A 57,671-nucleotide genomic window follows, 5' to 3' on the forward strand; every position below is an offset into this window, starting at 1 on the left:
TTCGGGGCTCCTGGAGGGCTGCGTAGTCTCACACCTCCAGTCTTCCGGGTACGCCCCGAATGAACAACCTACTGAAAGGTCACATCTAGGCCGGCGCGCCGCCGATCCAGGTTTGCAGGGGGCGGGTCTCCAGATCCCGGGCCTCGCCGGCCAGCAGCTCCTCGAACCAGTCCTCGGCGGCCACGCCGGCGTCCGGCGCCGGCAACACCACGAAGTCCGCCCGCTTACCCGGCGTCAGATCACCGGCCCGGTCGCCACGCCCCAGGCACTCGGCACCGGCCAGGGTGGCGCGATAGAGCGCTTCCTGGGGCGTGACGGTTTCTCCGGCCTGGCGATGCTGGGCCAGGAACCGCTGCATCACGTGCAGCATGCTGTGGCTGGGCCCGGCGCCCACGTCCGAGGCCAGCGCATAGCGGGTGCCGTGGCGGCGCACCGCCGCCAGATCCATGCGCCCGCTGCCCAGGGCCTCGTTGCTGGATGGGCAGTGGGCGATCCAGGCGCGGCGCCGGGCCAGGGTGTCGTGTTCCCGCTCCGACAGATGGATGCAGTGGCCCAGCACCGAGCGCGGCCCCAGCAGGCCGGCGCGGTCGTACACGTCGGTGTAGTCCTCGGCTTCCGGGAAGGCGGCGCGGATCTCGCGGATCTCGTTCACGGACTCCGACAGATGGGTCTGCACGAAGGCGTTTTCGCGGCGGGCCAGATCGCCCAGATCGCGCATCAGCCCGGCGCTGCAGTTGAGCGCGAAGCGCGGCGTGATGGCGTAGCGCTCGGTGCCCAGCTCGGCGAGCAGCGGCGCCACCTGATCCACGTTGTCCGGGCTGGCCCGGCGCAGCGGCTCCGGCGCCGCCTTCTCCATGATGGCGTTGCCCAGCAGCCAGTCGCCACGGGCCGCCTCGCAGGCCAGCCGCAGGGCGCTCAGGTGCGGGCTGGAATAGGCCATGCCCAGGGTGGTGCCGGCGCGCACCGTGTCGGTGAAGAAGGCGCGGGCATGGCGGCGGGCGAAGTCGTCCGCCTCGAAGCCGGCTTCCTCGGGCCAGATGTGCTCGCGCAGCCACTCCATCAGGTCGCTCTGGAAGCGCCCGCGCACATGGTGCTGCACCCAGTGGATGTGCACGTCCACGAAGCCGGGCACCAGCACGCCGTCCAGATCCAGCACCCGGCTCGCCGGATGCTCGCGGAAACGCGCCAGCGGGCCGGCGTCGACGATGCGCGCGCCCTCCAGCAGCAGGCCGCCCTCCCGGTGGAAGGTCCAGCGGTTGGCGTCCACCGGGTTGAGCAGGCCGGCGCGGATCAGCAGAGTGTCGCCCATGGTGGTCTCGTCTCGATAAATGTATACACGTTTTAAACCAGTCCTTCCCCGCCCGGCAAGCCCGGATCGGTAGGCGCCGAACTGGTGTGAGAGCCCATATTTTGCGCCATCCGGGTGCGTTGGCCGTTTCCGAAGGCGGACGACAGGCGGTGCCCGCGTCCCGCCGCCGATTCCATTCAGGGGCGTGGCACGGGCCTTGCCTGTATACAGTTTCGGCCCCGGGCCCGGGCATAAGACACCGCTGGAGATACCCCATGCAAGAACCGATGCGCGTCTGCGTGATCTGCGATTCCCGTTACGGCACCACCCTGGAACTGGCCCGCGCCGTGGCGCGCGGCGCCGAGCAGGAAGGCGCCGAGGTGCGCCTGCGCCGGGTGACCATCGAGGAACCGGAATACAGCGTCGACCCGGAACGCGCCGACTTTCAGGCCACCCTGGCGGAATACCGGGCCCTGCCCCGGGCCGGCGAGGCGGATCTGGAGTGGGCGCGGGGCATCGTCTGGGGCTCGCCCACCCGCTACGGGCTGATGAGCACGCCGCTGCGCGCCTTTATCGACGAGGTGGCGCCGCTGTGGCGGCGTGGCGCGCTGATCGGCAAGGTGGGGGCCGCCTTTACCTCCACCGGGGGCATGCATTCGGGCAACGAGATCACCCTGATCAATCTGCTGTTGCCGTTTTTCCAGCACGGCATGGTGCTGGCCGGGGTGCCGCACAGCGTGCCGGAGCTGGTGCGCACGGTGAAGGGCGGCTCGCCCTATGGGGCGTCGGCGGTAACCGGCTTCGACGGCACCCGGGGGGTGGACGAGAACGAGCTGGCCATTGCCCGGGCGTTGGGGGCGCGGGTGGCGCGTCTGGCCGGGCAGATCCGGCCCGAGCCCGCCTCCGTGGAGTTGGCCGCCTACGAAAATTAAAAGCGGAAACCAAGTTGGTGCATTCGGGGCGGGCATGAAGGTTGCTTGTATACGAAAAGAACCAATGCAACCGGAGCAACAAGCATGCGCGTGATATCCACTCTTCGAACCTACGGGCGCCTGGGCGCCACTTTGATGGCGGTGGCGCTGGGCGTGAGCGCCGGCGCCGCCCGGGCCGCCGATGAGGTGACCATCGGCACCAGCTGGTACGCCCAGGCCGAGCACGGCGGCTTCTATCAAGCCAAGGCCACCGGCATCTACGAGAAGTACGACCTGGACGTGAACATCAAGATGGGCGGTCCCCAGGTGAACGGGCTGCAGCTGCTGGTGGCCGGGCAGTACGACTTCACCATGGGGTATCCGCTGCGCAACATCAAAGCGGTGAGCGAAGGGCTGCCGGTGGTGAGCGTGGCGGCCTGTTTCCAGAAAGACCCGCAGGGGCTGATCGCCCATCCGCACGTGGAGTCCCTGGAGGACGTGGGGGATCGCACCGTGCTGATTTCCACTTCCGCCCGTTCCACGTACTGGCCCTGGCTGCAGTCCGAGTACGGTTTCACGGACGCCCAGGCCAAGCCCTACACCTTCAGCCTGGGGCCGTTCCTGGCGGACAAGGAGCTGGTGCAGCAGGCCTATGTGAGCTCCGAGCCGTTCGCCGCCGAGAAGGGCGGGGTGACGCCGAATTTCTTCCTGTTCGCGGATAACGGCTACCCGCCGTACGCCGCCACCCTGGAGACCCGCCGCGAGCTGGTGGAGGACAACCCGGACCTGGTGCGCCGTTTCGTGCAGGCGACCATGGAAGGTTGGCGGAGCTACCTGGAGAACCCGGCGCCGGGCAACGAGCTGATCCAGCAGGACAATCCGGAGATGACCGACGCGCAGCTGGCGTTCGGGCTCAAGAAGCTCAAGGAATACGGCATCGTCGCCGGTGGCGACGCCCAGGAGCAGGGCCTCGGCTACATGAACGACGCCCGTTGGGAGAAGACTTTCCAGTTCATGGTGGACGCGGACCTGGTGTCCGAGGACGTGGACTACAAACAGGCCTACACCCTGGAATTCCTGCCCGAGGAACCGGTGCTGCCCTGATGGCCGGCGTTGTTGTGCACAACAGGGGCTCGCGCGCACCGACTTGGCGCGTGCGGGCCGCCGCCGGAATCCGGCCCGGGGCGCCTAAGGTCCCGGAATGCAAGGGAACCGGCCATACCCACAAAGGTGGCACGGCCTTTGCGTCGCTCCCGGCATCAGAACTGGATACCAAGCTGTATACATAATGGAGCTGGCACCATGAAGAAGGCACGAGAAAGTCGTTTCGAGGGCATCGGGAAGGGGGTTCGACGGACCGTGGCCGGGCTCGTCCTGGGGGCGGGCCTGCTGGGCACCGGCGTCGCCGGCGCCGAGGAACTCACCGAACTGACGTTCGGCACCAACTGGTTCGCCCAGGCCGAGCACGGCGGGTTCTATCAGGCCAAGGCCACCGGCATCTACGAGAAGTACGGCCTGGATGTGTCCATCGAGATGGGCGGCCCGCAGGTCAACAATGTTCAGCTGCTGCTGGCCGGCAAGCAGGACGTGACCATGGGTTACCCGATCCGCAACATCAAATCCCTGGTCCAGGATCTGCCGGTGGTGACCATCGCCGCGCCGTTCCAGAGCGACCCGCAGGCGCTGCTGGCGCACCCGCACGTGAAGTCCCTGGAGGAGATCAAGGGCAATCCGGTGTATGTGTTCTCCGGCGCCAAGCAGACTTTCTGGCCGTGGCTGGAAGCCAACTACGGCTTCACCGACGACATGATCCGCCCCTACACCTTCAGCGTGCAGCCGTTCCTGGCGGACGATTCCGTGGTGCAGCAGGGCTATGTCACCTCCGAGCCCTACGCCATGGAAAAAGGCGGCGTGACGCCGTCGATCTTCCTGTTCGCCGAATACGGTTACCCGCCCTACGCCCAGACCCTGGAAACCACCCGGGACATGGTGGCGGAGCAACCGGAGGTGCTGCGCAAGTTCGTCCAGGCTTCCATGGAAGGCTGGAAAAGCTATTTCGAGAATCCGGCGCCGGGCAATGAACTGATCAAGCAGGACAACCCGGAGATGACCGATGAGCAGATCGCCTTCGGCATCGACAAGATGAAGGAGTACGGCCTGGTCAGCGGCGGCGACGCCCAGGAAAAAGGCCTCGGCGTGATGACCGACGAACGCTGGAAGGCCACCTTCGACTTCATGGCCAAGGCCGGCATGGTCCCCGAGGACCTGGATTACAAACAGGCCTACACCCTGGAATTCCTGCCCGAGGAGCCGGTGCTGCCATGAGCGTTACCCGCGTCCCGGTGATCGATTTCGCGCCCTTCTTGAAGGGGGGCGAGAGTGAGCGAGCCAAGGTGGTGGCGGCGGTTGACCGCGCCGCCCGTGACGTGGGCTTTATGTGTCTGGTGGGGCACGGCCTTCCGGAGGCTCGGTTGACCACGCTGTTCCAGGCCCAGCGTGACTTTTTCGCGCTGCCGGACGCGGTCAAGGCGGAAGCCGCCTTCGCCTACGACGATACCGATGCCAACACCGGTTATGTGGCGGTGGGCAAGGAGCGTCTGGACGTCAAGCGCGCGCCGGACTTGAAAGAGAGCTTTCAGATTCGCGAGCCCGGTCTGTACGGCCACGTTAATCGCTGGCCATCCGGGCAGGCGGCGTTCCGGGCCACGGTGGAGGACTTTTTTACCGCGGTGTCGGATCTGTCCATGCAGGTGTTGGAAGCGTTCGAGCTGGGGCTGGGCACCGAGCCCGGCTACTTTCGCGACCGCCATCGCACCCACAGCCAGATTCTGCGGTTGCTCCATTATCCGCCGCTGCCGCCGGCGTTCGAGGCCGAGCGTGGCCAGGCGCGGGCCGGCGGACACACCGACTATGGCAGCGTGACGCTGCTGTTCCAGGATGACATTGGTGGCCTGGAAGTGCGCGACGGTGCCGGTAAGTGGGTACCCGTGGACCCGGTGCCGGGCGGCGTGGTGATCAACACCGGCGACATCATGGCCCGCTGGACCAACGATGTGTACCGCTCCACCTTGCACCGCGTGCGTCTGCCCGAACACGCCGGTGGCGGCCGGGCCCGCTATTCGGTGGCCTTTTTCAACGACCCGGACAACGACGCGGAAATCCGCGTGCTTGATCAGTGCGTGGGCGACGACAACGCCCGTCGCTACCCGCCGATTCTCACCGGCGACTACCTGGTGAGCCGGCGCGCCGCTTCTTATTGATGTCCGGCGCGGGTCCGAATGGCGGAGGCCCGCGCCGCGTTCAACCTTCCGCCAACAGTGAGGAAAAGCCGGCCTTAAAGAGCGCGAACAGGCTCTCGGCGGGGGCTGCCTCGTCCATAGGAGATGAGCCATGCTAGTAACCCAACAACCCGTCCTGCGCCGTTTCTGGTATCCCGTGATTCCGATGGCGCAACTCGATGACGGCCCGAAACCGTTCCGTCTGCTCAATCAGGATCTGGTGCTGTGGCTGGATAGCCAGGGCAAACCGCAAGCCGCCGAAGACCGCTGTGCTCACCGCAGCGCCAAACTGTCCCTGGGCTGGGTGGAGGGCGACAATATCGTCTGCCCCTACCACGGCTGGAACTACGACGGCACCGGCGCCTGCAAGAAAATTCCGCAGACCCCGGATCGGCCGGCGGGCCGCGCCAAGGTGCCCGCCTTTAACGCCGACGAGCGCTACGGCTACGTCTGGGTGTGCCTGGGCGAACCGCTCACCGGCATCCCCGAGATGCCGGAGGCCCAGGAGCCCGGCTACCGGATGTTCCACCAATTCCATGAAGTGTGGCGCACCGCCGGCCTGCGTTTGATGGAGAACTCCTTCGACAACGCCCACTTCAGCTTCGTGCACCGGGAAAGCTTCGGCCAGTTCGACAAGCCGATCCCCGCCGACCTGAACATCAAGGAAGGCGAGTACGGTTTCCACTTCGAAACCAAGGCGCCGGTGAACAACCCGGAATCCCAGAAAAAGCTGCTGCGGATGGACAGCGACACCACCGTGCGGCACATGACCAGCAACTGGTACATGCCGTTCGGCCGCCGCCTGAACATCCGCTATCCGAACGGCCTGGTGCACTCCATCGTTACCTACGCCACGCCGATCGACGACGAGCACTCCATGATCTGCCAGTGGGCGTTCCGCAGCGACAGCGAGCAGGAGGCGCCCCAGGCGGACATCATCGCCTTCGATCGCCAGGTCACCGAGGAGGACAAGCGGGTGCTGGAAAGCACCGACTACGACGTGCCCCTGGACACCGCCAGCGGCGAGGAGAAGCACATGCCCTCGGATCAGCCGGGCATGGTGATGCGCAAGATGATGATCGCCTTGCTGGAGCGCTTCGGCGAAAAAGAGGCGCGCAGCGACCATGCGCGCATTCCGGTGAAGCAGGAGAAGGCTTCGTGAGCGACCTGCTGATCCAGGGCGCGGACGCGGTGATGACCGGCCGGGCCGGCGACGCCGCCCGCGCCGGCGCCGTGGACATTCGCGTGCGTGACGGCGTGATCAAGGAAATGGCCGCCGGGTTGACCCCGGCGGCCGGCGAGGAGGTGCTGGACGCGCGCGGCTGCGTGGTTTATCCGGGCTGGGTGAACACCCACCATCACCTGTTCCAGAGTGTGCTCAAGGCGGTGCCGGAAGGCATCAACGAACCGCTGTTCGGCTGGCTGGGGGCGGTGCCCTATCCGCGCCTGACCCGCATTCGCGACCGCCATCTGGGAGTGGCGGCGGAGGTGGGGCTGGCGGAGCTGCTGTTGTCCGGCACCACCACCTGCGCCGATCACCATTACATCTACTACGGCGGTCTCGACAGCGAGATGGGCGACGTGCTGTTCGAGGTGGCGGAGCGGCTGGGGCTGCGCTTCACCCTGTGCCGGGGCGGCGCCACCGAAAAAAGGCCGCCACCCCGGTTACCCCAATGACCTGGAATCGGAAACCCTGGACGCCTACGTGGCGGACGTGGAGCGGCTCGCCGCCCGTTACCACCAGCCCGGCCCACGGGCCATGCGCCAGGTGGTGATGGCGCCCACCACGCCCACCTTCTCGGTGAACCCGGAAACCCTGCGCGAGCTGGCCCGGGCCGGCCGTGGCCTGGGCCTGCGGCTGCACAGCCACCTTTCCGAGACCTTCAATTACGTGGAGTACTGCCGCGACGTGCACGGCATGACGCCGGTGGAATTCTGCGGCGAGCACGAATGGCTGGGCGAGGACGTCTGGTTCGCGCACATGGTGCACGTGGCGGATTCGGAGCTGCCGATCCTGGCGGAAACCGGCACCGGCATCGCCCACTGCCCGCAGAGCAACTGCCGGCTGGGCAGCGGCATCGCCCGGGTGCCGGAAATGGCCGCCCGGGGCATCCCGGTTTCCCTGGCCGTGGACGGCGCCGCCTCCAACGAAGCCGCCGACATGATCCAGGAAGCGCACACCACCTGGATGATCCACCGTGCCCTGGGCGGCGCGGACGCGGTCACCGTGGAGGACGTGATCCATTGGGGCACGTCCGGCGGCGCCCGCGTGCTCGGCCTCGACCAGGTCGGCGAGCTGGCCCCGGGCCGCGCCGCCGATCTGGTCCTCTACGACCTGGATCAGCCGCGCTACTTCGGCATGCACGACCCGGCCATCGCGCCGGTGGCCGGCGGCGGCAGCGCCTCGGTGCGCCACCTGCTGGTGGACGGCCAGGTGCGGGTTCGCGACGGCGCCATCCCCGGCCTGGATCTGGCCGGCCTGCGCCAGCGCGCCGCCGACGTGGTGGCGGAACTGAACTGAGGGGCGCGGGGCGCCCCGGGAGACGCAATCATGGATACAGCCAGACAGGCCGAGGCCGCCAGCATTCCGGTGATCGACTTCGGCCCCTTTCTGCACGGCGGTGCCGAGGACCGTCAGGCGGTGGCGCGGGCCATGCGCCAGGCCAGCGCCGACTGGGGCTTTTTCTATCTCTCCAATCACGGCGTGCCGGCGGATTTGCTGCGCCGCTCGTTCCAGGCGTCCCAGGATTTCTTCGCCCTGCCCGAAGCGGAAAAGCAAAGCGTGGCCTGGCAGACCGCCAGCAGTAACCGGGGCTATGTGGCGGTACGCCGCGAGCGCCTGGACGCCAGCAAACCCGGTGATCTCAAGGAGGCCTTCAACGCCGGGCCGGAAACCGGCCCGGACGACCTGCCCGAGGAAGAGCGGCCCTACCGGCTGAACCGCTGGCCGGCCGGGCACCCGGCGTTCCGCGCCACGGTGATGGAACTCATGGACGGCTGCGTGGCGGCTTCCAACCGGGTGTTGTCGGCGTTCGCCCTGGCCCTGGATTTGCCGGACGGCTTCTTCGTCGACAGCCATGACCAGCTTCACCACACCCTGCGGCTGCTGCATTACCCGCCGCTGCCGGAAGGGTTCCAGCCCCAGGGCGGCGAACGGCGCGCCGGCGCCCACACCGACTACGGCAGCATTACCTTGTTGTTCCAGGACGGCATCGGTGGCCTGGAAGTGCGCACCCGGGACGGCGAGTGGATCACCGCGCCGCCGATCCCGGACACCGTGGTGGTCAACACCGGGGACCTGATGCAGCGCTGGACCAACCATGTGTTCTGCTCCACGCCGCACCGGGTGTCGCCGTTCACCGCCGCCGGCTCGCCGGATCGCTATTCCATCGCGTTTTTCTGCCACCCGAATCCGGACGCGGAGATCCGCTGCATTGAAAGTTGCGCGGACGCGGATAACCCGCCCCGTTATCCGCCGATTCTGGCCGGCGATCATCTGATGGAAAAACTGAATGCCACTTACTGAGCCGCCTCCGGCGGCGGTGAAGGCGGCGGCCACGCCGGCGGTGGGGCTGGGCTGGATCGCGGTGATGATCGCCGTGGCCGGGCTCAACCTGCGCCCGCTGCTTACCTCCCTGGGCGTCAGCCTGGAAGCGGTGCGCCTGGACCTGGGGCTGAGCAGCGCCGGCGCCGGCCTGCTCGCCGCCGTGCCCACCTTCTGCATGGGCGCGGTGGCCCTGGTGGGCGGCTGGCTGATCGGCCGGCTGGGCATTGGCGTGGGCATGCGCGTGGCGCTGTGGCTGGTGGCCATGGGCTGCGCCCTTCGCTGGGCCGGCCTGCAGCCGGCGGTGATGTTCGCCGCCACCCTGCTGGGCGGGCTGGGCGTGGCCTGCGGCCAGGTGCTGATCCCGGTGGTGGTGAAGCAATATTTTCCCGGCCGCGCCGCCTTGATGATGGGCATTTTCACCACCGCCATGAACCTGGGCGCGGCGGTAGGGGCGGCGGCCACGCCGGCGTTGATGAACGGCGCCGGCGGTGACTGGCGCCCGGCGCTGGGCGTCTGGGCCCTGCCGGCGCTGGTGGCCGCCTTGCTGTGGCCGGCGCGGCTGGAGCGGGCCCGTGGCGACGCCGCCCGCGCCTTGCCCTGGCGGGACCCGCTGGCCTGGCGCATGGCGCTGTTCCTGGGCACCGGTTCGGTGGCCTACATGTCGTTGCTGGCGTGGCTGGTGCCCTTCTATGTGGCCCAGGGCCACAGCCAGGCCCAGGGCGCGGCCCTGCTCACCGTGTTCACCGGCGCGCAGATCGCCGGGGCGCTGCTGGTGCCGCCGCTGGCTCAGTTCAAGCGTGACCGCCGCCCGGCGCTGGCGATCACCCTGGCCCTGCTGATGGTGGGGGTGGCCGGCTTCTGGTGGTCGCCGGAGCCCGGCGGCGTGCTGTGGGCGGTGATCGCCGGGATCGGGCTGGGCGGCTCCTTCCCGCTGGCGCTGACCCTGCCGCTGGATTACGCCGCCACGCCCACGGAGGCGGGGCGGCTGTCGGCGCTGGTGCAGGGGCTGGCCATGTTGATGGGCGCGCTGGGGCCCCTGGTCTTCGGCGTGCTGCGCGATGGCTACGGCTTCCCCGCGGCCATGCTGTTTTTGCTGTTGTCGGTGGTGGCGTCGTTCCTGATCGGTCTGACCTTCCGGCCGCCGCCCGCTAATGAGGAGAACCCCCGATGAACGTCATGGAGCACCCCGTCTTTCGTCGTTTCTGGTACCCGGTGATGCCGCTGTCCCACCTGGAGGCGGGCCCGCGCCGGTTCGTCCTGCTCGGTGAACCGCTGGTGCTGTTCCTGGACGCGGACGGCGTTCCGGCCGCCCTGGAGGATCGCTGTTGCCACCGCAGTGCCCAACTGTCCCTGGGCGATGTTTGCCAGGGCCGGGTGGCCTGCCCCTACCACGGCTGGCAATACGACCGCACCGGCCAGTGCGTGCATGTGCCGCAGATGCCGGACCGGGATCCGGGCCCCAAGCGGCGGGTGCGCGCCTTTCATTGCGACACCCGCTATGGCTACGCCTGGGTGGCTCTGGAGGATCCGATCTACCAGATTCCCGCCATTCCGGAGGCCGGCGAACCGGACTTCGAGTTGATCCAGGAGTTCTACGAGGAGTGGAAGGTGGGCGGCCTGCGGGTGATGGAGAACGAGCTGGACATGGCTCACCCCAGCTATGTGCACCTGGGCACCTTCGGCAGCCCGGAGCATCTGGTGGCCCGGGACGCCCACATCGAGGAATTCGACGGTGGCTTTCACTACACCGGCCGGCTTGGCGTCACCCAGGCCCACCATGCCCAGGAGGACGCCAACGAACGGTTCCTGGATTGTTCCTGGTTCGCGCCCTTCGTGTGCCGGCTGCGCATCAACTACGCCGATGGCGGGCCGGCCCACGTGATCGTCAATTGCCAGGTGCCCATCGACCACGGTCGCTCCCAGGTGGTGCAGTTCTGCCTGCAGCAGGATGATGGCGGCGGCTTTGACCGCGAGGCGCTGCTGGCCTTCGATCGCAAGGTGACCCTGGAGGATAAGCACGTGCTGGAGAGCACCGACCCGGATATGCCGTTGGACCCGCGTGGTGAAAAACACATGGAGTCCGATAAGCCGGGGCTGGTGATCCGGCGCATGATGGAGCGGCTGATCGAGGAGCATGAGTCGGCGGCGTCGGTCTGAGTCCTGGCTCGGGCCTTATCCTGGCGTGGGTTCTCCATCTGGCCCACACCGAGACGCTTCGAGGTGGCGTCATGTTCGGCTTCGCTATTTTGTATACAAAAATACGTCTGAAAGGTTGAATTTTCACCGCTTTCTTTCCGTTCGCCGGGCCCGGCGGGTGCTCATGGCCCCGTCTCGCCCGGCTTTTTTCTGTCCCCGTTCTTGTATTTTCCCCGCGCCCCCATAGGGCGGAATTTCCCGATTCGCCCCAAAAGCGGGCAGTAAATACCCGGTCCGCTGACCGCCTTCCCTCCGTTTGACGTCCTGTTCACCCGTCCGCCGTGCTTTTCAGGCCGCCGCCGAGCGGCTGGCACGCATCTTGAAGGTAGAGGCTTACCGTGTATGCAAGGCTGGTTTTCGCCAGTCCGGTGCACAGGACAGCGGCATGCCGCGGCCCGAGCCGCCATGCCCCAGGAGTCGCCGCCGCGGGACGTGGCGGCGTCGGATGCAAGAGGGTTTCGCCGCCGGGCGGGAAGACGGCGGGAATCCGGGGGACACCGGCCATACCGGTGGATCGAGGACGCCTTCGGCGCGGTTCGGACTTGGTTTTCGACGCCCGAGCGCCTCCCCACTTTTTAGAGAGGAAAGCACGTGAAGCTTAACAGTAAGGTTGCTAAGAGTTTGGGGGCCGCCACCTTGATGGGCGCGAGCGGCATGGCCAGCGCGGATGTGGAAGTGGACTTTTACGGTTTGCTGGATCTGTTCGCCGGCAGCCGGGAAAGCGCCGTGGCCGCGGACGATTCCAAGGTGCTGGACGCCGGCGGCATGACCACGTCCTACGTGGGCTTCAATGCCACCGCGGACATCAACGAAAGCACCCTGGCGTTCGCCAAGGCGGAAATGTTCCTGCGCCCGGACACCGGCGACGACGGCCGCTACAACGGCGACGAGTTCTTCGCCCGCGCCGCCCAGGTGGGTGTCCAGGGTGATCTGGGTACCTTCGCCGCCGGCCGGGTTAGCGCGCCCATGTTCCTGCCGGTGATCTTTTCCAACCCGTTCGGCGGTTCCTTCGTGTTCTCGCCGGCGATCCTGCACTCCTACCAGGGCGGCAACTACGGCGCCACCGTCGGTGATTCCGGCTGGAGCAACGGCCTGACCTACACCTCCCCGAGCATGAGCGGCCTGACCGCCACCGTGACCTATGCCTTCGGCGAGGAAGAGGGCGAGGACTCCGAGAACAAGTTCGGCGGCAACCTGGTGTACCGCAACGGTGGCCTGATGCTCACCGCCGCGGCCCATTCCGTGAAGCAGGGCGCCCTGAACAGCGGCGACAGCCCGGGCTTTGGTGAGAGCGGTGGCCTGGCCGCCATCGGCGGCGGTGCCTTCTCCATCACCGACCAGGACGCCTACCTGGTGGGCGCCAGCTACGACTTCGAGGTGATCAAGGTGTACGGCATGTTCCACAGCCTGAATACCGATACCACCACCGGCGACGTGGACGTGGACACCTATCAGGGCGGCGTGGATATCCCGGTGGGCCCGGGCTCGGTACTGGCTTCCTACGCCAACTCCGATTTCGAGGGTGACATCGACACCGAGCGCAAGACCTGGACCGTCGGCTACGACTGGATCGTCAACGAGCAGTTCGACGTGTACGCCAACTACATGAACGACGACGTCGACGACCTCGGCGACGGCGACACCTACGGCGTGGGTGCGCGCTTCAAGTTCTAACCGTTCGCGCTGCCTTGGGGCGGCGGCGTCCCTCTGCGTCGCCGCCCCGGGGTGCCGCCTTACGGCCGATTCTCCGCGCTAAAGCAGTAAAGGGGCCGAGCCATATGAGCGACCATTCCCCAACACACCACACCGAACTTCTGCCGCTGGGCCCCCGGCCCGGCGGCCAGTGGCGGGTCAGCGACCGGGTCGCCGACCTCAGCCGCCGCGGACCGGCGCCGCGTCCCGTTGACGTGCCGGCCGCGCCCAAGTCCCTGGTGCTCGACCTGAATCGCACGGCGCTGATCGTCGTCGACATGCAGAACGATTTCTGCACCCCCGGCGGCTGGCTGGATCACATCGGCGTGGACACCACGCCGGCGCGCCGGCCGGTGGCGCCGCTGCAAAGCCTGTTGCCCGCCCTGCGCCACGCCGGCGTGCCGGTGATCTGGGTGAACTGGGGCAACCGCGAGGATCTGATCAACATCTCCCCGGCGCTGCGCCACGTCTACAACGGCAGCGGCCGGGACGTGGGCCTGGGTGACCCGGTGCCGGGCACCGGCGCGCCGGTACTGCAAAAAGACAGCTGGGGCGCCGCGGTGATCGATGACCTGAGCATCGACGACCGGGACATCCGCGTGGACAAGTTCCGCATGAGCGGCTTCTGGGACTCGCCCCTGGATTCCATTCTTCGCAACCTGGGCGTCAGCACCTGCCTGTTCGCCGGCGTCAACGCCGACCAGTGCGTGCTGCACACCCTGGCGGACGCCAACTTCCTGGGCTACGACACCATCCTGCTGGAGGACTGCACCGCCACCACGTCCCCGGATTTCTGTTGGGACGCCACGCTTTACAACGCCCGCCAGATTTTCGGGTTCACCGCCCTGTCCGCGGATCTGATTCCGGCTTTGGAGACTTCCTGATGTTGCCGTTCTTCAAGCGCCCCGAGCAGTTCGAGGCCTTCCGTATCAAGGAAGGGGAGAGCAACCGGCTCGTGGTGATGTTCGATTCGATCAAGGAAAAACTGGATTTCATCGCCTGCGTGGAAATCTTCGACGCGGGTGGGCTGACGCCGCCCAACACCCACAAGGCCGCCGACGAGCTGTTCTTCGTCCTGGAAGGCGAGGGCCGGGCCCGCTGTGACGACGACTGGGTGGAACTGCGCAAGGGCGACGCCATGGTGGTGCCCGCCGGCGCCGAGCACGTGGTGGAAAACACCGGCCACGGCCGCCTCTACACCCTCACCGTGATGGTGCCCGACGAGAATTTCGCGCGGCTGATCCGTAACGGCGTACCCGACCAGCTGGACGCCGAGGATCTGCGCGTGCTCCAGGGAGTCGGCCAATGACCGCCCGGGTACCGATGCCGGAAGTGATCAGCATGCGCACCCGCGACGGCGTGCGCCTGGACGCGGATGTCTACCGCCCGGACGGCGAGGGGCCGTTCCCGGCCCTGCTGATGCGCCAGCCCTATGGCCGCCGCATCGCCTCCACGGTCACCTACGCCCACCCGTCCTGGTACGCGGAGCAGGGTTACCTGGTGGTGATCCAGGATGTCCGTGGGCGCGGCTCCTCGGAAGGAGAATTCGAGCCCTTCGTCAACGAACAACGGGACGGCGAGGACACCCTGGAATGGCTGGCCGGCCTGGCGGACTGCGACGGCCGGGTGGGCATGTACGGTTTCTCCTACCAGGGCGTTACCCAGCTGTTCGCCGCCGCCAGCGGCCACCCGGCCCTGAAAACCATCGTGCCGGCCATGACCGGTTTCCATCTGGGCCGCGATTGGGCCTGCGAGGGCGGCGCCCTGCGCTTGCAGAACAGTCTGTCCTGGGCGGCCCAGTTGGGCGCGGAAACCGACCGCCGCGATCACAACCACGACCGCTTCGCCCAGCGCTACCGTCTGGGCCACGACCCGGCCGCCGACGAACTGATCGACCCGGCCTCGCCGGCGGTGCGCGAATTGCTGGCCGGCACCTTTTTCGGCGATTGGCTGGATCAGCCCCTGGACAGCGACTACTGGAGCGAGCGCTCCGCCGCCGGCTGCCTGCCGGTGGTGGACCTGCCGGCGCTGCACGTGGGCGGCTGGTTCGACAGCTTTCTGACCGGCACCTTCGCCACCTTCGAGCACCTGCGCGCCGGCGCCGGGGTTCAGCGCCTGGTGGTGGGCCCCTGGACCCATCTGCCCTGGACGCCGGCGGTGGGTCAGGCATGGCTCGGCGACGCCGCCCGTTCCACCATCGATACCCTGCAGCTGCGCTGGTTCGACCGCTTTCTCAAGGATCGCGACACCGGCGTGGAACAGGACCCGCCGGTGCAGCTCTACGACCTGGGCGCCAACCGCTGGCGCGCCTATCCGGACTACGCCGGCCTGCCCACCGAACGTCTGGCCCTGGCCAGCGACGGCAGCGCCGGCTTCGATCTGGATGGCGGCCGCCTCGGTGAGGAGGGCGAAGCCACCGTGGACACCATCATTCACGATCCCTGGCGTCCGGTGCCGACGGTGGGCGGCCACCTGGCGCCGTCCACCGGCATCCATGACCGCACCGTGGTGGATGCCCGCCCGGACGTGCTCACCTACACCAGCGCGCCGTTCGATGCCGACCGGCAACTGGCCGGCCCGGTGCGCGCCACCCTCAACGCCGCCGCCGACGCGGACAGCTTCGATCTGTGCGCGGTGCTGTCGGTGGTGGACGCCGACGGCCGCGCCCGCAATCTCACCCAGGGCTACGCCCGTGCCCGGGGCAACGGGCCGGTGCGACTGGACCTGCGCGGTACCTGCGTCCGGTTGCGTGCCGGCCAACGGTTGCGCCTCAGCGTCAGCGGCGCCTGCTACCCGGCCTACACTCTTAACGACGGCAGCGGCCGCGCCCCCGGCGCCGTGCGCGCCGCCGACCAACGCATTCTGACCCTCAGCCTGAACACCCAGGGGTCCTGGCTCGAGCTGCCGGCCCGAGCCCCGACCGCAAAGGAGGAAGTGTCGTGACAAACGCCAAAGCAACCCGCCCCGAGGTGGTGGTGCCCATGACCACCGAAGAGGAAACCCGCCCGGCCGGCGGTACCCCCGCCGTGGGCCGTCCGGTGGTGTCCGTGCGCGACGTGGACAAGGTCTACGGTAACGGCACCGTGGCCCTGAAGGACGTGGACCTGACCGTCAAGGAAGGGGAATTCATCAGCCTGCTGGGCCCCAGCGGCTGCGGCAAATCCACCCTGCTGCGCTTGATGGCCGGCCTGGGCGAGGTGAGCGCCGGCAAGGTCAATTGGTGGGAGCAGGACTACAGCGTGGTGGGCGAGAAAGGCCGCAAGCTGGCCTTCGTGTTCCAGAACGCCACCCTGATGCCCTGGGCCCGGGTGCGCAAGAACGTGCGTCTGCCCCTGGACCTGAACCGGGACAAGGGCGACGAGGCGGAGCAGCGCATTGATCAGGCCCTGGAGATGGTGGGGCTGAGCAAGTTCGGCGACGCCTACCCCCGGGAGCTGTCCGGCGGCATGCAGATGCGCGTGTCCATCGCCCGGGCCATGGTCACCGGCCCCAACCTGCTGCTCATGGACGAACCCTTCGGCGCCCTTGACGAGATGACCCGCAACAAGCTCAACGACGACCTGCTGCGCCTGTGGAAGGACAACGGCTGGACCGTGGTATTCGTCACCCACAGCGTCTACGAGGCGGTCTACCTGTCCAACCGGGTGGTGGTGATGGCCGCCCGCCCGGGCCGCGTGATCGACGAGGTGCCCATCGAGGCGCCGTACCCGCGCGGCCAGGAGTTCCGTGTGTCCACCGAGTTCGCCGGTTACTGCCGGCGGGTGTCCGAGGCCCTGGAAGTGGCCAGCCAGCAAGGTGAGGAGGCGGCGTCATGAAATCCCCGTTGCTTGAAAACGAAAAGTTCGTGCAGGTGGCGGCGCCCATGTTCGTGGGCTTCCTGTTCCTGTTGCTGTGGGAAGCCATCGTGCGCGCCAACGACATTCCGCCCTACATCCTGCCCGGCCCGCTGGAAATCGGTAAGGCCTTCGTGGAGGACTGGGGGGTGCTGTTCCACGGCCTGCTGATGACCCTCAAGGTAACCCTGCTGGCGTTCGGGATTTCCGTGCTGCTGGGCACCGCCGCCTCGCTGCTGTTCGTGCAGAGCCGCTGGATCGAGGTGAGTCTGTTCCCCTACGCCGTGCTCATGCAGGTCACGCCGATCGTGGCGATCGCGCCGCTGATCATCATCTGGGTGGACGACACCACCTGGGCGCTCACCGTGTGCGCGGTGATCATCGCGATCTTCCCGATCATCTCCAACACCACCCTGGGCCTGCGCAGCGTCGATCCGAACCTGCTCAACATGTTCCGCATGTACCGGGCCGGCCGCCTGCAGCAACTGGTGCGCCTGCGTATTCCCAGTGCCCTGCCGTACTTCTTCGGCGGCATGCGCATCAGCACCGGCCTGGCGCTGATCGGCGCGGTGGTGGCGGAGTTCGTGGCCGGCACCGGCGGCACCCAGGCGGGGCTCGCCTACCTGATTCTGCAAGCCGGCTACAACCTGGATATCCCGCGCATGTTCGCGGCCCTGGGGTTGATCACCCTGACCGGTATTTCCCTGTTCGCGCTGATGGTCTGGTTGTCGGATCTGGTGCTGCGCAACTGGCACGAAAGCGCGCTCAAGGTGGAGCAATGACATGGAGACCACGATGACCGACAACGACACCCTCAAACAGCTGTGCGCCGACCTGGACGGCATCGAGCTGAGCATGGAAGACCGCGCCCTGCAGCGTTATTCCAAGGACTTCGCCTGGTTCAGCCCGGTGCTCGTGGAGCAGCTGCGCGGCAAGCAGGCCGAGCTGGTAGCCAAGCCCGCCAGCGAGGAAGAAGTGAAACGGGTGGCGGCGGCCTGCTCCAGGCATGGCATTCCGCTCACCCTGCGCGGCAGCGGCACCGGCAACTATGGCCAGAGCACGCCGCTCAAGGGCGGCGTGCTGATGGACATGAGCGGCCTGAACGAGATTCTCTGGATCGAGAACGGCGTGGCCCGGGTCCAGGCCGGCGCGCGGCTGGTGGACATCGACAAGGCGGCCCGGGAGAAAGGCTGGGAGCTGCGGCTGATGCCCTCCACCTACCGGCTGGCCACCGCCGGCGGCTTTTACTGCGGTGGTTTCGGCGGCGTCGGCTCGATCACCTACGGCTCCATCGGCGACCCGGGCAACGTGCTTGGCGTGCGCGCCCTGAGCATGGCCGAGCAGCCGCAGGCCATCGAACTGCGCGGCGCGGAAGCCCGCGACCTGTACCACGCCTATGGCGTCAACGGCCTGATCACCGAACTGGAATTCGCCCTGGCGCCGGCACTGGACTGGCAGGAAGTGATGCTCAGCTTCCCGGCGTTCATGTCGGCGGTGAATTTCTGCCAGGCCCTGGGCAGCACCTGCGGCACCATGAAGAAACTGCTGACCCTGCTGGCGGACCCGCTGCCGCAAATGTGCGGTCTGGAGGGCAAGATCCCCGCTGGACACACCGCGGTGGTGGCGATCGTCAACCGGCCCGGGCTGGACGCGCTCCATGAACTGCGCGAGAAATTCGGCGGCGCCCTGGTGGAGGAGCAACCCCACGCCGAGGTGTTCGGCACCACCAAGAGCATGATCGAGCACAGCTGGAACCACACCACCCTGCACATCTTCCGCAAGCACAAGGACATCACCTACCTGCAAAGCGGCTTCCGGCCCTGGGAGAACGTGGAGCGGGTGGAGCAGATGCACGAGCACTTCGGCGAGGAGGTGATGATGCATCTGGAATTCCTGCGCGCCGACGGCGCGGTGACCTGCAGCGGCATCCAGGTGGTGCGTTACACCACCGAGGAGCGGCTCAACGAGATCATCCAGTACCACCGCGACCAGAACGTGCACATCAGCAACCCGCACACCTACATCCTGGAAGACGGCGGCAAGCTCAGCGTCGACCCGGGCCAGCTGGCCATGAAGCGCCGCCTGGATCCCCAGGGTCTGCTCAACCCGGGCAAGATGCGCACCTGGGACGAGGAGGCCGCGGCATGACCCAGCTCCACGGCGCCGTGCCGCCGTCCCGTTTTCTGCCGTATTTCACCGCGCCGGCCATCGAGGCCCTGCCGGACAAGGAAAACACCGTGATCGTGCTGCCCATCGGTGCCATCGAGCAGCACGGCCCGCACCTGCCGGTGTGCACCGATACCGCCATCGCCAGCGAACTCACCGGCCGTGCCCTGGCGGCGCTGCCGGACTCGGTGCCGGCGTTCGCGTTGCCGCCGGTGTGGTGCGGCAAGTCCAACGAGCACATCAATTTCTCCGGCACCGTGATCCTCAAGGCCGAGACCCTGATGCGGATTCTCTGGGACATCGGTGAAAGCGTGTACCGCATGGGCTTTCGCAAGCTGGTGCTGCTCAACGGCCACGGCGGCCAGCCCCAGGTGGTGGAAATCATCGCCCGGGACCTGCGCGCCGAGTACCAGGATTTTTGTCTTTTCCCGGTGTTTTCCTGGGCGGTGCCGAACTGCGCCAGTGAGTATCTCTCCACCAAGGAGCTGGAAGAAGGCATCCATGCCGGCCGCTCCGAGACCAGCCTGATGATGGCGCTGGCCGGGGATTACGTGCACGCCGACAAGGCGGTGGGCGAGTACCCGCCGCCCCATCAGGGCCTGCTCACCCCGGAGGGACGCTTCCGTTATGCCTGGCTGACCCACGACCTGAGCAAAAGCGGCGTGGTGGGCGACCCGGCCGGCTCCTGCCCGGATGAAGGACGCAGAATGCTCGATTCCCTGATCGATGGCTGGGTGCAAGCGTTCACCGAGATTCACCATTTCCGGATGCCCGGCAACCCATAACGATGCACTCGTGGAGGTAGCGATGAAACTCTGGACTCTGACGCGCGTGGCCCTGGCCGGCGCCCTGCTCGGCGGCGCCCTGTCGGCCGAGGCCGACGACCTGACGCCGGTGACAGTGAGCACCACCTGGTACGCCCAGGCGGAACACGGGGGGCTGTACGCGGCCAAGGCCATGGGGCTCTACGAGCAACACGGCCTCGACGTGACCATCAAGATGGGCGGCCCCCAGGTGAACAACATGCAGCTGCTGCTGGGCGGCGCCACGGATTTCAGCATGAGCTACAGCCTGCAGGCCCTGAACGCGGTCCAGCAGGGGCTGCCGCTGGTCACCGTGGCGGCCTTCTTCCAGAAGGACCCGCAGTCGCTGATGGTTCACGAAGGACAGGGCTACGACGAGATCGCCGATCTCAAGGGCGCCGGCATCCGTATTCCCACCGCCGGCCGCGTGGCCTACTGGCCCTGGCTGAAGGCGGAGTACGGTTTCACCGACGACCAGCTGCGGCCCTATGATTACACCATTGGCCCGTTCATCGCCGACCCCTCCATCGCCCAGCAGGGCTACATCACCAACGACGGTTATTTCCTGGCCAAGGAAGACGTGGACGCCAAGAGCCTGCTGCTGGCGGACGCCGGTTGGGGCGCCTATTCCGCCACCCTGGTGACGACCCGGAACATGATCGATGAGCAGCCGGAGGTGGTGCAGGCCATGGTGGACGCCACCGCCGAAGGCTGGGCCGCCTACTTCGAGAACCCGGCGCCGGCCAACGAACTGATCAAGCAGGACAACCCGGAAATGCAGGACGATCTGATCGCCTATTCAATCCGGGAAATGAAGGAGCAGGGGATTCTGCTTTCGGACGCCGCCGAGGATGGCGCCTACGGCATGATGACCGATGACCGCTGGCAGGCGTTCTACCAGGACATGGTTGAGGCCGGCACCCTGCCCGAAGGGCTGGATTACCGGAAGGCCTACGACCTGCGTTTCATTCAGGAAACCTGGAAGTCCGGCGACTCCTGATCGCCGTCCCGGGGCGCGCGGCGCTCCAGGAGATCCTTGGAAGTACGGTGGGCGCTGAGCACGTGGTCGCGGATTTGTTCCGCCGCGTGCTCGCTTTCGCCGCGCACGATGGCCATGACGATGGCGCTGTGCTCGGCGAAGGAATTGGACAGCCGGTCGCCCACGGTGAACTGCACCCGCCGGTAGGCCAGCACCCGGGAACGGGCGGCCATGGCCGCCTCGAACAGATAGCTATTGTGGCAGCCGCGGAACAGGCGCTCATGGAAGCGCAGATTGGCGGCGTCGTAGGCGTCCATGTCCTCGTTGACCACGTGCACGTGGCTGTCCAGGTGCACGGCGAGCAGCTCTTCCCGCTCCGCCCGGCTCATCTTGATCGCCGCCATGCGCGCGCACACCGCCTCCATTTCCGCGGCGTATTCGAACATGTCGGCGAGGCGCTGGTCGGGAATCTCGATCACGAACACGCCGCGCCGGTGCTGGTGTTCCACCAGGCCGGCGGAGGCCATTTCCCGCAGTGCCTCGCGCACTGGCGTGCGTGACACGTCGAAGCGATTGGCGAGGGCGATTTCATCCAGGCGGGTGCCCGGCGGCAGGGTGCCGCTGAGGATTTCATCGGAGAGAACGCGACGGATCTGTTCCGCCAGCGGGCGATCGGAGTCCATGGGGACTTGCACGGAAAACTGCTCGCTCATTGTTATTAACCCTCGTCCATGAACGATACATGGGCGGCGACGACGCGCCATCCCTCCGGCCGTCGTGCCCACACCTGGCTTTGACGCCCGATGCGCGGATTGCCCGGCCGGCGGAACTCGGTCCAGACCGTGGCCAGGTCGTGGCCGTGGGTGGTGATACGGGTGTTATGCAGGGTGCGGGCCAAATTACCGCCGGGGCGGCCGGCGCGAAACGCCTGGATCTGGTCGTAGCCGTACAGGTTCTCCCCGGCGCCGTAGCGCACCACCCGGGCATCCTCCCAGAATAACCGATCCAGCACCGCCACGTCGTTATTTACCAGGGCTTTTTCGTATTCCTGGAAAACCGCTTCCACTTCCTCGATCACCTCGGGGATATCCAGTGCCTGGGACATTAGCCGTTCTCCCGTCGGGCCGCCAGTTGCAGAAGGGCCAGGTCGCTGCCCGGCGGGCCGATCAGCGACAGGCCCACCGGGCCCCGTTCGTCATGCAGCAGGGGCAGGGACAGTTGCGGCAGGCCGGCGGTGCCGGCCACCGCGGTCATGCACAGGGTGCGCAGGCGCACCTCGTCCACCGCCGCGTCGCTGGCGTCCAGGGGAATCGCCGAAGTGGGCGCGGTGGGCAGACACAGCACGGTGCCGTCGGCGACCTGCTCACGGACCTTGCGGCGCAAGGCGTCGCAGGCGGCGCGGGCTTCGGCGGCCTGGGCCGGGGTGATGGCGGACGCCGCAGCGAAGCGCTCCCGGATACCGGGGCCGAAGGAGGGCCGGTGTTCGGTGATCCAGTCGCCGAAATACTGCCAGGCCTCGAATGCTTGGGCCGGACGGAAGGCGTCGAAGAACGCCTGCAGCGGCCCCAGGGAAACCGGCTCGCCGGCGCTCAGCCCGGCGAAGCCGTCGGCGATCAGTTCGTGGAGCTGGCCGGCGAGGTCGTCGCCGGCCATGGCCAGGGCCTCGCTCAGCGGCCGCAGCCGGTGCGGCGCCGGCCCGTGGTAGGTGGGCAGCAGCCGTTGTCCCACCGCCAGCAGGGTGGCGGCGTCGCGGGCGAACCAGCCCAGGGTGTCGAAGCTCTTCGCCAGATGGGCGCTGTGGCGGTCGTCCACCAGGCCGTGGGTGGGGCGCAGGCCGTAAATGCCGCAATAGCTGGCCGGTACCCGCACCGAACCGCCGGTGTCGCTGCCCAGGGCGAAGTCCACCAGCCCGGCCGCCACCACCGACGCGGAGCCGCTGGAGGAACCGCCGGGGATGCCGTCCGGCACCGCCGGGTTGGGGGGCGTGCCGTAGTGCACGTTCTGTCCGGCCAGGCTGTAGGTGAGCTCATCGGTGTGGGTCTTGCCCACCAGCTCCGCGCCGGCGGCCAGCAGCGCCGTGATCACCGGCGAGGTGTGCTCGGCGGGAGCATGGGTGTCCCGGTACAGCGGGTGGCCGATGCCGGTGATGGTGCCGGCGATGTCGTAAACGTCCTTGGCGGCGAAGCGCAGCCCGTCCAGGGGGCCGTGGCCGGTGGGGGCGAGGTGGACCGGGTCGAAGTCCAGAAAGCCGTTGTCCAGTTTCACTCGTGTCTCCAAACAGATTCAAAGGCCCGACATCACGCTGCGCGGCAGCCACAGGCTGATTTCCGGGAACACATTGACGATCACCAGGGCCAGCAGCGCCAGCCACACCAGGGGCAGGGCGCCGCGCACCGCCTCCGCGTAGCGCACGTTGCCCAGGCCGCTGGCCACGAACAGATTCATGCCGAACGGTGGCGTGAACATGCCGATGGCGCAGTTCACGCACAGGATTACTCCCAGGTGCACCAGGTCGATGCCCACCGCCCGGGCCACGTTGACGATCAACGGTACCAGGATGATGACGATGGAGTTGGGGTCCAGGAACATGCCCGCCACCAGCACCACCAGATTGATCATCAGCAGCAGGGTCCAGGGGTTGTCGCTGAGCGCCAGCAGGCCGCCGGCGATGCTCTCGGTGATGCCGCTGGAGGTCAGATACCAGGAGAACGCCGCCGCCGCCGAGATGATGATCATCACCTGGGCGGTGACCACGGCGCTGTCCACGCAGACTTTCCACAGCCCGGGCAGGTCCAGCTCCTGGTACACGAACAGGCCGACGAAGGCGGCGTAGGCCACCGCCACGGCGGCGGCCTCGGTGGGCGTGAAAATGCCGCCGTAGATGCCGCCCAGGATCAGCACCGGAATCGCCAGCCCCCAGGACGCTTCGCCCACGGCGGTGAGCAGTTCCTCCAGGCCCGGCCAGGGCTTGGGTTCCAGGCCATCCCGGTGGGCCCGGTAGAAGCAGTAGCCGAAGAACACCGCGCCGTACACCAGGCCGGCGCCGATGCCGGCCATGAACAGGGCGCCGATGGACACCCCGGCCACGGCGCCGTAGACGATCATGAAGATGCTCGGCGGGATGATGATGCCCAGCGCCCCGGTGGCCATCAGCAGGCCCAGGGTGAACTTCTTGTCGTAGCCCTGCTCGGTCATGGTGGGCAGCATCATGCGGCCGATGGACACCACCGTGGCCGGGCTGGAGCCGGAGATGGCGCCGAAGAACATGGAGCCGGTCACCGTGGTCATGGCCAGCCCGCCGCGCATCGGCCCCACCAGCAGCATGGCCACGCGCAGAATGCGCTGGGACAGGCCGCCGGTGCTCATCAGGTTGCCGGCCAGGATGAACAGCGGAATCGCCATCAGCGGGAAGCTGTCCAGGCCGGAGAACATGCGCTGAATGATCAGCATCAGCGGCGTGCCGTTTTCCAGATGCAGACCGATGAACACCGCCAGCAGCAGCGCCACGAAGATTGGCAGGCCCACGGTGAGCAGGCCCGACACCATCACGAAGAATCCCGCGCCCATGCCGTTACCCCGCCAGTACCGGAGCCGCCGGAGCGACCGGTTTGCAACGCAGCACCCGCACCAGGGATTCGCCCAGGCGGATCAGCATGAGCACGCCGCTCACCGGAATCGCCAGGTAGAACAGGTACATGGGCGCCTCCATGGCCGGCGACACCTGGCCGAAGCGGTACAGGGTGGCGACCATGGCGCCGCCGAACCAGACCAGCAGCCCGGCCAGCACCGCGCAGGCCAGGATGATGATCACTTCCAGCACCTTGCGCGCGGGACCGGGGAGCAACTGGCGCAGCACGTCGATGTTGATGTGCGCGTCCTGCCGGAACGCCAGGCCGCAGGACAGGAACACCATCCAGATAATGGCGTAGCGAACGCTTTCCTCGGCCCAGCTGAACGAATGGTTGAACAGGGCGCGGGCGGTGATCTGCACGCACAGCATGATGGCGGCGAACAGGATCAGGGCGCCCACGGACGCCGCCTCCACCCTGGCCAGGCCGCGACTGAATCGTTGCCACATGACGGTTGCTCCCCGGGGCCGTTTACTGCCCCTCGTTAAGACGATCCAGTTCCTGGCGGGTGGCCTGCATCAGGTCCTCGCCGAGAATGGCGCCGAATTCCTCGTAGACCGGGTCCATGGCGTCGCGGAAGGCTTGCTTCTGGTCGTCGGTGAGCACCACCACCTCGGTGCCGCCGGCGTCCTTGATGCCGTCCAGGTAGCCCTGCTCCCGGGCGATGGAGCGCTCGCGCTGGTATTGGCCGGCTTCCCGGGCGGCGTCCATCAGGATGGTCCGTTGCGCCTCGGGGAGCTTGTCGAACCACACCTTGCTGAAGATGAAGGCGGTGCCCAGATAGCCGTGGTTGGACAGCATCAGGTAGTCCTGCACTTCGTAGAATTTCATCTGCGAGATCGACACCAGCGGATTTTCCTGGCAATCCACCACGCCCTGCTGCAGGGCGGTGTAGGTTTCCGAGAAGGCGATCGGCACCGGGTTGGCGCCCACCGCCTTGTACTGAGCGATCAGCAGCGGGCTTTCCATGACGCGGAACTTCACCCCGTCCAGGTCGGCGGGTTCATGCACCGGCTTGTCGCAGGTCATCTGCTTGAAGCCGCTCTCCCAGAAGCTGGCCGGCTCGAAGCCGGCGTCGCGCAGGCCGTCGAGTACGCGCTGGCCCACCGGGCCGTCCAGGAATTGATAGGCCACGTCCCGGGACGGGAACAGGAACGGCAGGTCGATCAGCTGCAGCTGCTTGTTGAAGCCGCTCAGTTTGGCGGTGGGAATGGGCGCCGCCTGCACGGCGCCGAACTGCATCTGCTGGGCCACCTGGACGTCGTCGCCCAGGGCGTTGTTGGGGAAGATCTTGACCTGGATGTCGCCGTCGCTGCGTTCCTCCACCAGCTTCTTGAAGCGCAGCGCCCCTTCGTGCTGGGCGCTGTCCTCGGTGAGGTCGTGGTGCAGCTTGACCACGGTGGCGGCCAGGGCGGCCTGGCTGCCGAGGCCCAGGGTGCCCAGGCACAGCGTCACCGCGGCGAGCGGGCGGATCAGTCGTTTCAACATGGTGCTCTCCTGCCAATCGAATAAGGACGACCGGAACAGAGCAGGCTTTGTGCCAACCGGAAAAGCCCTTTCCAATCAAAGACTTGAATATTTATTGCCCACAAAAATGATCCGCCTTGGTGCGCTGTGCTCCGAATGTATACACAGGTTTGGGGCGCCGGGCCTTCTATCCGGGCCGCGTCTCGGTGTGGGCCCCTTTCCGGGAACGCCGCGAGTCCCCGCAAGCGGGCCCGGCCACCCATCACAGATGGGCGGCGTTCGGCGGCGCGCGAAGCAGTGCTTCGCAACACGCTTGCCTCACCCCTGTAGGCTCCCGGTTTGACATCCTGTCAAACAGGGTCCCGGAAAGGGGCCCACACCGAGACGCTTCGAGGTAGCGTCACGCGCGGCTCCGTAGGGTGCCATCAGAGAGAAGAGAGGAAAGGAGGAAAAAAGAAGGCGGACGACACGGCCTGGAAGGGACCGTGCCGTCGCCGAGGGTTGCTCGGTTGCGGACGGGTCAGAGGGTAGCCACCAGGCCGTCGCTGCGCGGATCGCTGGCGCCCTCGATCACCCCGTCCGGATGGCGCACCACGGCGCCGGCGTGGCCCATGGTGTCGCTGAAGTCCTGGTCCAGCACCTCCACCTGATGGCCGGCGTCGCGCAGTTTCCCGACCAGCTCCGCTTCGAAGCGCGCCTCCAGCTTCAGGCTGGTGCTTTCCTCGCCCCAGGTGCGGCCCAGCAGCCAGCGCGGCGCGGTCACCGCCTGCTGCAGGGGCTGGTTGAACAGGCCGTAGCGGCTGAACACCGCCGCCTGGGTTTGCGGCTGGCCTTCGCCGCCCATGGTGCCGTACACCATGGTGCGGCCGTCGTCGAAGCGGGCCATGGCCGGGTTCAGGGTGTGGAACGGCTTGCGGCCCGGTTTCAGGGCCTGGGGCGCGTTGTCGTCCAGGGAGAAGCTGATGCCCCGGTTCTGCCACAGCACGCCGGTGGCGGGCAGCACCACGCCGCTGCCGAACTCCCAGTAGATGCTCTGGATAAAGCTGGCGCTGCGGCCCTCGCGGTCGATGCAGCCCATCCAGATGGTGTCGCCGGGCAGCGCCGGTTGCGGCCAGGGCAGGGCGGTGGCCGGGTCGATGCGGGCGGCCCGTTGGGCCAGGTCGGCGTCGGTAAGGAAGTCCGCCGGGTCCACGTCCATGTAGGCCGGGTCGGTGCAGTGACGGTCGCGCACCAGGAAGGCCTGCTTGGTGGCTTCCACCAGGCCGTGGATGTGCTCGAAGCCTTCCGCTTCGGTGACCCCCAGGCGGTCGAACAGGCCCAGGATCATCAGCGAGGCCATGCCCTGGGTGGGGGGCGGCTGGTTATAGAGGGTGGCGGTGCGCAGCCGGGTGGACAGGGGCTCCACCACGCGGGCCTGGTAGGCGGCCAGGTCGTCGCCGGTCACCGGGCTGCCGGCACGGGCCAGATCCCCGGCCAGGGCGGCGGCCAGCTCGCCGCGGTAGAAATCGTCCAGGCCGGCGTCGCCGAGGCGTTCCAGGGTGTCGGCCAGGGCCGGTTGGTGCAGCACCTGGCCTTCCCGGGGCACCTGGCCATCGAGCAGGAAGGCGTCGGCGAAGCCGGGCACGTCGGCCAGCTCCGGCAGTTTGGCGCGGGTCAGCGCTTCCTGGCTGGGGGTCACCGCCACGCCGTCACGGGCGTGGCGACGGGCGTCCTCCAGCAGGCGGGGCAGCGGCAGGCGCCCGCCCCACTGGCCGGCGATCTCCCGGGCCCGTTCCCAGCCGCCGATGGTGCCGGCCACGGTAAGCGCCGCCAGGGGGCCCCGGGACGGAATCACGTCGTGGCCCCGGTTGCGATAGAAGTCCGCGTCGGCGGCGGCCGCCGCCGGTCCGCAGGCCTCGATGGCGCGCGGCGCCTGGCCCGGCTCGGCGAGCAGCCAGAAGCCGTCGCCGCCGATGGCGTTCATGTGCGGGTAGACCACGGCGATCGCCGCCGCCGCCGCGATCATCGCCTCGGCGGCGTTGCCGCCCTCGCGGAGCACGTCCCGGCCGGCCTGGGCGGCCAGATGATGGGGGGCGACGAAGACGCCGCCCAGGGCGCGTTTGGTGTGCAGCATGACGAATCCTCAGAGCAGGCCGTAGAACATCCGCAGGGATGTCAGGAACAGGAACACGGCGAACGCCTGGCGCAGCCGGGTGGCATTGATGGCGTGGGCCAGGCGTGCGCCCACCGGTGCCATCAGCATGGTCATGGGCACGATCAGGATAAAGCCGATCAGGTTCACGTAGCCCACGGTGAACGGCGGCCGGCCGGGATCGCCCATGCCGTGCATCAGAGAGCCGATGGCGCCGGGCACGCTGATGAACAGGCCGATGGCGGCGGCGGTGCCCACCGCCTTGTGGATCGGATAGTTGAACAGAGTCAGGATCGGCACGGTGAGCGTGCCGCCGCCGATGCCCATGAGCGTGGAGAAACCGCCGATCACGGTGCCGATCAACTGCTTGAACGGGGTCGGGGGCAGGGATTCCGCCAGGGTCACGCCCTGGGGGCGGAACGCCATGTTGGCGGCCACCAGCAGGGCCACGGCGGCGAAGATCGCGGTCAGGGCGGTGCCGTCAAGGTAGCCGCTCATCCAGGTGCCGATCAGTACGCCGATCACCAGGGCCGGGCCCAGGGTCTTGAGCAGGGAGAAATCCAGGTTGCCCTTGGCCGCGTGGGCCCGCGCCGACATGATCGAGGTGGGAATGATGGTGGCCAGGGAGGTGCCCACGGCCACGTGCATCTTCACCGATTCGTCCACGCCCAGCAGGGTGAACAGGTGGTAGAGCACCGGCACGATAACGATGCCGCCGCCCACCCCCAGCAGGCCGGCCATGACGCCCGCGATCACGCCGGTGGCCAGCAGGGCCGCCACCAGCCCCACCAGCCAGGCGATGCTGTATTGATCCAGGAATTCCAACGGGTGACTCCTTCAACTGCTTTGTGGTCCGTCCCGGGCGGCGCTCCCCCGACATCGAGCGTGGCCGGCCTGGGCGGTTTCAGGGCATGGAGCAAGTTACGTGCCGTTCTTGTATACACGGGAATTGGCAGAAAAGTGAAGGGGTTGGGGCTATTTGGATGGTGAAATTTGAGCGTTCACGGGAAGGGCGCACCTTTGTGGTGCGTTTTGTGGGGCGGGTGGGTGGTTTGGGGGCAGGCTATTCATGCTAAGTAGTTTGATCAGGTGGAAAAGCCCGGTCTTTACTTTGCGCTCGAAGGCTGAACATGCCATTCCGGTACCTTGGTTTGTTTTTGTCGGGCTCCGGACTGGCTTCATCCAATCCCGCCATTGAGATAAGCTGAGCGCCGAGTGATCGGGCCACTGACAGCTAGAGAGGGCTCAGGAATTGGGGGAGAGCCGGATTTATGGAGATTATAGATAATGTTGCCCGGCTGCTCGGCGACGACCTGAAGGATACCCTGCAGCCCGGTGCCCGGCTCAAGATCGCGGCCTCCTGCTTCTCGATCTACGCCTACGAGGCACTCAAGGATGAGCTCGAGGCGCTGGACTCGGTTGAGTTCATCTTCACTGCACCCACCTTCGTGCCTGACCAGGCCAGCGACAAGTTCCGCAAGGAGCACCGTGAGTTCCACATCCCCAAGGCGGAGCGCGAGCGCAGCGTCCACGGTAGCGAGTTCGAGATTCAGCTCAAGAACAAGCTGACCCAGCGGGCTATTGCCCGCGAGTGTGCCGACTGGATGCGCCGCAAGGCCCGCTTTCGCTCCAACCGTGGCCAGGCCGCAATGCAGCCCTTTGCCGGCGTTGCGGCCTCAGGCGGCGATACCGTCTATATGCCGCTGCAGGGCTTCACGGCGGTGGATCTGGGCTACCAGCAGGGTAACGCGGTCTCCAACTTCGTCACCCGCTTCAGCGAGCCAGGCCACACCTCCCAGTTCATGGCCCTCTTCGACCAGCTGTGGCGGGACGATGAAAAGCTCGAGGACGTCACCGACCGGCTGCGCGAGCATATCGCCTCGGTCTACCGAGAGAACCCGCCGGAGCGAATCTACTTCCTGATGCTCTACCATATCTTCCACGAGTTCCTGGAAGACATCAGCGAGGACGTGCTGCCCAACGACCGCACCGGCTACCAGGACAGCGTCATCTGGCAGAAGCTCTTCAACTTCCAGCGCGACGCGGCCACCGGGGTCATCAATAAGCTGGAGACCTACAATGGCTGCATCCTGGCCGACAGCGTAGGGCTCGGGAAGACCTTCACTGCTCTGGCGGTCATCAAGTACTACGAGCTGCGCAACCGCTCCGTACTGGTACTGTGCCCCAAGAAGCTCGCCGACAACTGGCTGACCTACAATCGCAACCTGACCACCAATGTGCTGGCCCAGGACCGCCTGAACTATGACGTGCTCTGCCATACCGACCTGCAGCGCACCCGCGGCGAATCCTTCGGCATGCCGCTGGATCGCGTCAACTGGGGCAACTACGACCTGGTGGTGATCGACGAGTCGCACAACTTCCGCAACAACGACGTCTACAAGGACCGCGAGACCCGCTACCAGAAGCTGATGAACCAGGTGATCCGTGCGGGCGTGAAGACCAAAGTGCTGATGCTCTCGGCCACGCCGGTCAACAATCGCTTCACCGACCTGAAGAACCAGCTGGCGCTGGCCTACGAGGGCGAGGCCGAGAACCTGACCCGCCATCTCAATGGCGCCCAAGACATCGAAGGCATTTTTCGGCGCGCCCAGGCCACCTTCAACGAGTGGTCGGCGCTCCCGCCCGAGAAGCGCACCACGGGCGCCATCCTGCAGGCGCTGGACTTCGACTTCTTCGAGCTGCTGGACAGCGTCACCATCGCCCGCTCACGTCGGCATATCGAAACCTTCTACGATACCCGCGATATCGGCAGCTTTCCTGAGCGCCGCAAGCCACTCTCGTTTCACTGCCCGCTCACTCACCGAACCGATGTGATCGGCTTCAACGAGATATTCCAGCAGCTCTCCCAGCTCAAGCTCTCGGTCTACGCCCCGATCAGCTACATCCTGCCCAGTCGCCTCAAGAAGTACGAGGCGATGTACGACACCGAGGTGTACAGCGGGAGGTCCAGCTTCAAGCAGGTGGACCGGGAGAGGAGCCTGCAGGCTTTGATGACGACCAACCTGCTCAAGCGTCTGGAAAGCTCAGTGGCGGCGTTTCGCCTGACCCTGGAGGGGCTGCAGGATAGCTATCGGACCATCCTGGACAAGATCGCGGCCTTCAAGCGGACCGGGCGCGCCGAGAGCTTCGCGGACATCGCCGCGTCCTTCGAGGATTCCGGACCCGACGACGACAGCATCCCCATGCCGGGCGATGCCACGGTGGGCAAGAAGGTCCAGATCAGCCTGGCGGACATGGACCTGCCGTCCTGGGAGCATGACCTGAGCACCGACCTGGTGTGGATCGAGCTGCTGCTGGAGGAAATGGCCAAGGTCTCCCCGGCCGACGATGCCAAGTTGCAGCACCTCAAGACCCAGATCGCCGGCAAGCTGGCCTCGCCGATCAACCCCGGCAACCGCAAGGTGCTGATCTTCACCGCCTTCGCGGATACCGCCAAGTACCTCTACGACAACCTGGCACCAAAGCTGCTGGAGAGCCAGGGCGTGCACACCGGCCTGGTTACCGGAAGCGACGCCCCGAAATCCACCCTCGGCGCCATGCCCAACAGCCGCCAGCACTACGACTTCCAGGGCCTGTTGACGCTGTTCGCCCCGCAGGCCAAGAGCAAGGCCATGGTGTACCCCGATGAACCCCGCGAGCTGGACATCCTGATCGGGACCGACTGCATCTCGGAAGGCCAGAACCTGCAGGACTGCGACACCCTGATCAACTACGACATCCACTGGAACCCGGTGCGCATCATCCAGCGTTTCGGGCGTATCGACCGCATCGGCTCGCCCAACGCCAGCATCCAGCTGGTCAACTACTGGCCGGACATCAGCCTGGACGAGTACATCAATCTCAAGGAACGCGTCGAGAACCGCATGGTGATCGCCGACGTCACCGCCACCGGCGACGACAACGTGCTCAATGCCCAGTCCAACGACGTCGCCTACCGGCGCGAGCAGCTGCGCCGCCTGCAGGATGAAGTGGTGGAGATGGAAGACCTCAAGTCCGGCGTGTCGATCACCGACCTGGGCCTAAATGAATTCCGTATGGACCTGCTGGGCTACATGAAGGATAACGGCGACCTGAGCCGTGTCCCGAATGGCCTGCATACCGTGGTACCGGCCCGCCCTGAGAAGGGTCTGCAGCCCGGGGTCATCTTCACGTTGCGCAATCTCAATCAGCGGGTCGGTCGCCAGGGTAGCGGCCTGCAGCAGCAGAACCGCCTGCACCCCTTCTACCTGGTCTACATCAGCCACACCGGCGAGGTGATCAGCGACTACACCGAGGTCAAGCGCCTGCTGGACCTGGCCCGTACCGCCTGCAAGGGGCTGAGTGACCCCGTCGAAGCCGTCTATCGTGCCTTCAACGAGGAAACCCGCGACGGCCGAGAGATGCACGCCTATTCGGCGCTACTGGATCAGGCCATCCGCTCGATGATCGAGGTGAAGGAGGACAGGGACATCGACAGCCTGTTCAGCGGTGGCGAGACCACGGCACTGGTCGATATCATTGAAGGGCTCGACGACTTCGAGCTGATTACCTTCATCGTCATTCGTGAGGCAGACTCGGCCATAGACACAGGTACCGGCACGGAGCGTCATGCGGCCAGCGGGGAAAGCGAGAAAGAAGGATGACGGCACCGCTCTACCAGTACCCTACCACGACGCTGCTCGGGCGTGTGGTGGCCAAGCAGCGCATCCTGGCGCATGTGCGGGCCACTGCCAAGCTCAGGGAGCGCCTGCGGGATGAGGTCGCTCAGATCACTTGGCATGCCAAGCTGGCCCATGGCACGATCAACCTGACAGGTACCCAAGAGGTGCCTGAGCTGCAGGTCTTCGTGATCACCCTCAAGGGCGAGGATCTGCACCGAGACGTGCTGCGGGCCATCGACCGCGCCATTCCCTTCCCGATCCTGTTTGAGCTACACGGCACCTACGGCATCCGTGTCACCGCCACCTACAAGCGGCCCAGCCAGACCGACCCCAGCCAATGGGTGCTGGATGACCACTACGCCAGCAGCGACTGGCTGCCCGCCGACACGCCCCGACAGCCGCTGCCCACGGCCATCGACCTGAAACAGCTCTACCAGCAGCTGCTGCGCAGCTTGCTTTCCACACCGGCCCGCCGGGGCGAGGCCCTGCCGGATCAGCTGGAGCGCTTGAAGGCCCTGGAATCCCTCAAGAAGGATGCCGACAAGCTCGAGAAGCGCCTGCGCAACGAGAAACAGTTCAACCGCAAGGTCGCGATCAACGCCGAGCTGCGCTCGATCCGCGAGAAAATTGCCGATTATGACACTTGATCACGACCGCAGAGGTCCGGAGACACGCGACACCATGGACAAGCTGAAGATGCATTCTCCCAACCTGACCGAGGCTAACATCGCCAAGCTGGCCGAGCTGTTCCCCAGCTGTGTCACCGAAGCGCGGGATGAGCAGGGGAGGGTGAAGCAAGCCATCGATTTCGACCAACTGCGCCAGGAGCTCTCTGAAAATATTGTTGAGGGACCCCAGGAGCGGTTTAGGCTGGATTGGCCCGGTAAGAGAGAGGCTCTTTTGGCTGCCAATGCGCCGATTGCAAAGACGCTTAGGGCTTATCGAGAAGAAAGTGTTGATTTTGATTCCACAAGAAACATTTTCATTGAGGGCGATAATCTAGACGCCTTGAAGTTAATACAAGAAGCATACCTAGAGAAAGTTAAGGTGATTTACATAGATCCTCCTTATAATACTGGAGGTGATTTCATCTACAAGGACACTTTTCAATCAATGAAAAGATCCTTTGAGAGGGATACTTTTCAGTATGACGACCAATTAGGTAGGATGGTTGCAAATCCTGAAACTGAAGGTCGCTATCATTCTAATTGGCTCTCAATGATGTATTCAAGGATTAGAGTTGCCAAAAACTTGCTAAGAAAAGATGGCGTTATTTTTATATCTATTAGCGACATCGAGGTTTCTAATCTAAGAAAAATATGCGATGAGATTTTTGGAGAAGGAAACTTCGTAACTCACTTTACGTGGATTAAAAAGAGAAAGGGAAGCCATCTTTCAAGAGTTTATCGATCAATGACTGAGTTTGTTCTTTGCTATGCTAGAGATATTGATAAAGTTGAGCTTTTTGGGGAGAGAGCTTATAGTGAAAAATGGCAGCCGTTAGCAAAAAGAACAAACTCTTCTAAGCATCTTTTCTTTCAGGGAGGGGTTGTTGAAACAACTCTGGAAGATGGATATTATCCATCAGGAGAGTACGGCAAAGGTACGTCATCAATATTCTTTGAAAATGGAATTAAGGTTGAGTCAGGAGTTGTTTCTAATGATTTTTCTGTTAAAGGCCCTTTTGTATGGACACAGGTAAAGCTTAATAGTGAAATTGGCTTGGGGAGCAGGGTGTCATTATCAAAAAAATTCGGCTTTAACTCCTTGAGGCATGATCAGGCTGATAAGGTGAAGCGGCCTTCGACACTTATTGATAAAAGTTGCGGCGTTGGCACTAATGAAGATGCGTATGAAGAGGCTTTAGAGTTATTCTCTAATGAAGGGGTCATGAGCTATCCTAAGCCGGAAAGCTTGATAAGATACTTGGTTAGAACTGCTACGGAGAATGATAAAGACTCAATAGTACTAGATTTCTTTGCTGGATCTTCGACCACTGCACATGCAGTGATGAAGCTTAATTCTCTTGACGCTGGGCGTCGCCAATTTATCATGATTCAGCTGCCGGAGCCTGTCGAAGAAACTTCTACTGCATGGCAGTTAGGATATGGGAATATAGCAGAAATTTCCAAGGAGCGTGTTCGTAGGTGTGGAAGAATTATTAAAGGAGAGGAATCCGGCATAGATCTTGGCTTTAGGGTTCTGAAGGTTGACTCGTCAAATATGCGTGATATCCACTATTCGCCAGAGGCACTTAGTCAGGACCTGCTGTCTGAAAATATAGATAATATCCGCGAGGGCCGTAGTTCCGAAGACCTGCTCTTCCAAGTCTTGCTGGACTGGGGCGTAGACCTTTCACTTCCTATCTCTCGCCAGGAGCTTGATGGCAAAACCATCTTCTTCGTCGACGGAGCCGAGAAGCATATGGCCCTGGCCGCCTGCTTCGACCTCGATATCGACGAGGGCTTTGTCAAGCAGCTCGCCGAGTACGAGCCGTTGCGCGTGGTGTTCCGCGATGCCGGCTTTGCCAGTGACAGCGTTAAGATCAACGTCGAGCAGATCTTCGCCCAGAAGTCGCCCAATACCGACGTCAAGGTGATCTAGGCCCATGAGCATGGACGAGCAGGCGCTGACGGAGTTGCTGCACTCCCTGATCGAGCGCTGGGAGAGCGAGGTGGTCGAATTCAAGCGCGGTGGCAAGGGCTTCTCCACCTCGGATTTGGGAAAATACCTCTCGGCGCTGGCCAACGAGGCGAATCTGCGTGCCTGCGAAAGCGCCTGGCTGGTCTTCGGCATCGACGACAAGACTCGGCGCATCTTGGGGTCCGAATACCGTCAGGCTTCCGGCGAGCTCGACAAGCTTAAGATGCAGATCGCCGATGGCACCGAGCCTAGCATCACCTTCCGCGACATCCATGAGTTGCAAACACCCGAGGGGAGAGTGCTGCTGTTCGAAATTCCGCCCGCGCCGATGGGAATGCCCATCGCCTGGCACGGGCATTACTATGCTCGTGCCGGGGAGAGCCTGACCAGCCTGGGTCTGGACAAGCTGGATACGATTCGGCGACAGACCGATACTACGGACTGGTCCGTTCAACTGGTGCCGGATGCCACATTGGATCACCTAGACCCGGAGGCGGTCGCCAAGGCCCGCGAGTCCTTCGCCAAGAAGTACGCCAACCGCTTTGAGCCTGGCGAGGTGATGGGGTGGCCACTGGCAACCTTTCTGGATCGCGCCAAGCTGACGCTGGACGGTAAGATGACCCGGGCGGCTCTCCTGCTGCTCGGCAAGGCGGCGGCGGTACCGCTTCTGTCGCCCCATCCCGCTCAGCTGACCTGGAAGCTGGAGGGGGCGGAGCGTGCCTACCAACACTTCGGCCCGCCGTTCCTGCTGGCCACGACGCAGTTGTATCAGCGTATCCGCAATATCCAGTTGCGTCTGTTGCCCCAGGACGAACTAGTACCTATCGAAGTTTCCAAGTACGACCAGAAAATCGTCCTGGAAGCGTTGCACAACTGTATCGCTCATCAGGACTACAGTCGCAATGCGCGTGTGGTGGTGATCGAGCAATCCGACCGGCTGGTCTTCGACAATGAAGGTAGCTTTTTCGAGGGTGAACCTGGCGATTATCTGGAGGGACACCGGGTTCCCAAACGCTACCGTAACCCTTTTCTGACCCAGGCCATGGCCGAGCTCAACATGATCGACACCATGGGCTATGGAATTCATGACATGTATTCCCGCCAGGCCAGGCGTTATCTCCCGCTGCCCGACTATGACCTGAGCAAGCCAGGTGCCGTCAGGCTGACGGTGCATGGCGGCGTGGTTGACTCCGCCTATAGCCGCCTGTTGATTCAGCAGACTGATCTGGCTCTGGTCGATGTACTGGCGTTGGATCGAATCCAGAAGCAGCTGCCGATTGCCGATGATGCGGTCACTCGCCTGAGGCGGGCTGGCCTGATCGAAGGGCGCAAGCCTAATTATCACGTCTCCGCCAGCGTGGCGGACGCGACGGCGACCAAGGCCCAGTACATTCACACCCGTGGGCAGGATGACGCCTTCTACGCCAAGCTGGTGACCGACTACCTGGCCAAGTTCGGCTCCGCCAACCGCCGGGAGATCGACACCCTGCTGTGGGACAAGCTCAGCGATGCCCTGGATGAGCAAAAAAAGAAAGCCAAGGTGGGTAACATCCTGACCAAGCTGCGCCGAGCCGGCCGGATCCGCAATGCCGGCAGCCGCAGTGCGCCGGAATGGCGGCTGGCGGAGGCTGATGCAGAAAGGTCTGCAGAAAGAAACGGCGGCTTTGCAGAAAGGAATTGAACGAGGTTATGTTTAAGTTGTTGATTTTAAAGGTAAAGAATGGGGAGCCCTTTCTGCGGGCTCCGGTGCCGGTGCAGAAAGGAAGGCCATGAAGCTCAAGTTCAAGACCCAGGAATACCAGACGCGGGCCGTCGAAGCGCTGGCGGACTGCTTTGCTGGCCAGCCCTTCAGTAGCGGTATCCGCTACCGCATCGACCCGGGCGAGGCAGCCGCCCTTTCGCAGCCGATGCAGCGTGACCTGTATGCCTCGCCTGACCCCGACGGCGCCGGCTTCAAGAACGCCGCGCTGGAGCTGACGGAGCTTGATCTGCTGAATAACATCCGGGCCGTGCAGCGCCGCCAGAACTTGCCGCTCTCCGACGGCCTGAAGAAAGATGACAAGACCGGCTGCCTCTACAACCTGGACGTGGAGATGGAGACCGGCACTGGCAAGACCTACGTCTATTTGAAGAGCATGTTCGAGCTGAAGCAGCGCTACGGCTGGAGCAAGTTTATCGTGGTGGTGCCCAGCATCGCCATCCGCGAGGGGGTGTACAAGTCGCTGCGGATCACCGCCGATCACTTCCTGGAAAGCTACGGGGAGAAGGCGCGCTTCTTCATCTACGACTCCAGGCAGTTGGACAAGCTGGAAAGCTTCTCCTCGGATGCTGGCATCAATGTCATGGTCATCAACGTTCAGGCGTTCAATGCTGCCACGAAGAAAAACGCTAGCGAAGCAAATAGGAGAATTTTTAGGGAGCTGGACGACTTCCAGTCGCGCCGCCCCATCGACGTGATCAAGGCCAACCGCCCGATCCTGTTCCTCGATGAGCCGCAGAAGATGGAAGGGGGCAAGACGCTCAGCTCCCTGAGCGAGTTCAACCCGCTGTTCATCGTGCGCTACTCGGCCACCCACAAGACAATCTACAACAAGATCCATCGCCTGGACGCCCTTGACGCCTACAACCAGAAGCTGGTGAAGAAGATCTCGGTGCATGGTGTCACCACCAGGGGCCTCACCGGCACCGATGCCTACCTCTACCTGGAAAATATCGAGACGGCCAAGAACAAGCCTCCTGTGGCCTGGGTCGAGTACGAGGAGAAGACGGCCAGCGGCGTGAAGCGCAAGCGCCGCAAGCTGGGCAAGGGTGACAACCTGCATGAGCTATCGGATGGGCTGGAACAGTACAAAGGCTTCGTCGTCTCGGATATCGACGCCCGTGTCGACCAGCTCAGCTTCACCAACGGTGTCGAGCTCACTGCCGGGGAGGTGACCGTCGATGTCACCGAGCAGACGCTGCGCCGGATCCAGATCCGCGAGGCGGTCAAGGCGCACTTCAAGAAGGAGCAGCTGCTGTTCTCCCAAGGGGTCAAGGTGCTCACCCTGTTCTTCATCGATGAGGTGGCCAAGTACCGCCAGTACGAAGAGGGCGGTGAGGTGCTGGGTGAGTACGCCCGGATCTTCGAGGAGGAGTACAACCGTCAGCTCGACCAGGTGCTGACCCTGGAGGACAGCGAGTACAACCGCTACCTGAAGGGCATCAGTACTTCGGACACCCACAACGGCTACTTCTCCATCGACAAGAAGTCCAAGCGCCTCGTCGACCCGGCAACTAAGGCGCGTTCCACCGAGACGGACGACGTCGATGCCTACGACCTGATCCTGAAGGACAAAGAGCGCCTGCTCTCCTTCGAGGAGCCCACGCGATTCATCTTCTCCCACTCCGCTCTGCGCGAGGGCTGGGACAACCCCAACGTGTTCGTCATCTGCACGCTGAAGCACAGCGACAACACCATCTCCCGGCGTCAGGAGGTGGGGCGCGGCCTGCGCTTGGCGGTCAACCAGCTGGGGGATCGCATGGACGACCCGCTGACGGTGCACGACATCAACGAGCTGACGGTGGTCGCCAGCGAGAGCTACAAGGACTTCGTCACCGCCTTGCAGCGTGACATCAGCAACGAGCTCTCCGAGCGTCCTCGGGTCGCCGACGAGGCCTACTTCACCGGCAAGCTGCTCGTGTCGGATGAGGCCGAGGTTGAGGTCACGCCCGCCATGGCCAAGGAGATCTATCGCTACCTGCTCAAGAACGACTACACGGATAACGCCGACCACATCACCGAGGCTTACCACCAGGCCAAGGAGGACGGCACCCTCGCCGTGCTGCCGGAGGCGCTGCAGCCCCATGCACAGCAGGTCTTCCAGCTGATCGACAGCGTCTTCAGTAACGCCCAGCTGCCGCACATCGATGACGGCCGAAAGGCCAAGCTGAACCCGCTCAACGACAATTTCCGCAAGAAGGAATTTCAGGAGCTCTGGGAGCGCATCAACCGCAAGGCGGCCTATTCCGTCAGTTTCGACTCCAACGAGCTGATCGATAAATGCGTGGGCTATCTGGACCTGAAACTCAACGTGAAGCGCTTGGAGTACCAGGTGGAGCGCGGCACTCAGAAGGCGGAAGCCAGCTACCAGGACTTGTCCAGCGGGCAGGCCTTCACCGTCAACGAGAGCGAGCGGGTCAAATATGACGGTACGCTGCATTCGGCGGTTCAATACGACCTGATCGGCCGCCTGGCCGAGGGCACGCAGCTGACGCGGCGCACCGTCGCGGCGATTCTCTTCAAGATCCAGCCGAAGACCTTCAAGCAGTATCCGATGAACCCGGAGGACTTCATGGCTCAGGCCGCCAGGCTGATCAACGAGCAGAAGGCCAGCATGGTGGTCGAGCACATCAGTTACGACCCGATCAATGAGCGGCACAGCCGGGAAATCTTCACCATCGAAAAGCCGGAGAACCAGCTGGATCGAGCCTACAAGGCCAACCGCCACGTCTACGACTATGTGGTGACCGATTCCAAGATTGAGCGGGGCTTCGTTGAAGAGCTCGACACCAGCAAGGAGGTGGTGGTCTACGCGAAGCTGCCGAAGAGCTTCTTTATCCCGACGCCGGTGGGCAACTACAGTCCCGACTGGGCCATCGCCTTCAATGAGGATGACGTGAAGCATGTCTACTTCGTGGCCGAGACCAAGGGAAGCCTTTCATCGTTGGAGTTGCGTGAAGTTGAACAGGCCAAGATCCGGTGCGCCACCGAGTTTTTCGACACCATTGCGACGGCCGAGGTGAAATACGATGTCGTCGATTCCTATGACAAGTTGATGGGGTTGGTGAGTTGATGTGGCTGCGGCCATGTAAAAAATTGTTACAATAAAGCGGCCATGGCCGAAATGTTATGGGCGGGGACGTCCTGCGCGAAGCGGTGCTTCGCTTGTCGAACCCCTACGGGGGTTTGTCGGGGCCCTCCCTGGCCCCGACCCTTCGGGCTACGCGCCAATCCGCTCCCGGCGGATTGGTCATCCTCCCACCGCAACCGCGCAAAGAAAAAGGGGCGCCCGCATGGGCGCCCCTTTTTCTTTGCGTTGGTGGAGGCGGGGGGAATCGAACCCCCGTCCGCCAGCAATCCGCCTGTGGATCTACATGCTTAGTCTGGTCTATTGATTTAAGAGGCTGCGGCCCGACCGACAGGGCGCAGTCACCGAGTCCCTAAGAGTTTTAACGGCGCCATCCGGGACGGACTTTGCCGCGAGCCTGTGTAGCGATGCTCGCCGCACTTCCCCACAGGCTGGGTCGTTTGGCGATAAGCGGGGTTTAAGCCGCTAGTGCGTAAGTATCGTCGTTTGCGATTACTTTAAGATGCCACAAGGTATTTACGAGCATTGCGACGCTACTCGACATGCACCACAGGTTTCTTTACCGGCGTCGAATCCATGTCGCCCCCTGTGATCTGGCCGCTCAGGCCAAGCGGCGTATTGTAGGAGATGGGGCCGGTCCGTGGAAAGCCAAGGGGCGGTTTTTTGTCGAGACCGCCGGAAAAGGCGCCGTTAACCGGCTTTTACAGATATTGTCGAACAATCAGACCTGAATGCCATGGTGTCGTCATCCGCAGGGCGCATCATGATCCTGACGGCGAGCCCCGAATTCCGACGACAAAGCCAGCCGCCAACCCTTCGTTGATGGATTCGTTCAAAGAGGAGCGAGACGATGAAAGCGATCTTTCGGTCAGCTGAACAGGTTGTCGAGAAAGCCCTGGCGCCGGTGGCGGCCCACCCCCTGCTGGCGCGCACCCTGCAACTGATGCTGGCGGTGGCGCTGTACGCCGGCGGCATCGCCGCGCTGGTGGCGGTGAGCGGCGACTCCCGGATTCCGGTGCTGCTGTTCGCGGTGTACTTCCTGCCGGCGGTGCTGCGCGCCTGGCTGCAGGTGTACTGGCAGGTCCGTGACGAAGTACGCGGCTGGCGCCGGCGTCACGGGCGCACCGGCAAGGCGTTTTAATCGAGTCTGGCGAAATCGCGATTAAAGCCGCTCCTACGGCATTGCTGTAGGAGGGACTTTAGTCGCCATCAGTGCTGGCGCAGGATGCGCTGCTTCTGGCGGTTCCAGTCGCGCTCGCGTTCGGTGGCGCGCTTGTCGTGCTTCTGCTTGCCCTTGGCCAGGGCGATGTCCAGCTTCACCAGGCCGCGTTTCCAGTGCAGGTTTACCGGCACGCAGGTGAAGCCCTGCTTTTGCACGCCGCTGAACACCTTGGCCAGCTCCTTGCGGTGCAGCAGCAGCTTGCGGCTGCGCTGGGGGTCCGGCACGAAGTGGGTGCTGGCGGTGGGCAGGGGCTCGAAGCGGGCGCCGAACAGGAACGCCTCGCCATCCTTGAGCAGGATATAGGACTCCGTCAGGTTGGCCTTGCCGGCGCGCAGGGACTTGACCTCCCAGCCCTCCAGCGCCAGACCGGCCTCGAAGAATTCTTCCAGATGATAGTCGAAGCGCGCCTTGCGGTTCTGCGCGATGGCGTTCGGCGTCGACTTTTGCTTTTTCGCTTTGCCCATGGGGCGGCGATTATAGAGAGTGCCCGCGGTTCTGGCGAGGGGCGCGGCCCGCTTCGGTGGGTGAGCGTTCACGCACTGTCTCTTGAGGGGCCCCGGGAAAATCAAGACAATGGCCGCACTGCGTCGAGGGGTTGATAGCCGATGAGCGAAGAGAACAAGCCGGTCCACGGCATGTGGGCCAGCCGGTGGGTGTTTATTCTTGCCGCCACCGGGTCCGCCGTGGGCCTGGGCAATATCTGGCGGTTTCCGTACATCACCGGTGAGTACGGCGGCGGCGCCTTCGTGGTGCTGTATCTGATCTGCATCGCTCTGATGGGCGTGCCGATCATGATCGCCGAGGTGCTGCTGGGCCGCCGGGGCGGCCTCAGCCCGATTCACTCCATGGGCCGGCTGGCCGAGCAGAGCAAGGTGAGCCGGCGCTGGAAGGGCATCGGTTACCTGGGCGCGCTGGCCGGCTTTCTGATTCTGTCGTTCTATTCCGTGGTCGCCAGCTGGGCGCTGATCTACGTCTGGGAGGCGGTCACCGGCATGTTCCAGGGGCTCACCGCGGTGCAGTCCCAGGGTAACTTCGAGGCCATGCAGGCCAATCCCTGGCTGATGATGGGCTCGCACACCGCCTTCATGCTGCTGACCATGGGCGTGGTGGCCCTGGGCGTGAAGCGCGGCCTGGAGCGGGCGGTGGAAGTGCTGATGCCGGTGCTGTTTCTGCTGCTGGTGGTGCTGATCGGCTATGCCGCCACCACGCCGGGCTTCGTCGAGGGCGTCAGTTTCCTGTTCGCGTTCGACTTTTCCAAGCTCTCCGGCGAGGCGGTGATCATCGCCCTGGGCCAGGCGTTCTTCACCCTGAGCCTGGGCATGGGCGCGATCATGGCCTATGGCGCCTACATGCCCCGGGAGATCAAGGACAAGAAGACCGGCCGCTCCCGGCCGGTGTCGATCGTGTCCTCGGTGGCGATCATCGCCGTGCTCGACACCCTGGTGGCCCTGGGCGCCGGCCTGGCCATGTTCCCGTTGCTGTTCACCGGCGGGCTGGAGCCGGCCCAGGGGCCGGGCATGATGTTCGTGACGCTGCCGCTGGCCTTCGGCCAGATGCCCGGCGGCATTCTGTTCGGCAGCCTGTTCTTCGTGCTGGTGGTGTGCGCCGCCTGGAGTTCCTCCATTTCCCTGGGCGAGCCGATGGTGGCCTGGCTGGTGGAGCGCGGCCACAAGCGTGGCGTCGCCGCCTCCATGGTGGGGTTGGCGGCCTGGGTGCTGGGCATCGGTTCGGTACTGTCGTTCAACCTGTGGAAGGACGACACCTTCCTGATGGGCACCTTCTTCGACAACATCGAATTCCTGTCCACCAGTATCCTGCTGCCGCTGGGCGGCCTGCTGATCGCCGTGTTCACCGGTTGGGTGATGAAGGAGACCCAGGCGCGCAAGGAGCTGGCGATGAAGAGCTTCCCGCTGTACCTGGTGTGGCGGGCGCTGGTGCGGGTGTTCTCGCCGCTGGCGGTGATCGCCCTGATTCTCTACTCGATCTGGTCCGCGGTCGGAGGTGGCGGTGGCTGAGTCGATCCGCGTGGAGGTGGTCTACGCGCTGCCGGACAAGCAGCGCCTGATCGCCCTGGACGTGGCGCCGGGCACCACCATGCTGGACGCGGCGCGCCAGTCCGGCATCGCCGGGCAGTTCGAGGGGCTGGAGCTGGAGAAGATGCCGATGGGCATTTTCGGCAAGGCGGAGCCGGATCCGGCCCGCCGCGTGCTGGCGGCGGGGGAGCGGGTGGAAATCTACCGGCCGCTCAAGGTGGACCCCAAGGCCGCCCGGCGGGCCCGGGCGGAGCGTTCTCGCTAGCAGGGCCTGGCGGCGCCTTCAGCCGTCGCGGGGCTGGGGAACGGAGGTGGCGTCCGGGGTGCTCTGGGTGCCCGGTTCCGGGGCCGGATCGCTGAGCGGCTCCTGCTCCACCACATCGCCTTCGCGGCGGTCCTCGGCGCGCTGTTCCAGTTCCCGGTCCCGGCGGCCGGAGGTGCGTTCGCGGACGTTGGCGACCACTTCGCCCCGGTAATGGCTGTACTGGCCGTTCTGGAAGAACACCACGATGTCCTGTTCCACGGTGTCGGCCTTGCCCGGCTGGTAGTGCAGCAGGTAGTACCAGGTGTCCGGGGTGAACGGGTCGGTGAGGGTCGGCGGGCCCAGCACGAAGCGCACCTGTTCCGGGCTCATGCCCGGTTCCAGTTCGGCCAGCATGTCCTCGGTCACCACGTTGCCCTGGGGGATGTCGATACGGTACACCCCGGGGAATCGCAGGGAGCTGCAGCCGGTGAGAAGACCGGCGAGTAACAGGGATAGGAGAAAGGTCCTTGGCATGATGTTTCGACTTGGCATAATGTCCGGGCGATAATACAGACTTGTTGAAGGGGAACAAGGTTCCTCACGGAATCAGGAATCCCCGCTGGCGGCATACGGAGCAATTGTTTTGGATAATCAGGATCTTAGAAAAGCAGGCTTGAAGGTCACCCTGCCGCGGATGAAAATCCTGCAGCAGCTGGAATCGTCAAGCGAGCGGCATCTCAGCGCCGAGGACATCTACAAATCGCTGATGGATGCCGGCGAGGACGTGGGCCTGGCCACCGTCTACCGGGTACTGACCCAGTTCGAGCAGGCCGGCATCGTGCTGCGCCACAACTTCGAGGGCGGTTCCGCGGTGTTCGAGCTGGCCGACGAGGACCATCACGACCACATGGTGTGCATGGAAACCGGGGAGGTGATCGAGTTCGTCGACGAGGAAATCGAGGAGCGTCAGCATCGCATCGCCGAGGAGCACGGCTATGAGATCGTCGACCACTCCCTGGTCCTTTACGTGAAACCCAAGGGCGGCAAGAAGTAGGCCGCCGACCCCGCCAGCCTGCGCCGTGGCGGCCGCCGCGGCGCGCCGCCAGCTTTCCGAACCCCCGCCCGGGCCGCCGCGAGGCGCCCGGGCGGGGTGCGTTCAGGCGACCCGCTGGCCCTTGTCGAGCATCTCCCGGGCGTGGGCCAGGGTGGATTCGGTGATTTCCACCCCGCCCAGCATGCGCGCCACTTCCTCCACCCGGGCGGTTTCTTCCAGGGGTTGGATGCGGGTACGGGTGGTGTCCTTGCTTTGCAGCTTGTGCACCTGCCAGTGCTGGTGGCCCTGGGCGGCCACCTGGGGCTGGTGGGTAATGCACAGCACCTGGGCGTGGCCGCCCAGCTCGCGCAGCAGGCGGCCGACGATCTCGGCGACGCCGCCGCCCACGCCCACGTCCACCTCGTCGAACACCAGGCTGGGCACGGTCAGGTTGCGCGCGCAGATCACCTGGATCGCCAGGCTCACCCGGGACAGCTCGCCGCCGGAGGCCACCTTGGCCAGCGGCCGGGGCGGCTGGCCCGGGTTGGCGGAGAAGCGGAACTCCACTTCCTCGAGCCCGTCCGGGCCCGGCTTGCCTTCCTCCACCGCCGCCTCCAGGCGGGCGGCTTTCATGCCCAGGGCCTTGAGTTGCTTCTGCACCTCCCGGGTCAGGGCGCCGGCGGCGTCCCGGCGGCGCCGGCCCAGGGCCTGGGCCTGTTCCATGTAGGCATCGCGGGCGGTCCGCTCGGCGGCGGCCAGGGCTTCCAGGTGCTCGTCGAAGTGCTCCAGGGTGTCCGCTTCCTCGGCCAGGCGCCGGTGGTGCTCCACCAGCTCCTCCGGGCGCAGGCGGTGCTTGCGGGCCAGGGTGTAGGCCTGGCCGAGCCGCTCCTCCACCTGGTTGAGCCGCTCCGGGTCCAGATCCAGTTTTTCCAGGTAGTGGCGCAGGTCCTCGGCGGCGGCCTCCACCTGCAGGCGGGCGGATTCCACGGTGTCGAATACCCCGGCCAGGCCGTCGTCGCTGGCGCGGGCTTCCTCCACCCAGTGGCTGACCTGGCCCAGGTGATCGTTGACGGTGCCGTCCTCGCCGTCGTAGAGGGCGGTGACCGCCTGCTGGCACAGGCGGATCAGGGCGTCCGCGTTGCCCAGACGTTGTTGTTCCTGCTCCAGCTCCGGCAGTTCGCCCTCGGCCAGATCCAGGGCGTCCAGCTCCTCGAGCTGGAAGCGCAGCAGTTCCTGGCGTTCGGTCTGCTCGCGGGCGCTGGCCAGGGCGTCGTCGTGGGCGCGCCGGGCGGCCTGCCAGTCGCGCCAGCGTTCGCGGACGGTGGTGGCCAGTTCGCCGGCCTCGGCCAGGTTGTCGAGCAGAGCGCGGTGGGTGTCCTTGCGCAGCAGGGCCTGGTGCTCGTGCTGGCTGTGGATGCTGATCAGGTGCTCGCCCAGGTCGCGCACCTCGGTGAGCGGCGTGGGGGTGCCGTTGATGTAGGCCCGGGAGCGGCCGTCGGCGCGCACCGTGCGGCGCAGCAGGCACTCGTCGCCGTCATCCAGCTCGCGCTCGGCGAGCCAGGCGCGGGCCGTCGGGTTGTCCCCCAGGTGGAAGGTGGCCAGCACCTCGGCCCGTTCGCAGCCGGGGCGCACCACGGCGCTGTCCGCCCGTTCCCCCAGGGTCAGCGACAGGGCGTCGATGAGCACCGACTTGCCGGCGCCGGTCTCGCCGCTGATCACGGTGAGGCCCGCCTCCGGTTCCAGCTCCAGCTGGTCCACGGTGGCGAAGTGGCGAACACTGAGATGGGTCAGCATGGACTGTCCTTCTGGCCAGTAGTTGTTGGGATGTTAGGGTATTCCCGCCGCCAGTGTAAGCCCCCGCCGGCGGAGCACTGGACGGCGGCGCCGGCGGACACGGAAAATGCGTGGCGGGAATCAGGCTATACTGAGTCGTCTTCCTTGGTATTTGAAGTATGTCCAAGCTGGAACTGAACGAGCGCAAGCAAAGGTTGTTGATGACCCTGGTGGAGCGCCATATCCGCCACGGGCAGCCCGTGGGCTCCAAGACCCTGGCCGCCGGCAGCGGCCTGAGCGTGAGCCCGGCGACGATCCGCAACATCATGGCGGAGCTGGAGGAAATGGGTTTGCTGGCCAGCCCGCACACCTCCGCCGGCCGGGTGCCCACGGAGCTGGGGTACCGCCTCTACGTGGACACCCTGCTGGCCTCCAGCACCATGGAGCGGCCGGACAACGCCCGTTTGCGCGAGGAGCTGCGCCGCATGCTGGCGCCGGACCAGTCGCCCCAGGCGCTGGTCTCCCAGGCCTCGCGGACCCTGGCGGAACTGACCCGCATGGCCGGCCTGGTGGCGGTGCCGCGCCGCCAGGTCACCACCCTGCGCCAGGTGGAGTTCCTGCCGTTGTCCGGGCAGCGGGTGCTGGTGGTGCTGGTGGTGAACCGCTCCGAGGTGCAGAACCGCATCATCCAGACCAGCCGGGAATACGACGAGGTGGAGTTGCGCCAGGCCGCCAACTACATCAACCAGACCTACGCCGGCTGCGACCTGGACGGCATCTGCGAGGGGCTGCTCAGCACCATGGAGGCGGACCGCGCCCAGCTCGACCGGATGATGCAGACCACCCTGGACGTGGCCGGCAAGGCGCTGCGCCCGGAGCGGGAGGACTCGGATTACGTGGTGTCCGGCGAGTCCAACCTGATCGACAGCGCCGAGCTGGACAGCATCGACAAGCTGCGCGACCTGTTCGACGCCTTCAACCGCAAGCGCGACATCCTGCACCTGCTGGAGCGCAGCATGAAGGCGGACGGCGTGCAGATCTTCATCGGCCGGGAGTCCGGCTACCAGCCGTTCGAGGAGTATTCCCTGGTGTCCGCGCCCTACCGGGTGGACAACGGGCCCATGGGGGTGCTGGCGGTGGTCGGCCCCACCCGCATGGACTACGAAAAGGTGATTCCCACCGTGGACATCACCGCGCGCATCCTCTCCGCCGCGCTTACCCAACTCTGAAGGCGGTTAAGAGTTAACAGTGAACAGTTAACAGCGAAAGCCCGTGTGCCGCCGGCTCCGGGGCCTGCCGGAGGGCGGAGTGCCCTCGCAGCCGGCGCGGGCACGGCCTTGACGAGGCATCACGCTCGCCCGCGCACTATTAACTATTCACTGTTAACTGTTCACTGCCTCCTCTTCTTCCCTTGAATCCCGCCGTGCCGTTCCCATATCTTTGCCCGCTTTCCCAGAATTCGGGATGTGTGGAGTGGATATGAGCGAACAGGACAAACAACAGCCGGCCGACGAGGCCGAAATCAACGACGGCGCCCGCCCCGAGGCGGACGCCGGACAGGAGGCGTCCGGGCAGCAGGACGGCGGCGTCGAGGCGGAGCTGGCGGAAACCCGCGACCGGCTCGCCCGGGTGGAGAAAGCCCTGGCCGAGGCCGACCTGCGTTCCCAGGCGGAGATCCAGAACGTGCGTCGCCGCGCCGAACGGGACGTGGAAAGCGCCCACAAGTTCGCGCTGGAGAAGTTCGCCGCCGACGTGCTTACCGTGGCGGACAGCCTGGAACGGGGCCTGGCCACGCTGGATCCCGAGGACGAGGCGCTCAAGCCCGCCCGCGAGGGGCTGGAACTCACCCTCAAGGTGCTGCTTGATGTGTTCGCCAAGTACAACCTCGAGCAGATCGACCCGCAGGGCCAGCCCTTCAATCCGGAGCACCACGAGGCGATGACCATGGTGCCGGCGCCCAACGCCGAGCCCAACACCGTGATCGAGGTGCTGGAGAAGGGTTACCAGCTCAATGGCCGCCTGATCCGCCCGGCCCGGGTAGTGGTCAGCAAGGCCGAATAAGGCGCCCCGCGCCTCTCTTGAAAAGCGCAAGCCAGCCGCCATATAGGTGGCAAGTCAATAAGGTTCAGCTGTCCGGACGGCCTGATGGGGTTCGGACCGTGTGAAGGAGAATGGAACGTTATGGGTAAGATCATCGGTATCGACCTTGGCACCACCAACAGCTGTGTCGCTGTCATGGAAGGTGACAAGACCAAGGTAATCGAAAACGCGGAAGGCGCGCGCACCACGCCGTCCATCATCGCCTACACCGAGGACAACGAAATCCTGGTGGGTCAGGCGGCCAAGCGTCAGGCGGTCACCAACCCGACCAACACCCTGTACGCGGTCAAGCGCCTGATCGGCCGTCGCTTCGACGACGAGGTGGTGCAGAAGGACATCAAGATGGTGCCCTACAAGATCACCAAGGCGGACAACGGCGACGCCTGGGTGGAAGTGAAAGGCGAGAAGCAAGCGCCGCCGCAGATCTCCGCGCAGGTCCTCAAGAAAATGAAGAAGACCGCGGAAGACTACCTGGGCGAGGAAGTCACCGAGGCGGTGATCACCGTGCCCGCCTACTTCAATGACTCCCAGCGTCAGGCCACCAAGGACGCCGGCCGCATCGCCGGTCTCGAGGTCAAGCGCATCATCAACGAGCCCACCGCGGCGGCACTGGCCTATGGCCTGGACAAGAAAGGCGGCGACCGCACCATCGCGGTCTACGACCTGGGTGGCGGTACCTTCGACATCTCCATCATCGAGATCGCCGAAGTGGACGGCGAGCATCAGTTCGAGGTGCTGGCCACCAACGGCGACACCTTCCTGGGTGGCGAGGACTTCGATCTGGCGATCATCAACTACCTGGCGGACGAGTTCAAAAAGGACTCCGGCATCGACCTGGGTGGCGACGCCCTGGCCATGCAGCGCCTCAAGGAAGCCGCCGAGAAAGCCAAGATCGAGCTGTCCTCCGCGGAGCAGACCGAGGTCAACCTGCCCTACATCACCGCCGACCAGACCGGTCCCAAGCACCTGGTGGTGAAGGTTACCCGGGCCAAGCTGGAATCCCTGGTCGAGAAGCTGGTGACCCGCTCCCTGGAGCCGTGCAAGACCGCGCTCAGCGACGCCGGCGTGAAAGCGTCCGACATCACCGACGTGATCCTGGTGGGCGGCCAGACCCGCATGCCCATGGTGCAGAAGAAAGTGGCTGACTTCTTCGGCAAGGACGCCCGCAAGGACGTCAACCCGGATGAAGCCGTGGCCATCGGCGCCGCCATCCAGGGCGCGGTACTGGCCGGCGACGTCAAGGACGTGCTGCTGCTGGACGTGACGCCGCTGACCCTGGGTATCGAGACCATGGGTGGCGTGATGACGCCGCTGATCGAGAAGAACACCACCATCCCGACCAACGCGTCGCAGGTGTTCTCCACCGCCGAGGACAACCAGACCGCGGTGACCGTGCACGTGCTGCAGGGCGAGCGCAAGCAGGCGGCCCAGAACAAGTCCCTGGGGCAGTTCAACCTGGAGGACATTCCGCCGGCGCCGCGTGGCGTGCCGCAGATCGAGGTAACCTTCGACATCGACGCCAACGGCATCCTGCATGTGGGCGCCAAGGACAAGGCCACCGGCAAGGAACAGACCATTCAGATCAAGGCTTCCTCCGGCCTGTCCGATGATGAAGTCGATCAAATGGTCAAGGACGCCGAGGCCCACGCCGACGAGGACAAGAAGTTCGAGGAGCTGGTGCAGGCGCGCAACCAGGGCGACCACCTGGTGCACGCCACCCGCAAGACCCTGGAAGAAGCCGGCGACAAGGCCAGCGAGGAAGAGAAAGAGGCCATCAACAAGGCCATCGCCGAGCTGGAAGAGGCCCTCAAGGGTAGTGACAAGGACGACATCGAAGCCAAGACCAAGACGCTTACCGAGGCGTCCGGTTCCCTGGCGCAGAAGATGTACGCCGAGGCCCAGCAGGCCGAGGGCGCGGCGGATGCCGGTGCCGGCGATCAGCAGAAGGCGTCCGGTGACGACGTGGTCGACGCCGAGTTCGAGGAAGTCGACGACGACAAGAAGAAGTAAGCCGTCCGCTCGCGGACGTCCAATTCGCACCAGAGCAACGCCGGGCCCCAGGGCCCGGCGTCTTAGCTTGAGTCGAACGGATCGAATATGTCCAAACGCGATTATTACGACGTGCTGGGGGTGGCCAAGGACGCCAGCCAGCAGGATCTGAAAAAAGCCTATCGCCGCCTGGCGATGAAGTACCATCCGGACCGCAACCCGGATGACCAGGAGGCGGTGGCCAAGTTCAAGGAGGCAAAGGAAGCCTACGGAGTGCTCGGCGACGAGCAGAAACGCGCCGCCTACGATCAGTTCGGCCATGCCGGCGTCAACGGCCAGGGTGGCTTCGGCGGCGGTGGCGCCGGCGGTTTCGGCGGTGGCGGTTTCGGCGATATTTTCGGGGACATCTTTGGCGATATCTTCGGTGGCGGGCGGCGTGGTCCGGCCCGTGGCGCCGACCTGCGCTACACCCTGGAGCTGAGCCTGGAACAGGCGGTGCGCGGCTGCGAGGAAAAAATCCGCGTGCCCAGCTGGGACACCTGCGAGGTGTGCGAGGGCAGCGGTGCCCAGGCCGGCGAGCAGCCGGTCACCTGCCCGACCTGCAACGGCATGGGCCAGGTGCGCATGCAGCAGGGCTTCTTCACGGTGCAGCAGGCCTGCCCCACCTGCCACGGCGAAGGCCGGGTGGTGGAAAACCCGTGCGGCAACTGCGGCGGCCAGGGCCGGGTGCAGAACACCCGCACCCTGTCGGTGAAGATTCCCGCCGGCGTCGACACCGGCGACCGCATCCGCCTGGCCGGCAAGGGCGAGGCGGGCATGAACGGGGCGCCCCCCGGGGATCTGTACGTGCAGGTGGCGGTGCGCGAGCACGACATCTTCAAGCGCGACGGCGAAAACCTGCACGTGGACGTGCCGCTGAGTTTCGTGGACGCGGCCCTGGGCGGCGAGCTGGAAGTGCCCACCCTGAACGGCCAGGTTAAATTGAAGGTGCCGCCGGAGACGCAGACCGGCAAACTGTTCCGGCTGCGGGGCAAGGGCGTTACCCCGGTACGCGGCGGCCCGCCCGGCGACCTGCTCTGCAAGGTGGTCGTGGAGACCCCGGTCAAGCTGTCCGGCGAACAGAAAGAGCTGCTGCGTGATTTCCAGGATTCCCTGGAGAAGGGCGGTGAGCGCCACAACCCCCGCCGTACCAGCTGGTTCGAGGGCGTGAAGCGCTTCTTCGACGGGCTGTAAGGCACCCAGGAACGACGACGGGCGAAAACCATGAAAGTAGGCATTATTGGCGCCGCCGGGCGCATGGGACGGATCCTCATGGAGGCCACCCTGGCCAATCCGGACACCGAGCTGGCCGCCGCCGTGGATGTGCCCGGCTCCAGCCTGATCGGCGCCGACGCCGGCGAGCTGGTGGGCCAGGGGCGCCTGGGCGTGGCCCTGGCGGACGATCTGGAGAAGGTGGTCCGGGACGCGGAAGTGTTCATCGACTTCACCGTGCCCGAGGCCACCGCCCGCCACGTGGCGGTGTGCCGGGCCGCCGGCACCCGCCTGGTGATCGGCACCACCGGGCTGGATGACGACCAGACGGCGGCCCTGCGCGCCGCCGCCGAGGACATCGCCATCTGTTTCGCGCCCAACTATTCCATCGGCGTGAACCTGTGCTTCAAGCTGCTGGAAACCGCCGCCGCCGTGCTCGGCGACGAGGTGGACATCGAGGTGATCGAGGCCCACCACCGGCACAAGATCGACGCCCCCTCGGGCACCGCCCTGCGCATGGGCGAGGTGGTGGCCCAGACCCTGGGTCGCGATCTCAAGGAGTGCGCGGTGTACGGCCGCGAGGGCCGCACCGGCGAGCGCGAGCGCCACACCATCGGCTTCGACACCATCCGTGCCGGCGACATCGTCGGCGACCACACGGTGATGTTCGCCGCCGAGGGCGAACGGGTGGAGATCAGCCACAAGGCGTCCAGCCGCATGTCCTTCGGCCGTGGCGCGGTGCGCGCCGCCCTGTGGCTGGGGCGTCACGAGCGCGGGCTCCATGATATGCAGGACGTGCTCGGCCTGGCCGGCGACAGCGCCGGCTGGGGCCGCTGAGCGGCGATCCGGGCGCGCGGCGTGACAGCGTGACCGATACGTCCTAAAATGGCGCCTGCCCAAGATGGGCGAGCGGGTGGCCGAGTGAAAAATGGGCTGTTGGCCCAAAAGCGCGTTTTCTGAAAGCGAGGTGGAGGAATCCATCTCGCTTTTTTGCGAACCCCTTACGGGGTGGCGCGTGGCCCCCGCCACCGATCTCCACAAGTCCCTATCCGCCAGGAGGTTGCGTTGACGGTACCCGCCATACTAGCTCTGGAAGACGGTAGCCTCTTTCGGGGCATCGCCATTGGCGCCACGGGAGAAACCGTGGGTGAAGTGGTGTTCAACACCGCCATGACAGGCTATCAGGAAATTCTCACCGATCCGTCCTATGCCAAGCAGATCGTGACCCTGACCTATCCGCATATTGGCAATACCGGGGTGAACCCGGAGGACGAAGAGTCCGACCGCGTCTGGGCCGCCGGCCTGGTGATCCGCGATCTGACGCTGACCGTGAGCAGCTGGCGGGCAGAACAATCCCTGCCGGACTACCTCAAGGCACGCAATATCGTCGCCATCGCCGACATCGACACCCGCCGCCTGACGCGCATCCTGCGCGACAAGGGCGCGCAGAACGGCTGCATCCTGGCCGGCGAGGACGTCGATGAAGAGCGGGCCCTGGCCGCCGCCCGGGGGTTCCCGGGCCTCAAGGGCATGGACCTGGCCCGGGAAGTGAGCGTCGGCGAAACCTACGCCTGGACCGAAGGCACCTGGGATCGCCCCACCGGCCATCGTCCCGGCGCCGATCCGCGCTTCCACGTGGTGGCCTACGACTACGGCTGCAAGCGCAATATTCTGCGCATGCTCGCCGATCGTGGCTGCAAGCTCACCGTGGTGCCGGCGCAAACCCCGGCCTCGGACGTGCTGGCGATGAACCCGGATGGCGTGTTCCTGGCCAACGGCCCCGGTGACCCGGAGCCCTGTGATTACGCCATCGCCGCGATCCGCGAAATCCTCGACACCGGCCTGCCGGTGTTCGGCATCTGCCTGGGCCACCAACTGCTCGGCCTGGCCAGCGGCGCGCGCACCATGAAGATGAAGAACGGCCACCATGGCGCCAACCACCCGGTCAAGAACCTGGAGGACGGCACCGTGATGATCACCAGCCAGAACCACGGCTTCGCGGTGGACGCCGATACCCTGCCGGATAACGTCAAGGTGACCCATGTGTCCCTGTTCGACGGCACCCTGCAGGGCATTCATCGCACCGACGTGCCGGCGTTCGGCTTCCAGGGTCACCCGGAAGCGAGCCCCGGCCCGCATGACTGCGCGCCGCTGTTCGATCATTTCATCGAGCTGATGGAGGCCCACGGGGCCCGCTGAGAGCGTCCGGCGCCGAGCGCCGGACCCCTGGACAGAATCAACGCCTGACGGTTAGCACCTATGCCCAAGAGAACCGACCTACAGAGCATCCTCATCATCGGCGCCGGCCCCATCGTCATCGGCCAGGCCTGCGAGTTCGATTACTCCGGCGCCCAGGCCTGCAAGGCCCTGCGCGAGGAAGGCTTCCGGGTGATCCTGGTGAATTCCAACCCGGCCACCATCATGACCGACCCGGCCATGGCGGACGCCACCTACATCGAACCCATCACCTGGGAAACGGTGGCCAAGATCATCGAGAAGGAGCGCCCGGACGCCCTGCTGCCCACCATGGGCGGCCAGACCGCGCTCAACTGCGCCCTGGATCTGGAGCGCCACGGCGTGCTCGCCCAATTCAACGTCGAGATGATCGGCGCCAACGCCGACACCATCGACAAGGCCGAGAACCGCGACCGCTTCGACAAGGCGATGCGCAACATCGGCCTGGAATGCCCCAAGGCCAAGGTGGCGCGCACCATGCCGGAAGCCTGGGAAATCCAGGCGGAACTGGGCTTTCCCACCATTATCCGGCCGTCGTTCACCATGGGCGGCTCCGGCGGTGGCGTGGCCTACAACAAGGAAGAGTTCGAGGAAATCTGCGGCCGCGGCTTCGAGCTCTCGCCCACCCACGAGCTGCTCATCGACGAGTCGCTGCTGGGCTGGAAGGAATACGAGATGGAGGTCGTTCGTGACAAGAACGACAACTGCATCATCGTGTGCGCCATCGAGAATTTCGATCCCATGGGCGTGCACACCGGTGACTCCATCACCGTGGCGCCGGCGCAGACCCTCACCGACAAGGAATACCAGATGATGCGCGACGCCTCCCTGGCGGTGTTGCGTGAAATCGGCGTGGAAACCGGCGGTTCCAACGTGCAGTTCGGCATGTGTCCGGACACCGGCCGGATGGTGGTGATCGAGATGAACCCGCGGGTGTCGCGGTCCTCGGCGCTGGCCTCCAAGGCCACCGGCTTCCCGATCGCCAAGGTGGCCGCCAAGCTGGCGGTGGGCTACACCCTGGACGAGCTGCAGAACGAGATCACCGGCGGCGCCACTCCGGCCTCCTTCGAGCCGTCCATCGATTACGTGGTCACCAAGATCCCGCGCTTCAACTTCGAGAAATTCGCCGCCGCCGATCCGGTGCTCACCACCCAGATGAAATCCGTGGGCGAGGTGATGGCCATCGGCCGCAACCTGCAGGAATCCCTGCACAAGGCGCTGCGCGGGCTGGAAACCGATTCCGTGGGCTTCGACCCCAAGGTGGATCTGGACGCGCCGGACGCCCGGGAAGTGATCGCCCGCCAACTGTCCACGCCAGGGCCGGAGCGGATCTGGATCGTCGGCGATGCCTTCCGCGCGGGCATGACCGTGGACGAGGTGTTCCAGATTTCCCAGATCGACCGCTGGTTCCTGGTGCAGATCGAGGACCTGATCAACGACGAAAAGGCGGTGGCCGCCGGTACCTTCAGCGACTTGAGCAAGGCGCGCCTGTACGCCCTCAAGCGCAAAGGGTTCTCCGACGCGCGCCTGGCGCAGCTGCTCGGCGTCAAGGAGCAGGACGTGCGCAGCCAGCGCCGCGAACTGGGCGTGCAGCCGGTGTTCAAGCGCGTTGATACCTGCGCGGCGGAATTCTCCACCGCCACCGCCTACATGTACTCCAGCTATGACGAGGAGTGCGAGGCGAACGTCTCCGACCGGGACAAGATCATGGTGATCGGCGGTGGCCCGAACCGCATCGGCCAGGGCATCGAGTTCGATTACTGTTGCGTGCACGCCGCCTTCGCCATGAAGGACGACGGCTACGAGACCATCATGGTCAACTGCAACCCGGAGACCGTGTCCACGGACTACGACACCTCCGACCGCTTGTATTTCGAGCCGGTGACCCTGGAAGACGTGCTCGCCATCGTCGACAAGGAAAAGCCCAAGGGCGTGATCGTCCAGTACGGCGGTCAGACGCCGCTCAAGCTGGCCCGCGACCTGCAGGCGTTCGGCGTGCCGATCATCGGCACCAGCCCGGACGCCATCGACGAAGCCGAGGACCGCGAGCGCTTCCAGCAGATGGTCAACAAGCTCGGCCTCAAGCAGCCGCCCAACCGCACCGCCCGCTCCCTGGACGAGGGTCTGCGGCTGGCCGCCGAGATCGGCTACCCGCTGGTGGTGCGCCCCTCCTACGTGCTCGGTGGCCGGGCCATGGAGATCGTCTACAACGAGGCGGAGCTGCGCAGCTACATGAACAACGCGGTGAGCGTGTCCAACGACTCACCGGTGCTGCTCGACCGCTTCCTGGACGACGCCATCGAGGTGGACGTGGACGCGGTCTGCGACGGCAAGCAGGTGGTGATCGGCGGCATCATGCAGCACATCGAGCAGGCCGGCGTGCATTCCGGCGACTCCGCCTGCTCCCTGCCGCCGTATTCCCTGGACGCGGCGGTGCAGGACGTGATGCGCGAGCAGGCCGGCGCCATGGCTCTGGAGCTGGGCGTGATCGGCCTGATGAACGTGCAGTTCGCGGTCAAGGGCGATGAAGTCTACGTCCTGGAAGTGAACCCGCGGGCTTCGCGCACGGTCCCTTATGTCTCCAAATGCATCGGCGTGTCCCTGGCCAAGGTGGCGGCCCGCTGCATGGCCGGGGTGTCGCTGGCGGAGCAGGGCTTCACCGAGGAAGTGGCGCCGCGCCATTACTTCGTGAAGGAAGCCGTGTTCCCGTTCGCCAAGTTCCCGAAAGTGGACCCGATCCTGGGGCCGGAAATGAAGTCCACCGGCGAGGTGATGGGCGTTGGCGCCACCTTCGCGGAGGCGTTCGGCAAGGCCTCCCTGGGGGCCGGCGAACGGCTGCCCAAGGGCGGCACCGCCTTCATCTCCGTGCGCGACGCCGACAAGGCGGCCGCCGTGGACGTGGCCAAATCCCTGATCGGCCATGGTTTCGAACTGGTGGCCACGCGCGGCACCGCCGCTCACCTGGCGGAGGCCGGACTCACGGTGAAACCGGTGAACAAGGTGCTGGAAGGACGGCCGCACATCGTCGATATGATCAAGAACGACGGCGTCGACCTGATCGTGAACACCACCGAGGGCAAGCAGGCGATCCGCGATTCCTTCGCCATCCGCCGCTCCGCCCTGCAGCACAAGGTGTTCTACACCACCACCATCACCGCGGCCTACGCGGTCTGCCAGGCAATGGCCATCAGCGGTGAGCCGCAGGTGCGTCGTCTGCAGGACCTGCACGCCGATATGCACTGACCGTTGCCGTCCCGAGGGCCGTTTCCTTCGGGGCGGCCCCAAGGACGACAAAAGAGGTTAATCCTATGCAACGCTTTCCCATGACGGTGGCCGGCGCCGACGCGCTTCGCCGCGAGCTGGAGCGGCTCAAGAAGGAAGACCGGCCGCGCATCTCCGCGGCCATCGCCGAGGCCCGTGAACACGGTGATCTGAAGGAAAACGCCGAGTACCACGCCGCCCGCGAACAGCAGGGCTTCTGTGAAGGCCGCATCCAGGACATCGAGAGCAAGCTCTCCAATGCCCAGATCATCGATATCACCAGCATCCAGAACACCGGCAAGGTGATTTTCGGTGTCACCATCACCATCGTCGACGTGGACACCGACGAGGAGAAGGTCTACCAGATCGTCGGTGACGACGAGGCCGACATCAAGAACGGCAAGTTGAGCGTCAATTCACCCATCGCCCGGGGCCTGATCGGCCGCGAGGAAGGCGACG

General features: G+C 65.2%; 48 protein-coding genes and 1 other RNA gene (1 of these 49 running past the window's edge). 36 read left to right on the forward strand and 13 right to left on the reverse strand.

Annotated elements, in window-relative coordinates:
* Window positions 1–85: 85 nt before the first annotated feature.
* Entirely contained in the window at window positions 86–1,309 is a 1,224-nt protein-coding gene (locus HMJ39_RS09590; protein ID WP_194297146.1) for an amidohydrolase family protein, read from the reverse strand.
* 254 nt (window positions 1,310–1,563) lie between these two features.
* On the opposite strand from HMJ39_RS09590, the gene wrbA reads away from it, so the two are divergent.
* The 19 genes from wrbA to HMJ39_RS09680 all read left to right on the forward strand — a co-directional run bounded on the left by wrbA (window position 1,564) and on the right by HMJ39_RS09680 (window position 20,714).
* On the forward strand, window positions 1,564–2,220 hold the full coding sequence (gene wrbA, locus HMJ39_RS09595) for an NAD(P)H:quinone oxidoreductase (protein WP_194297147.1): 657 nt from the start codon (window positions 1,564–1,566) through the stop codon (window positions 2,218–2,220).
* Between the two features lie 84 nt (window positions 2,221–2,304).
* Window positions 2,305–3,303 carry an ABC transporter substrate-binding protein gene (locus HMJ39_RS09600; RefSeq protein WP_194297148.1) on the forward strand — a complete coding sequence of 333 codons (999 nt, stop codon included), beginning with the start codon at window positions 2,305–2,307 and terminating at the stop codon, window positions 3,301–3,303.
* A 198-nt stretch (window positions 3,304–3,501) separates the two neighbouring features.
* Window positions 3,502–4,524 carry an ABC transporter substrate-binding protein gene (locus tag HMJ39_RS09605; RefSeq protein WP_161384205.1) on the forward strand — a complete coding sequence of 341 codons (1,023 nt, stop codon included), beginning with the start codon at window positions 3,502–3,504 and terminating at the stop codon, window positions 4,522–4,524.
* Window positions 4,521–5,459 (forward strand): isopenicillin N synthase family dioxygenase, encoded by a 939-nt coding sequence (locus HMJ39_RS09610; RefSeq protein WP_194297149.1) that lies wholly within the window; start codon window positions 4,521–4,523, stop codon window positions 5,457–5,459. The genes HMJ39_RS09605 and HMJ39_RS09610 overlap by 4 nt, the downstream gene beginning before the upstream one ends.
* 130 nt (window positions 5,460–5,589) lie before the next feature.
* Window positions 5,590–6,639 (forward strand): aromatic ring-hydroxylating dioxygenase subunit alpha, encoded by a 1,050-nt coding sequence (locus HMJ39_RS09615; RefSeq protein WP_194297150.1) that lies wholly within the window; start codon window positions 5,590–5,592, stop codon window positions 6,637–6,639.
* Window positions 6,636–7,154, forward strand: coding sequence for an amidohydrolase family protein (locus tag HMJ39_RS19050; RefSeq protein ID WP_323370879.1), 519 nt, complete (start codon window positions 6,636–6,638; stop codon window positions 7,152–7,154). The genes HMJ39_RS09615 and HMJ39_RS19050 overlap by 4 nt, the downstream gene beginning before the upstream one ends.
* 28 nt (window positions 7,155–7,182) lie before the next feature.
* Window positions 7,183–7,998: an amidohydrolase family protein gene (locus HMJ39_RS09620; RefSeq protein ID WP_323370880.1), complete on the forward strand. Its 816-nt coding sequence runs from the start codon at window positions 7,183–7,185 to the stop codon at window positions 7,996–7,998.
* A gap of 30 nt (window positions 7,999–8,028) precedes the next feature.
* A complete protein-coding gene (locus HMJ39_RS09625; protein ID WP_194297151.1) occupies window positions 8,029–9,003 on the forward strand; it encodes an isopenicillin N synthase family dioxygenase in 975 nt (324 codons plus the stop codon).
* The gene (locus HMJ39_RS09630) at window positions 8,990–10,195 is read left to right on the forward strand and encodes an MFS transporter (RefSeq protein ID WP_194297152.1); all 1,206 of its coding nucleotides are present in this window, start codon (window positions 8,990–8,992) and stop codon (window positions 10,193–10,195) included. The genes HMJ39_RS09625 and HMJ39_RS09630 overlap by 14 nt, the downstream gene beginning before the upstream one ends.
* Entirely contained in the window at window positions 10,192–11,181 is a 990-nt protein-coding gene (locus HMJ39_RS09635; RefSeq protein WP_194297153.1) for an aromatic ring-hydroxylating oxygenase subunit alpha, read from the forward strand. Before HMJ39_RS09630 ends, HMJ39_RS09635 begins: the two co-directional genes overlap by 4 nt.
* Window positions 11,182–11,859: 678 nt before the next feature.
* Complete coding sequence (locus HMJ39_RS09640) at window positions 11,860–12,894, forward strand: porin (protein ID WP_228462273.1); 1,035 nt, start codon at window positions 11,860–11,862, stop codon at window positions 12,892–12,894.
* Window positions 12,895–12,998: 104 nt separating this feature from the next.
* Window positions 12,999–13,796 carry a cysteine hydrolase family protein gene (locus HMJ39_RS09645; protein ID WP_194297155.1) on the forward strand — a complete coding sequence of 266 codons (798 nt, stop codon included), beginning with the start codon at window positions 12,999–13,001 and terminating at the stop codon, window positions 13,794–13,796.
* Window positions 13,796–14,221, forward strand: a complete 426-nt coding sequence (locus HMJ39_RS09650) for a cupin domain-containing protein (RefSeq protein WP_194297156.1) — start codon at window positions 13,796–13,798, stop codon at window positions 14,219–14,221. Before HMJ39_RS09645 ends, HMJ39_RS09650 begins: the two co-directional genes overlap by 1 nt.
* Entirely contained in the window at window positions 14,218–15,855 is a 1,638-nt protein-coding gene (locus HMJ39_RS09655) for a CocE/NonD family hydrolase (protein WP_228462266.1), read from the forward strand. The genes HMJ39_RS09650 and HMJ39_RS09655 overlap by 4 nt, the downstream gene beginning before the upstream one ends.
* The gene (locus HMJ39_RS09660) at window positions 15,852–16,727 is read left to right on the forward strand and encodes an ABC transporter ATP-binding protein (RefSeq protein ID WP_323370882.1); all 876 of its coding nucleotides are present in this window, start codon (window positions 15,852–15,854) and stop codon (window positions 16,725–16,727) included. Before HMJ39_RS09655 ends, HMJ39_RS09660 begins: the two co-directional genes overlap by 4 nt.
* Complete coding sequence (locus HMJ39_RS09665) at window positions 16,724–17,527, forward strand: ABC transporter permease (RefSeq protein ID WP_161384196.1); 804 nt, start codon at window positions 16,724–16,726, stop codon at window positions 17,525–17,527. Before HMJ39_RS09660 ends, HMJ39_RS09665 begins: the two co-directional genes overlap by 4 nt.
* 1 nt (window position 17,528) lies before the next feature.
* Entirely contained in the window at window positions 17,529–18,893 is a 1,365-nt protein-coding gene (locus tag HMJ39_RS09670; RefSeq protein ID WP_228462267.1) for an FAD-binding oxidoreductase, read from the forward strand.
* Entirely contained in the window at window positions 18,890–19,696 is an 807-nt protein-coding gene (locus HMJ39_RS09675) for a creatininase family protein (RefSeq protein WP_161384194.1), read from the forward strand. Before HMJ39_RS09670 ends, HMJ39_RS09675 begins: the two co-directional genes overlap by 4 nt.
* A gap of 22 nt (window positions 19,697–19,718) precedes the next feature.
* Window positions 19,719–20,714 carry an ABC transporter substrate-binding protein gene (locus HMJ39_RS09680; protein WP_194297157.1) on the forward strand — a complete coding sequence of 332 codons (996 nt, stop codon included), beginning with the start codon at window positions 19,719–19,721 and terminating at the stop codon, window positions 20,712–20,714.
* Here HMJ39_RS09680 and HMJ39_RS09685 read toward each other — a convergent pair.
* The 8 genes from HMJ39_RS09685 to HMJ39_RS09720 form a co-directional block, all read right to left on the reverse strand.
* A complete protein-coding gene (locus tag HMJ39_RS09685) occupies window positions 20,684–21,406 on the reverse strand; it encodes a GntR family transcriptional regulator (RefSeq protein WP_194297158.1) in 723 nt (240 codons plus the stop codon). The two genes, HMJ39_RS09680 and HMJ39_RS09685, sit on opposite strands and share 31 nt — an antisense overlap.
* Window positions 21,407–21,411: 5 nt before the next feature.
* Window positions 21,412–21,798 (reverse strand): oxalurate catabolism protein HpxZ, encoded by a 387-nt coding sequence (gene hpxZ / locus HMJ39_RS09690; RefSeq protein WP_161384191.1) that lies wholly within the window; start codon window positions 21,796–21,798, stop codon window positions 21,412–21,414.
* Window positions 21,798–22,958, reverse strand: a complete 1,161-nt coding sequence (locus tag HMJ39_RS09695) for an amidase (protein WP_194297159.1) — start codon at window positions 22,956–22,958, stop codon at window positions 21,798–21,800. The genes hpxZ and HMJ39_RS09695 overlap by 1 nt, the downstream gene beginning before the upstream one ends.
* Window positions 22,959–22,976: 18 nt before the next feature.
* Complete coding sequence (locus HMJ39_RS09700; RefSeq protein ID WP_161384189.1) at window positions 22,977–24,260, reverse strand: TRAP transporter large permease; 1,284 nt, start codon at window positions 24,258–24,260, stop codon at window positions 22,977–22,979.
* A gap of 4 nt (window positions 24,261–24,264) precedes the next feature.
* Entirely contained in the window at window positions 24,265–24,771 is a 507-nt protein-coding gene (locus HMJ39_RS09705) for a TRAP transporter small permease (protein ID WP_194297160.1), read from the reverse strand.
* Window positions 24,772–24,793: 22 nt separating this feature from the next.
* The gene (locus HMJ39_RS09710; protein WP_194297161.1) at window positions 24,794–25,810 is read right to left on the reverse strand and encodes a TRAP transporter substrate-binding protein; all 1,017 of its coding nucleotides are present in this window, start codon (window positions 25,808–25,810) and stop codon (window positions 24,794–24,796) included.
* Between the two features lie 499 nt (window positions 25,811–26,309).
* Window positions 26,310–27,902, reverse strand: coding sequence for a gamma-glutamyltransferase family protein (locus HMJ39_RS09715; protein ID WP_194297162.1), 1,593 nt, complete (start codon window positions 27,900–27,902; stop codon window positions 26,310–26,312).
* A 9-nt stretch (window positions 27,903–27,911) separates the two neighbouring features.
* On the reverse strand, window positions 27,912–28,745 hold the full coding sequence (locus HMJ39_RS09720; protein ID WP_194297163.1) for a sulfite exporter TauE/SafE family protein: 834 nt from the start codon (window positions 28,743–28,745) through the stop codon (window positions 27,912–27,914).
* Between the two features lie 446 nt (window positions 28,746–29,191).
* On the opposite strand from HMJ39_RS09720, the gene HMJ39_RS09725 reads away from it, so the two are divergent.
* The 5 genes from HMJ39_RS09725 to HMJ39_RS09745 all read left to right on the forward strand — a co-directional run bounded on the left by HMJ39_RS09725 (window position 29,192) and on the right by HMJ39_RS09745 (window position 40,056).
* Window positions 29,192–32,563, forward strand: a complete 3,372-nt coding sequence (locus tag HMJ39_RS09725; protein WP_194297164.1) for a helicase-related protein — start codon at window positions 29,192–29,194, stop codon at window positions 32,561–32,563.
* Entirely contained in the window at window positions 32,560–33,228 is a 669-nt protein-coding gene (locus tag HMJ39_RS09730) for a DUF4391 domain-containing protein (RefSeq protein ID WP_194297165.1), read from the forward strand. Before HMJ39_RS09725 ends, HMJ39_RS09730 begins: the two co-directional genes overlap by 4 nt.
* 34 nt (window positions 33,229–33,262) lie before the next feature.
* Entirely contained in the window at window positions 33,263–35,185 is a 1,923-nt protein-coding gene (locus HMJ39_RS09735) for a site-specific DNA-methyltransferase (protein ID WP_194297166.1), read from the forward strand.
* A gap of 4 nt (window positions 35,186–35,189) precedes the next feature.
* Complete coding sequence (locus tag HMJ39_RS09740) at window positions 35,190–36,905, forward strand: RNA-binding domain-containing protein (RefSeq protein ID WP_228462268.1); 1,716 nt, start codon at window positions 35,190–35,192, stop codon at window positions 36,903–36,905.
* Between the two features lie 88 nt (window positions 36,906–36,993).
* Complete coding sequence (locus HMJ39_RS09745; RefSeq protein ID WP_194297167.1) at window positions 36,994–40,056, forward strand: type III restriction-modification system endonuclease; 3,063 nt, start codon at window positions 36,994–36,996, stop codon at window positions 40,054–40,056.
* 244 nt (window positions 40,057–40,300) lie between these two features.
* Here HMJ39_RS09745 and ssrA read toward each other — a convergent pair.
* Window positions 40,301–40,658: a transfer-messenger RNA gene (gene ssrA, locus HMJ39_RS09750) on the reverse strand.
* Window positions 40,659–40,921: 263 nt separating this feature from the next.
* Between ssrA and HMJ39_RS09755 the strand changes: the two genes are divergently transcribed.
* Window positions 40,922–41,212: a hypothetical protein gene (locus HMJ39_RS09755; protein WP_194297168.1), complete on the forward strand. Its 291-nt coding sequence runs from the start codon at window positions 40,922–40,924 to the stop codon at window positions 41,210–41,212.
* A gap of 68 nt (window positions 41,213–41,280) precedes the next feature.
* On the opposite strand, the gene smpB is transcribed toward HMJ39_RS09755, so the two are convergent.
* Window positions 41,281–41,757, reverse strand: coding sequence for an SsrA-binding protein SmpB (gene smpB, locus HMJ39_RS09760; protein WP_194297169.1), 477 nt, complete (start codon window positions 41,755–41,757; stop codon window positions 41,281–41,283).
* Window positions 41,758–41,898: 141 nt separating this feature from the next.
* On the opposite strand from smpB, the gene HMJ39_RS09765 reads away from it, so the two are divergent.
* Window positions 41,899–43,308 (forward strand): sodium-dependent transporter, encoded by a 1,410-nt coding sequence (locus HMJ39_RS09765; protein WP_161385602.1) that lies wholly within the window; start codon window positions 41,899–41,901, stop codon window positions 43,306–43,308.
* Window positions 43,301–43,591, forward strand: a complete 291-nt coding sequence (locus tag HMJ39_RS09770) for an RnfH family protein (RefSeq protein ID WP_161385601.1) — start codon at window positions 43,301–43,303, stop codon at window positions 43,589–43,591. Before HMJ39_RS09765 ends, HMJ39_RS09770 begins: the two co-directional genes overlap by 8 nt.
* An 18-nt stretch (window positions 43,592–43,609) precedes the next feature.
* Here the strand turns inward: HMJ39_RS09770 and HMJ39_RS09775 are convergent, their stop codons facing one another.
* Entirely contained in the window at window positions 43,610–44,029 is a 420-nt protein-coding gene (locus tag HMJ39_RS09775; RefSeq protein ID WP_323370884.1) for an outer membrane protein assembly factor BamE, read from the reverse strand.
* A 184-nt stretch (window positions 44,030–44,213) separates the two neighbouring features.
* On the opposite strand from HMJ39_RS09775, the gene fur reads away from it, so the two are divergent.
* The gene (gene fur / locus HMJ39_RS09780; protein WP_161385599.1) at window positions 44,214–44,624 is read left to right on the forward strand and encodes a ferric iron uptake transcriptional regulator; all 411 of its coding nucleotides are present in this window, start codon (window positions 44,214–44,216) and stop codon (window positions 44,622–44,624) included.
* 102 nt (window positions 44,625–44,726) lie between these two features.
* Here the strand turns inward: fur and recN are convergent, their stop codons facing one another.
* Window positions 44,727–46,397, reverse strand: a complete 1,671-nt coding sequence (recN, locus tag HMJ39_RS09785) for a DNA repair protein RecN (protein ID WP_194297171.1) — start codon at window positions 46,395–46,397, stop codon at window positions 44,727–44,729.
* A 158-nt stretch (window positions 46,398–46,555) separates the two neighbouring features.
* Between recN and hrcA the strand changes: the two genes are divergently transcribed.
* From hrcA to greA, 8 genes are all read left to right on the forward strand, one after another.
* Window positions 46,556–47,605 (forward strand): heat-inducible transcriptional repressor HrcA, encoded by a 1,050-nt coding sequence (gene hrcA / locus HMJ39_RS09790; protein WP_161385597.1) that lies wholly within the window; start codon window positions 46,556–46,558, stop codon window positions 47,603–47,605.
* A gap of 250 nt (window positions 47,606–47,855) precedes the next feature.
* Window positions 47,856–48,437 carry a nucleotide exchange factor GrpE gene (gene grpE / locus HMJ39_RS09795; protein ID WP_161385596.1) on the forward strand — a complete coding sequence of 194 codons (582 nt, stop codon included), beginning with the start codon at window positions 47,856–47,858 and terminating at the stop codon, window positions 48,435–48,437.
* Between the two features lie 120 nt (window positions 48,438–48,557).
* Window positions 48,558–50,486 carry a molecular chaperone DnaK gene (gene dnaK, locus HMJ39_RS09800; protein ID WP_194297172.1) on the forward strand — a complete coding sequence of 643 codons (1,929 nt, stop codon included), beginning with the start codon at window positions 48,558–48,560 and terminating at the stop codon, window positions 50,484–50,486.
* A gap of 87 nt (window positions 50,487–50,573) precedes the next feature.
* Window positions 50,574–51,698 carry a molecular chaperone DnaJ gene (dnaJ, locus tag HMJ39_RS09805; protein WP_161385594.1) on the forward strand — a complete coding sequence of 375 codons (1,125 nt, stop codon included), beginning with the start codon at window positions 50,574–50,576 and terminating at the stop codon, window positions 51,696–51,698.
* A gap of 30 nt (window positions 51,699–51,728) precedes the next feature.
* Window positions 51,729–52,553, forward strand: coding sequence for a 4-hydroxy-tetrahydrodipicolinate reductase (dapB, locus tag HMJ39_RS09810; protein WP_161385593.1), 825 nt, complete (start codon window positions 51,729–51,731; stop codon window positions 52,551–52,553).
* Window positions 52,554–52,781: 228 nt separating this feature from the next.
* Complete coding sequence (gene carA, locus HMJ39_RS09815) at window positions 52,782–53,915, forward strand: glutamine-hydrolyzing carbamoyl-phosphate synthase small subunit (RefSeq protein ID WP_161385592.1); 1,134 nt, start codon at window positions 52,782–52,784, stop codon at window positions 53,913–53,915.
* 60 nt (window positions 53,916–53,975) lie between these two features.
* The gene (gene carB / locus HMJ39_RS09820; RefSeq protein ID WP_194297173.1) at window positions 53,976–57,194 is read left to right on the forward strand and encodes a carbamoyl-phosphate synthase large subunit; all 3,219 of its coding nucleotides are present in this window, start codon (window positions 53,976–53,978) and stop codon (window positions 57,192–57,194) included.
* A gap of 65 nt (window positions 57,195–57,259) precedes the next feature.
* Window positions 57,260–57,671 carry the 5' portion of a transcription elongation factor GreA gene (gene greA, locus HMJ39_RS09825; RefSeq protein WP_194297174.1) on the forward strand. The gene runs 65 nt beyond the window's last position, so 412 of the gene's 477 nt are visible here — the first part of the coding sequence; the start codon lies at window positions 57,260–57,262; its stop codon lies off the right edge, out of view.

The organism is Alloalcanivorax profundimaris (assembly GCF_015265435.1).
GTDB lineage: Bacteria > Pseudomonadota > Gammaproteobacteria > Pseudomonadales > Alcanivoracaceae > Alloalcanivorax > Alloalcanivorax profundimaris.

What these genes read in the sequence shown, in the direction of transcription:
- HMJ39_RS09615 (WP_194297150.1), top strand. Translation starts at nt 5,590, where the DNA reads ATGCTAGTAACCCAACAACCCGTCCTGCGCCGTTTCTGGTATCCCGTG.
- wrbA (WP_194297147.1), top strand. Translation starts at nt 1,564, where the DNA reads ATGCAAGAACCGATGCGCGTCTGCGTGATCTGCGATTCCCGTTACGGC.
- HMJ39_RS09735 (WP_194297166.1), top strand. Translation starts at nt 33,263, where the DNA reads ATGGACAAGCTGAAGATGCATTCTCCCAACCTGACCGAGGCTAACATC.
- dnaJ (WP_161385594.1), top strand. Translation starts at nt 50,574, where the DNA reads ATGTCCAAACGCGATTATTACGACGTGCTGGGGGTGGCCAAGGACGCC.
- hpxZ (WP_161384191.1), bottom strand. Translation starts at nt 21,798, where the DNA reads ATGTCCCAGGCACTGGATATCCCCGAGGTGATCGAGGAAGTGGAAGCG.
- HMJ39_RS09740 (WP_228462268.1), top strand. Translation starts at nt 35,190, where the DNA reads ATGAGCATGGACGAGCAGGCGCTGACGGAGTTGCTGCACTCCCTGATC.
- HMJ39_RS09685 (WP_194297158.1), bottom strand. Translation starts at nt 21,406, where the DNA reads ATGAGCGAGCAGTTTTCCGTGCAAGTCCCCATGGACTCCGATCGCCCG.
- HMJ39_RS09745 (WP_194297167.1), top strand. Translation starts at nt 36,994, where the DNA reads ATGAAGCTCAAGTTCAAGACCCAGGAATACCAGACGCGGGCCGTCGAA.
- HMJ39_RS09590 (WP_194297146.1), bottom strand. Translation starts at nt 1,309, where the DNA reads ATGGGCGACACTCTGCTGATCCGCGCCGGCCTGCTCAACCCGGTGGAC.
- smpB (WP_194297169.1), bottom strand. Translation starts at nt 41,757, where the DNA reads ATGGGCAAAGCGAAAAAGCAAAAGTCGACGCCGAACGCCATCGCGCAG.
- HMJ39_RS09705 (WP_194297160.1), bottom strand. Translation starts at nt 24,771, where the DNA reads ATGTGGCAACGATTCAGTCGCGGCCTGGCCAGGGTGGAGGCGGCGTCC.
- hrcA (WP_161385597.1), top strand. Translation starts at nt 46,556, where the DNA reads ATGTCCAAGCTGGAACTGAACGAGCGCAAGCAAAGGTTGTTGATGACC.
- HMJ39_RS09655 (WP_228462266.1), top strand. Translation starts at nt 14,218, where the DNA reads ATGACCGCCCGGGTACCGATGCCGGAAGTGATCAGCATGCGCACCCGC.
- HMJ39_RS09755 (WP_194297168.1), top strand. Translation starts at nt 40,922, where the DNA reads ATGAAAGCGATCTTTCGGTCAGCTGAACAGGTTGTCGAGAAAGCCCTG.
- HMJ39_RS09700 (WP_161384189.1), bottom strand. Translation starts at nt 24,260, where the DNA reads ATGGGCGCGGGATTCTTCGTGATGGTGTCGGGCCTGCTCACCGTGGGC.
- HMJ39_RS09730 (WP_194297165.1), top strand. Translation starts at nt 32,560, where the DNA reads ATGACGGCACCGCTCTACCAGTACCCTACCACGACGCTGCTCGGGCGT.
- HMJ39_RS09635 (WP_194297153.1), top strand. Translation starts at nt 10,192, where the DNA reads ATGAACGTCATGGAGCACCCCGTCTTTCGTCGTTTCTGGTACCCGGTG.
- HMJ39_RS09725 (WP_194297164.1), top strand. Translation starts at nt 29,192, where the DNA reads ATGGAGATTATAGATAATGTTGCCCGGCTGCTCGGCGACGACCTGAAG.
- dapB (WP_161385593.1), top strand. Translation starts at nt 51,729, where the DNA reads ATGAAAGTAGGCATTATTGGCGCCGCCGGGCGCATGGGACGGATCCTC.
- HMJ39_RS09765 (WP_161385602.1), top strand. Translation starts at nt 41,899, where the DNA reads ATGAGCGAAGAGAACAAGCCGGTCCACGGCATGTGGGCCAGCCGGTGG.
- grpE (WP_161385596.1), top strand. Translation starts at nt 47,856, where the DNA reads ATGAGCGAACAGGACAAACAACAGCCGGCCGACGAGGCCGAAATCAAC.
- HMJ39_RS09605 (WP_161384205.1), top strand. Translation starts at nt 3,502, where the DNA reads ATGAAGAAGGCACGAGAAAGTCGTTTCGAGGGCATCGGGAAGGGGGTT.
- HMJ39_RS09680 (WP_194297157.1), top strand. Translation starts at nt 19,719, where the DNA reads ATGAAACTCTGGACTCTGACGCGCGTGGCCCTGGCCGGCGCCCTGCTC.
- HMJ39_RS09665 (WP_161384196.1), top strand. Translation starts at nt 16,724, where the DNA reads ATGAAATCCCCGTTGCTTGAAAACGAAAAGTTCGTGCAGGTGGCGGCG.
- HMJ39_RS09640 (WP_228462273.1), top strand. Translation starts at nt 11,860, where the DNA reads ATGGGCGCGAGCGGCATGGCCAGCGCGGATGTGGAAGTGGACTTTTAC.
- HMJ39_RS09675 (WP_161384194.1), top strand. Translation starts at nt 18,890, where the DNA reads ATGACCCAGCTCCACGGCGCCGTGCCGCCGTCCCGTTTTCTGCCGTAT.
- HMJ39_RS09715 (WP_194297162.1), bottom strand. Translation starts at nt 27,902, where the DNA reads ATGCTGCACACCAAACGCGCCCTGGGCGGCGTCTTCGTCGCCCCCCAT.
- recN (WP_194297171.1), bottom strand. Translation starts at nt 46,397, where the DNA reads ATGCTGACCCATCTCAGTGTTCGCCACTTCGCCACCGTGGACCAGCTG.
- dnaK (WP_194297172.1), top strand. Translation starts at nt 48,558, where the DNA reads ATGGGTAAGATCATCGGTATCGACCTTGGCACCACCAACAGCTGTGTC.
- HMJ39_RS09630 (WP_194297152.1), top strand. Translation starts at nt 8,990, where the DNA reads ATGCCACTTACTGAGCCGCCTCCGGCGGCGGTGAAGGCGGCGGCCACG.
- HMJ39_RS09600 (WP_194297148.1), top strand. Translation starts at nt 2,305, where the DNA reads ATGCGCGTGATATCCACTCTTCGAACCTACGGGCGCCTGGGCGCCACT.
- HMJ39_RS09710 (WP_194297161.1), bottom strand. Translation starts at nt 25,810, where the DNA reads ATGTTGAAACGACTGATCCGCCCGCTCGCCGCGGTGACGCTGTGCCTG.
- HMJ39_RS09670 (WP_228462267.1), top strand. Translation starts at nt 17,529, where the DNA reads ATGGAGACCACGATGACCGACAACGACACCCTCAAACAGCTGTGCGCC.
- HMJ39_RS09610 (WP_194297149.1), top strand. Translation starts at nt 4,521, where the DNA reads ATGAGCGTTACCCGCGTCCCGGTGATCGATTTCGCGCCCTTCTTGAAG.
- HMJ39_RS09625 (WP_194297151.1), top strand. Translation starts at nt 8,029, where the DNA reads ATGGATACAGCCAGACAGGCCGAGGCCGCCAGCATTCCGGTGATCGAC.
- carB (WP_194297173.1), top strand. Translation starts at nt 53,976, where the DNA reads ATGCCCAAGAGAACCGACCTACAGAGCATCCTCATCATCGGCGCCGGC.
- HMJ39_RS09650 (WP_194297156.1), top strand. Translation starts at nt 13,796, where the DNA reads ATGTTGCCGTTCTTCAAGCGCCCCGAGCAGTTCGAGGCCTTCCGTATC.
- HMJ39_RS09645 (WP_194297155.1), top strand. Translation starts at nt 12,999, where the DNA reads ATGAGCGACCATTCCCCAACACACCACACCGAACTTCTGCCGCTGGGC.